Raw genomic sequence first — 46,909 nt, 5'->3', positions numbered from 1 at the left:
CGGCCCGGTCGTCGACGACAAGCAGTTGAAGCAGGACACCGACTACATCGAGATCGGCAGGCAGGAAGGCGCCCGGCTTGCCTTCGGCGGCGAACTCGTGAAGCGCGGCACCCCCGGCTTCTACCTGCAGCCGACCCTCTTCACCGAAGCGACCAACCAGATGCGCATCAGCCGCGAAGAAATCTTCGGCCCGGTCGCCTCGGTCATCCGCGTCAAGGATTACGAAGAAGCGCTCGCCACCGCCAATGACACGATCTTCGGCCTTTCCGCCGGCATCGCGACGACCAGCCTGAAATATGCGACGCACTTCAAGCGCAATTCGGAAGCTGGCATGGTGATGGTCAACCTGCCGACCGCAGGCGTCGATTTCCACGTTCCGTTCGGTGGACGTAAGGCATCGTCCTTCGGCCCGCGTGAACAGGGCAAGTATGCGGCCGAGTTCTTCACCGTGGTGAAGACGGCTTATACCCAGGCTTGAGGAGACAAAAGACATGACTCAGGTCAATATCACCGGAAAGACGCGCGTTCATTTCCTGCTCGGCTCGCCGATCGCCCAGGTTCTGGCACCGGGCTGGCTGACGGAGCGCATGCGCAACGCCAGCTATGACGGGATGCTGGTCCCCCTCCATATCGAGAGGGACAATCTGACCAGCGCTCTGCCCATGCTGAAGGCGATGCCGAATGTCGACAGCATCCTGATCACCCTGCCGCACAAGTTCGCCGCCACCGCCTTCTGCGACAGGCTTTCGGAGCGGGCGAGAGTGCTCGGTGCTATTAATGCCATGCGCCGAGAGCCCGACGGAACCTGGTTCGGCGACAATTTCGACGGTGCTGGTCTGACGGCCGGCATACTGAAAGCGGGTCGTGAAATCTCCGGTAAGAATGTCTTCATGGTCGGTGCTGGCGGCGCCGGTTCATCTATCGGCGTCTCGATGCTGGAAGAGGGTGCCCGGCATCTCACCTTCCATGACATCAACACCGAAAACCAGCAGAAGCTGTTTGCGAAACTTCAGGATGCCTATCCAGGGCGCGTGACGGCGTCGGGCACAATACCCGGCGATTGCGATATCGTCGTCAACGCCACGTCGGCGGGCATGAAGACTTCCGATCCGCTACCGGCCGATCCGCTTCAGCTCGCGCCGCATATGGTTGTCGCCGACGTCATCACCGATCCGGTACCAACGAGGATTCTCGAAGAGGCGGCCCGCATCGGCTGCTTCACGCGTGACGGGACGCATATGCTCGAGGGCCAGATCGAGCTTCTGTTCGAATTCATGCTTGCCCACGCGAGGTAAGGCTGTCGAAGAGACGCCTGGCTGGGAAATTCTGGGCATCTTCCTATTGCTTTAAAGCAGCTCAATAAATCGAATTCTCACGAAGTGAGACGGGAGATCTATTGAGCCTTATATTGCTCTTTAGGTTTCGTTGAATTCGTCATAACGTCTCAAAATATGAGAGTAAGATGCCAAGGGAGGAACCAATGCATCGCTTCAGCCGTCTTCAGAAACTCGCCTTTGTGGGCGTCGCCATGTCCGCTCTGTGCCTCACCTTTAGCATGGCGCATGCCGATGCGTTGACCGATATCACGGCCGCCGGAAAGATCCGCATTTCCATCGATCCGGCAGCCCCGCCTTATTCGTCGGTCAACGAGAGCGGCAAATATGCAGGCTCCGAAGTCGAGATCGCCAACAAGCTTGCCAAGGACTGGGTCCTTGCAGTCGAACTCGTTCCGACCTCGCCGGCAAACCGCATTCCCTACCTGCTCTCGGGTCGTTCAGATATCGTCATCTCGACCCTGTCGATCACCGATGAGCGCAAGAAGGTCATCGACTTCTCCAAGCCTTACAGCGCCATCCAGATCGTGGTGGGCGCACCGAAGACCGACAAGCTCGCCAAGCTCGACGACCTCGTCGGCAAGCGCGTTGCGGTGACCCGCGGCAGCACCAACGATACGGAAATCACCAAGGCGGCTCTGCCCGGCACCGAGATCATCCGCTTCGAAGACGATGCGACGTCGATCACCGCGCTTCTGAGCGGCCAGGCCAACTACTACGTTACGGCGCCGGCTTTGCTGACGACGTTCAATGCGAAGAACGCATCCTCCAGCCTGGAGCCGAAGATCGTCCTGAAGACCAATGTGACCGGCATTGGCGTCAAAAAGGGCGAGATGGCACTGGCCGACAAGCTCAACCAGTGGATTGCCGCCAGCCTCAAGGATGGCAGCCTCAATGGCATCTACAAGAGCAATTTCGGCATCGATCTGCCGCCGGAGGTGACTGATGCCAAGTGAGCGCAAGCACCAGCAGGCCGGCTCGAGCCGCTACGATGTCGAAGCGGTCCGGGCGCTGATTCTCAAGGTGTATCTTGCCGCGGGAATGCGGCAGGACATGGCGACCGAGGTGACGGATTGTCTGCTGACGGCGGACATGATGGGTCATTCGACCCACGGCCTGGTGATCGCGCCGTGGTATCTCGATGAAATCCGCGCCGGCGGCATGAACTTGGAAGGCGAGTTTCAGGGTGTTTCGGATCGTGGTGCCTGCGTGGCATGGAACGGCCGGCGTCTGCCGGGTGCATGGCTTGTCAACCGGGCCATCGATTGCGCGTTGGAACGTGTCGCCCAGTTCGGCGTCGTCACGGTCACGATCGCGGAAGGGCATCATACCGGGGCGCTGGCAACCTATCTGCCGCGGCTGACCGACAAGGAGCTGATGGTGATCCTTGCCTGCTCCGGGCCGGCTTCCCAGGGTGTCGCGCCCTTCGGCGGAACGGAAGGCATTTTCACCCCCAATCCGCTTTCGGCCGGCATCCCGACCCGCGAAGATCCGATCTTGCTCGATATCAGTTGCTCGATCACCACGATCAAGCGCTCGGGCCAGCTGGCCCAAGCTGGCCGTCGATATCCGGGCGAGTGGGCGCTGGATGCGCAAGGACGTCCCACGGATGATCCGCAGGTGCTTTCGGTCGGCGGCTCCCTGATGCCTGTTGGCGGCCTGGATCACGGCCACAAGGGTTATGCCATGGCGCTTCTTGTTGAAGCCATGACGCAGGGCCTGTGCGGTGTCGGTCGCAAGGACAACCTGTCCGGCATCGTGATGAATACGTTCCTGCAAGTGATTGACCCGGCTGCCTTTGGCAGTTCGGCGAATTTCCTGGACGAAATGACGTGGCTGACGAATGCCTGCCATGCCAACCCGCCAAGGCCGGGTGTCGATGCGGTTCGTGTGCCGGGAGACAGGGCGCGGCTGCGTATGCAGGAGGCGCGTGACACCGGCGTCTATCTCGATGCCGCGATCGTCGAAGGGCTCATGCCGCACGTCGCCGCGCTGGGCGAACAATTTCCACTTTCTCTTTAATTGCCAACGTCAATCGGGAGGATTGAATGCGCACCATGAAGATGCTGCTGACCGCAGCGGTAATGTTGGGTTCCATAACGGGCAGCGCGCTGGCCGCGGATACGCTTGCCAAGATCAAGTCCGCAGGAGTTATCCGCATCGCGATCGATCTCAGCGTGCCGCCGTGGTCCTTCAAGGACGACAAGCTCGAGCCAACCGGTTCGGAAGTCGGTACGGCGAAGCTTCTTGCCTCCGACCTCGGCGTCAAGATGGAAATCGTCGAGACCAATGGCGCAAACCGCATTCCCTTCCTGATGCAGGATCGGGCGGACATCATCATTTCGGCCCTCTCCATCACGGACGAGCGCAAGAAGACCATTGCTTTCTCGCTGCCCTATTCGGGTACGTCGACCTATGTCGCAGCGCCGAAGGACATGAACATCAAGTCTTTTGCCGACCTTGCGGGCAAGCGCATCGGCGTGACGCGCGGCACCACCAACGATACGGACATCACCAAGTCGGCACCTGCGGATGCGGAAGTCGTGCGCTTCGAGGACGAGGCTACGACGATGACGGCGCTGGTGTCCAACCAGCTCGACCTGGTTGCTCAATCGAGCACGCTGATCGCCATCATCAACCAGAAAAATCCCGGCAAGAACCTGGAAGCAAAGCTTCCGCTCCGGACTGCCCCGATGGGTATCGGCATGCGGAAGGAAGATGTCGAACTCAAGAAATGGGTCGACGAATGGGTGAAGAAGAACGTCGCGAACGGGAAGCTGCAGGCAATCTACAAGCAGTTCCAGGGCGCCGATCTTCCGCCGGAAATCATAGCCGAGTCCCGATAAGACCAAAATGCTGAGGCGACGAGACGCATGACCTATCAATTCGATTTTGCCGCGGTGCTGGAATACTGGCCGCTGCTGTTGCAGGGCATATGGATCACTCTGCGCCTCACTTTCTTCTGCACGGTTTTTGGCATTCTGATCGGTGCCTTCTGCGCCGTCGTGCGCACGGGCGGGCCGAAATGGGCACGCATCGTGGTCGGCTTCTATGTCGAGTTCATCCGGAATACGCCACTCTTGATCCAGGCGTATTTCCTGATCTTCGGCATTGCCAACATGGGCATCCGCCTGCCGATCCTCGTCGGCGCGACGATCGCGCTGACCGTGAACATCGGTGCCTATACGACGGAGATCGTCCGGGCCGGCATCGAATCGATCCATCGCGGCCAGCTGGAAGCGGCCGAATGCCTCGGCCTTTCCCGCATCCAGACCTATCTGCACGTCGTCATCCGTCCGGCGCTGGAGAAAGTCTATCCGGCGCTTTCAAGCCAGTACGTGTTGCTGATGCTGGCTTCCAGCATCCTGTCGTCGGTCGGGGTCGAGGAGTTGTTCGGCATGTCGAACCGCATCCAAAGCGACACTTTCCGCAATTTCGAAGTCTTCGTCGTGCTGGGCGTTCTCTATCTCGCCTTGGCGGTCGTGGTTCGGACAGGCTTCTCGCTTCTCGGGCTCGCGCTCTTCCCACGGCGCCGCAAGCTCGGAACATCGCTCTGAGACGGGAGAGACATCGATGAGCACTACCTTTATTCTCTCGCTTCTCGAGGGCCTGTGGGGCACGGTCGTGCTCAGCTTGTTGACCTTCCTGTTTGGCGGCATCCTGGGTTTCCTGATCGCAATTGCCCGCATCTCGCCTTCGAGAGCGGTATCGAAAAGCGCGGCCGTTTATATCGAGGTGATGCAAGGCTTGCCTCTGCTGGTGCTGATGGGCCTGTGCTTCTATGGTCCCGGTATATTCGGTTACAACGCCGTGACACCGCTGCAGGCCGCGACCTTCGCGCTTACCCTTTATGCCAGCGCCTATCTCGGCGAGATCTGGCGCGGCTGCCTGCAGTCGGTGGCAAAACCGCAATGGGAAGCGGCCGAGTGCCTTGGCCTCACACGCTGGCAGCGGATGCGCACCGTCATCCTCCCGCAGGCCCTGCGCATCGCCACGCCGCCAACCGTTGGCTTCATGGTTCAGATCGTCAAAAACACCTCGATCGCCTCGCTCGTCGTCGGGTACGCCGAGCTCTCCTACAATGCAAAGATCATCAACAACTCTACGTTTCAGCCGTTCCTCTACTTCGGGATCGCCGCGCTGATGTATTTCGCCGTCTGCTATCCGCTCTCGGTTCAGAGCAGGGCGCTCGAAAGGAAGCTCAATGTCGCCAATCGTTGAACTCAAGAACGTCCGTAAAAGCTTCGGCAGCCTGGAAATCCTGAAAGGTGTCACCTTCGAGGTGAACAAGGGCGAGGTCGCCGCGATCATCGGGCAGAGCGGTTCCGGCAAGAGCACGGCGCTGCGCTGCATGGACAGGCTGGAGACCATCCAGGGCGGATCGATGACGATCTGCGGCCATAAGCTCGAAGGCGCAGATATCGACCTGAAGGCGCTGCGCCGCGATGTCGGCATCGTCTTCCAGAGCTACAATCTCTTTCCGCACCTGACCGTCGCAGAGAATGTGATGCTGGCGCCGCGGCTCGTGAAGGGCATCAAGCGGGCGGAAGCGCGCCAGATCGCGGAAGCGGTGATTGCCAAGGTGGGCTTGAGGGAAAAGATGGATTCCTATCCCGAACAGCTCTCCGGCGGCCAACAGCAGCGCGTGGCGATCGCTAGAGGTCTCGCGATGGAACCGAAGCTGATGCTGTTCGACGAGGTCACCTCGGCGCTCGATCCGCAGCTGACTGGCGAAGTCCTGCGCGTCATGGAACAGCTCGCCGCTGACGGCATGACGATGATTCTCGTCACGCACGAAATGGGTTTTGCCCGCAAGGTGGCGGATCGCGTCATCTACATGCGTGACGGCAAGGTCCACGAGATGGGCTCGTCCGACATTCTCAAGACCCCTTCGACCCTTGAACTGGCGGCCTTCATCTCCGAAGGAGCCGAACACTGATCCCAGAAATCTCAATCTCATCGGGAGGGAATATCATGAAGAGAAGAACATTGCTGGGCGCCGTTCTGTCGGCCTCGGTTCTGCTGACGGCTATGCCTGCCATGGCGCAGGATTCGCTCGCCGTCATCAAGTCGGCCGGCAAGATCCGCGTCGCGCTGGAATTCGGCCGTCCGCCATGGGGTTTCAAGGACAAGGATCTGAAGCCGACAGGTTCCGACTACGAAACGGCCGTTCTATTGGCCAAGGATCTCGGCGTTTCGCTGGAAATCGTCGAGGTCACCGGCCCGAACCGTGTGCCCTTCCTGATCAGCAACAAGGCGGATGTGGTGATCTCCACCTTCTCGATCACGCCCGAGCGCCAGAAGGTTATCGATTTCTCGGTTCCCTATGCCAGCGCCGTTCAATATGTCGCAGCGCCGAAGGGTATGAACCTCAAGGAGCAGAAGGATCTTGCCAACAAACGCGTCGGAGTGACCCGCGGCACGACCGGCGACACGGTTCTGTCGAAGCTGGAAATTCCGGGCCTCGAAATCGTCCGCTTCGATGACGAATCCACCAATATGACGGCTCTGGTCAGCGGTCAGGTGGATATCGTTGTGCAGGAGCCGGCGACTATCGCCCGTGTTGCGGAACAGAACCCGGGACGGCAGATCGAGCAGAAGTTCACCATCGCCGAATTCGATGTCGGCGTGGGCTTGCGCAAGGGCGACAAGGCACTGGAAGATGCCGTCAACGGCTGGGTCAAGGCCAATCTCGCCAATGGCAAGCTGAACGAGATCTACAAGAAGTTCCAGGGCGTCGATCTTCCGGCCAAGATCACGGCTGACAAATAGCCATTCGTCAAACTTTTATAATTTGAACGCCCGTACCTTCTCAAGTCGAAGAGGCACGGGCGTGCTGCATTAAGCATCAGGACATCATGAAAACGTGCTGCCTGACAAGCTGGACAGGAGGCCGATCCGAAAGGACGAGCCTTCAGGATATTCAAGCAACCTAAAGATCAGATCTTGATAGAGCTCGCCTCGAAAATCTGGTCGACGGCCTTGCCGAGGCTGGCATCGAATTCCGCGTCGCTCATGCCGACGAGCAAATCCTGGCTCAGCGCGCGCGGACAAACAATGACTTTCAAACTGGTCGGCCTAGCTGTCATTTCCAAGAAGGTTGTTCAGTCTTTGGAAGGGTGCAAACCCTTTGAGAGCTGAGTGAGGTCTGTTGAGATTGTAGTTGTCGATGAATGCCGACATCCGGGTGGTTCGTTCTCGCGATGAACTGTAGGGAGCGGCGTAAGCCCATTCTCTGAGTGAGGTCTGGATGAAGCGTTCTGCCTTGCCGTTGGTGCGTGGCGTATAGGGTCGGGTGCGGATGTGACGAATGCCGAGCTCGGCGAGAAGATTGCGGAAGTCGTAGCTCTTGTAGGCACTGCCGTTGTCGCTCATCAGGCGCTGGATGACGATGCCGTTGCGGCCGAACCAGGCCACCGCGCGACGAGCAAAGCCACAGGTGGTCTGCTTCTTCTCATCCGGGAGAACCTCGGTGTAAGCGAGCCGGGACGCGTCGTCGATGGCAACGTGCAGGCATTCCCAGCCAGTGCCACGCCTGCTGCTCTGGCCCGTCCTGTTGCCGGTGATCCGGTGTCCGATCCCGTCGATCCTGCCGAGCTTCTTGATATCGACATGGATCAGTTCGCCGGGATGCTGGCGTTCGTAGCGCAGCACTGGCGACCGCAGATCGAGCGATGACAGTCGCCCGAGCCCGATCCGGCGCAGGATAGCACCCACCGTCGATCGGGGCAGGCTCAGACGGCGAGAGATGACCGGACCACTCAGGCGCTGGCGTCGAAGGGCCTCGATCGCGCCAATCCGATCCGGCGGCGTCGCATGCGGCCTCCGCGTCGGCGCAGAACTCCGGTCGTGAAGCGATGCCTCGCCGCCTGCGCGAAACCGCGACAACCATTTGTAGGCCGTCCGGATCGAAATCCCTGACGCAGAGGCTGCAACCTCGACCCGCCAGCCTTCGACCACGATGCGTTGAACAAGAAGGACTCGACCACGAACGGTCATGCGTGCATGCTTATGAATGTTCATCTGGCGGCTCCGATGATGATTGGTTGGTCTCGCAACCCCAATCTCTCACCGACCCGTCAGATGAACAACCTTCATAGATTCGACAGCTAGTGAGACCTGTGCGCGGAAATTTGTAGACGGCTGAATTCATTGATGATTCAATTGGTTTGTCGAATGATGGAGGTGTGTGATGAGCCGTCGCCGGATTGGGCAGGAAGCATTCGGATTTGCAGTTGGTCGGCATGGCGCGTCGTCGCTCGATGATCTTACCGGTCTGATCGATTGGGCACCGGTTGATCAAGCGCTCGTGGTGATATCGTGCGCGGCCAAGGGCGAGCCGGCCTGGCCACCCCTGGCCCTGTTCAAGGCGATGCTGCTGTCGACCTGTCGGACGTGAAGCTTGCCGAAGCTCTGGATGATCGTGCCTCGTTTCGTTGGTTTTGCGGCTTTTCCCGTTCAGAGCCGACACCAGAACGCACTGCCTTCGTTCGGTTTCGCCGGAGCTTTGTCGCTCATGGTCTGGATAAACGCCTGTTCGACGCGATCACCGGCCAGCTCAAGGCCAGGGCAATTCGGGTGAAGACCGGCACCCTTGTCGATGCGACGATTATTGCTTCGGCAGTGAAGATGATGGCGAGGGTCATTGGGTCAAGCACAAGGGTCGCCCGGCGGTCCATGGTTTCAAGGCGCATGTAGGCGCTGACGCCGATACGGCTCTTGTCGAGGAGATCGCCGTTACCCCAGCCAATATCAACGACGGAAAGGCTGGTCCTGATGCACTGCCGGACAATCCCGGCGATGTTTATGCCGATAGCGCTTATCGCGGTGACCATTTTGGCAAGGCGGTCATTGCCAGAGGCGGCAGGCCGCGTGTTATCGCCACTGGAATGTGGGGGCGCGACGAGGCCGAAATACGAGCAAGCCTTGAGGCGTGGAACCAACCGATCCACCGCATCCGCGGTCGGATGGAGAAGATCTTCGGCACATGGAAACGAAGCTATGGCCTGCGCCGGAGGCGAGGGCTAGCAAAGGCAGGTGTTCAAATTCGCCTGACTGCCATCGTCTACAATATGAAACGGAGTTTGAAGATCATTGCAGCGACCGGATAGCCCGTGGAACGACATGCAAGGCGAGCCGTCGCCTAACCAAGGAACATCAGAACGACAAAGCTTGCCGCATAGCGCACCCAGCCTGAGAAAACATAGAAAATACAATCGGAAAACCTGTCCGCGCACAGGTCTCCTAGTTCCACGTCGAGAACCAGCTTATTGACTTCAATGAAGTCTTTCCGTGATCGCAGCAAAAAAGGCTGCGTCCTCGTAGCGTCCTAGTTCGGACCTCGCCCCATTCCACACAGCCCATTTTACGATGACCAGGTTTTCGGAAGGATTGATCAGGATGGTCTGGCCGCTGCTGCCTAGGGCGTAAAAGATCTTCTCGCTCCCACGCGGACGAAATGCCGGCGCTTGCGGGTCGGACGGATTGATGGTTCCGGCCTTGGCGGACAGGACGTCGCCGAATTCATGCAGCCACCATTGGAAGCCGTAGGGCGACGAGACATCCAACGAGGCGCTCGATGGCGTCACCATGTCCCTGCGCCAGGTCTCGTTGAGGAGTCGATTGCCGTCAGGCAGACCTCCACCACCAAGGACAAACAGCCCGAAACGGCCGTAGTCGCGGAGGCAGGCGCCGACCCCGGAGCCGGCGAAGGCACTTCCATCTTCGGATTCCATGTTCCAGAAGCCGTCACGCTCCATCCCGAAACGCTGCCACACTTCCTGCTCGAGATAGGCCGGCGGTGTGAGCCCGGTCGCACGCTCAACGATGAGGCCGTTCAGGACCGAATCCGCTGTCGAATAGTTGAAAACCGAGCCCGCAGGCGACGGCCTGACGTTCTGCTTGCTGCCGAGCCAGACGAGGAAACGGACGAAATCCCCTTTGCGACCATTCAGCGTGCAGGCTTGCAGCGGAAAGATGTCGGTGGAGGGATTGAGCGTATCCTCGGTATAGGGGATGCCTGAGGTCATCTGGAGGTTCTGGCGGATCGTGACCTTTTCGTACATCGTTCCCGTAAGTTCAGGAACATAGACAGAAACAGGCTCGTCTAAGTTTTTGATCAAGCCCTTCGAGAAAGCAATCCCGAGAAGGGTCGAGGTGATCGATTTCGCCATCGATCGGGAGGCCCAGACCGTCTTTTCATTGTTTCCTCCGTCGTAACGTTCCAAGACGATTTCGCCGTTCTTGATGGCGAGCAGGCCGGTCACATTGGTCCGCTTCATATACCCGTCGATATCGAGCCTATCCCCCCGGGTGCTGTATTCGACGGATATGTCGGGGCGCTTATTCAGGGAGAACACGCTTTGAGATGCATGGATGATCTGACTCGGAAACAGCAGGTTCATGTGGCGGTGAGCGACCAGCTTCTGCTCCGGCGACCAGGAAAACTGGTCTGCGCCTTTGGGTAAAACGGCGGCATCCTTATCTCCAAGGGGAGGAATACCCGTATCGCGCAGTCCGGTTTCAGATTGTGGCATAACGGATACCCGTCTTCCTGTGGTCGTGTACAGAAGCCGTCGCCACTGGAAGTTCATCCAGGTGGCAGGCCGAAAGATGTCCGTCCGACCCGCGCGGTCGCAATATCGGCTCCTCATGCTGGCACCTTTCGAAGGCCAAGGGACACCGTGTCCTGAAGCGGCAGCCGGACGGCGGATTCATCGGGTTCGGAATGTCGCCCTTGAGCGCGATCCGCGTGGTGCGGCGCTGCGGATCCGGCACAGGCACGGCGGACAGCAGCGCTCGCGTATAGGGGTGCTGCGGCGCCCTGAAGAGGCTCCGTCGATCCGCGATCTCGACGATTTTTCCCAGATACATGACGCCGACGCGATGGGTGAGGTGCTCGACGATGGCAAGGTCGTGGCTGATGAACAGCAGCGTCAGTCCAAGATCATTCTGCAATTCCTGCAGAAGGTTGATGATCTGCGCCTTCACGGAGACGTCGAGCGCCGATACGGCCTCGTCGCAGACGATGAAGCGCGCGCCGGGCGCCAACGCTCTGGCTATGGCGATCCGCTGGCGCTGGCCGCCGGAGAATTCATGCGGATAGCGGTCCGCGGCCTCGGCGGGAAGGCGGACTTTTTCAAGTAGCTGGGCGGTCAGAGCTCTGAGTTCGCTCTTGTTCGAGGCCAGGCCGAAGTTGACAATGGGTTCGCCGATGATGTCGCGAACCTTCATGCGCGGGTTGAGGCTGCTGAACGGATCCTGAAAGATCAGCTGCATGTCCCGCCGTAAGGGCCGCAATTGCGCGGCGGAAAGATTGTCGATCCTCCTGCCGTCGAGATGAACTTGGCCGGCCGTAGCCGGGATGAGCCCCATGACCACCTTGCCGAGTGTCGTCTTGCCGCTGCCGCTTTCACCGACAATCGACAAGGTCTCGTGCGAGGCAATCGACAGCGAGACGCCGTCCAGCGCAAACACGGTCTTGGTTTCCCCGCTCAGCCAGGACGAGCCGAGAACATAGTGCTTCTTGAGATTCTCGACTGCGAGAACCGGAGGCTTCTGATCGGTCCTGTCAAGCATGGGCGCCTCCTTCCAAATGGCAAGCCACCGCGTGACCGTCGCCAAGCCGGGTCATAAGCGGGGCTTCGTGCCGACAGCGCTCGAATGCGAGATCGCAACGGGAAGCGAAGACGCAACCGACGATCGGCTTGTTCAAGGCTGGCACCTGGCCGCGGATCTCGGCCAGTGATTGCGGGGCCTCGTCGGAGAGAGAAGAGCCGAGCACCGGCATCGCCCCAAGCAGACCCTTCGTATAGGGATGGCGGGGATCCGTGAAGAGCGCGTCGACCTGCGCCTCCTCGACTTTCCGTCCCGCGTACATGACGATCACCCGATCAGCAACTTCGGCCACGACGCCGAGGTCATGGGTGATGAAGATGACGGCAGAACCCAGCCTCTTGTTAAGGTCGCGGATCAGATCGAGGATCTGCGCCTGAATGGTCACGTCGAGCGCGGTCGTCGGCTCGTCCGCGATCAAAAGCTTCGGATTGCAGGCGAGCGCGATAGCGATCATGACCCGTTGCCGCATGCCGCCCGAGAGCTGGTGAGGGTACTCGTCGATCCGCTGGTCCGGCGCCGGGATGCCGACCAGTGTCAGCATGTCGATCGCCCGCTGCCTTGCCTGCGCCCGGCTCAACTTTTCGTGTATTTTCAACGTCTCCTGGATCTGTCGGCCGACCGTCAGGACGGGATTGAGGCTCGTCATCGGCTCCTGGAAAACCATGGCGATGGCCTTGCCGCGTAGCCGGCGCATTTCCGCTTCCGATAAATCGAGAAGGTTGATGCCGTCGAAGCGGATCACTCCGTCTGTGCGTGTCGTGGCTTCGGGTAGCAGCCGTAGGACGGACATCGAGGTGACGGACTTGCCACAGCCCGACTCTCCCACCAGTGCCACGATCTCTCCGGAGTTCACCTGAAACGACAGGTCGTTTACGGCACGAACGGATCCGCCGTGGCTGACGAAGTCAGTCTGCAGGTTTTCGATTTCGAGCAATGCCATTCAGCGGCCTTTCGCAATTCTTGGGTCGAGCGCTTCCCGCATGCCGTCGCCCAGCAGGTTCACGGCAAGGACGCTGACCGAGAGGAAGAGGGCTGGAAAGAAGATCATCGCCGGCTTGAGTTGCCAGAACGTGCGCCCGTCCGCGATGATGTTGCCCCAGCTCGGAATGATGGGGGGGAGGCCGGCACCGATGAAAGACAGGATGGATTCTGAGATCATTGCTGCGGCGCAGACGTAGGTCGCCTGAACCATCATCGGCGCCACAGTGTTAGGCAGGATATGCTTGAAAATGATCCTGGGAACCGTGGAACCCGCGGTGATGGCGGCATCCACGTAAGGCTCTTCTCGAATGGACAGGACGACACTACGCACCAGCCGTGAGGTCCGGGGGATTTCGGCGATGGTAATCGCGACGATGACGTTGAGCAGCGACCCATGGGTGAGCGCGACGAGCGCGATGGCCAGCAGGATGGGCGGTATCGACATCATCCCGTCCATGATCCGCATGACGATCGGATCGAGCCACCGTATGAAGCCCGAAACCGTGCCGATCAGAATGCCCGCCAGAGAAGACAGAAAAGCCACGGAAAGTCCCACCACGAGCGAAACCCGGCTGCCATAGACGACCCGCGAATAGAGATCGCGGCCGAGCATGTCGGTGCCGAACCAGTTGGCGGAGGAAGGATTGCGCAGGCGACTGGCGGGAGACAGCGCGGCGGGGTCCACCGTGCCGAGAAAGGGGGCGAAGATGGCGACCAGACAGAGGACGAACAAGATCGTGCCGGGAACGGCGATCAGCAGATGCCTGCGGGCTAATGCCAGCCAATCGTTCAGGATGACGCTCAGGGACTGGCGCCGGACGTCAGGAATGCTGATGTCGGTCAATAGCGTATCCTCGGGTCGAACACGGTATAAAGAAGGTCGATGATCAGGTTGATGACCACGTAGCTCAGCGAGAAAATCAGAACGACCGCCTGTATGACGGGATAGTCGCGGCTCAGGATGGCATCGATCGTCAGCCGTCCCAGACCGGGAATCGCGAATACGCTTTCGGCCACCACAGATCCTCCGATCAGGAGTGCGACGCCGGTGCCGATGACCGTAATGATCGGCACGGCCGCGTTCTTCAAAGCATGGATGAACAGGATCGGCGCGACCGACATGCCTTTTGCTCTGGCCGTGCGGATGTAATCGCGGCCCATGATTTCCAGAAGCGTGGCGCGGGTAATGCGGGTGATCAGGGCGATATAGACAGAACTCAGCGCAGCGGCGGGCAGGATCAGGTTCCGGAACCAGGGCCATATGCCGTTTTCGATCCGGCTATAGCCCTGGACTGGAAGCCAGCGAAGCTGCAACCCGAAGACATAGGCCAGTAGATAGCCCGTGACGAAGACGGGTAGGGAGAAACCCGCGACGCAGAACAGCATCGTCAGCCTGTCCGTCAGGTGTCCGCGCCGCCACGTTGCCAGAACGCCAAGCGGAACGGCGATACCGACCGACATAACCAAGGTGACCAGCATCAGTGAAACCGTCGGCTGAATACGCTGTGCGATCAGTTCCGAAACCGGCTTGCCGCTGAGGACCGAGGTTCCGAGATCACCGGTCAGGATACTCCCGCACCAGGAAAAGAAGCGGATATAGGCAGGCTGATTGAGCCCGAGCTGTTCTCGGATACGCTGGACGACTTCCGGACTGGCCTGATCGCCTGCGATGATCAGCGCCGGATCGCCCGGCGCGATGTAAAGCAGGCTGAAGATGAAGACCGCGACTACCAGTATGACCGGCAGAGTAGACACGCAGCGCCTCAAGATATAACGCAACATGACCTTGAACACTCCTTGGTAACAGGCGACTACAGGCGCGGCGTGGCCGCGCCTGTAGTTCATGGCATGAAATCTGGCGTCGGCCGCCGGCCAGCTACACGCGTTTGACGCCGTAGAATTTCGGAAAGCCGGCGGCGAAGCCGCTCAGATTGCCGCGCGCCAGACCGGGCGACTGAAGTTCCCCGCAAGGAATGTAAGGCACATCCTTCCAAGCCTGCAGTTGGATATTCTCGGCGATCGCCTTCTGTGCGGAGATGTCCGGCGCATCGAACCACTCCGTGGTCAGCTGCTCCAGCTTCTCGCTCGTCGGCCAGCCAAACCAGCCGGCCTTGCCGTTGCCGCGAGCGAAGAAATTAGTCGCCTGGTCGAGGAAGTATTCAGAATCTCCGCCAACGAAGAAGCAGCTCCATCCACCCTTGTCGAGCGGTTCCATGCTGGTCCTGCGCTGGGAGGCGGTACCCCAGTCCATCGTCTGGAAATCGACGTTGAAACCCATCTTCTTGAAAATGTCGGCACCGACCTGGCTTGCCGCGAGATTCCGACCACCATCGGTGCCAACAAGCATGACCAGCCGCTCGCCCTTATAACCGGCGGCCGTCAATTCCTTGCGGACATTGTCGAAATCCTTACGTACTTTGAATGCGTCCTTGTAGCCGGCTTCGTTTTCCATCGAACCGGTATAGAGGCCCAAGTTCGCACGCCACTTGCCGGCTCCGCCCACAGCCTGCATGATCATCTCCTGGTCAATGCAGGACAGGACAAGCCTGCGGATGGCAGGATTGTTGAACGGCTCGGTGAGGTGATTGAGACGCAGGAACATGACCTGAGAACTAGACGGCACGATCTTGAAATCGGCGTTGCCCTCGAACATGGGAAGGAAGTCGGGTAGGGGCGTTTCCCACCAGTCCATTTCGCCGGACTGAATCGATGCCAGTGCCGTGGAAGGATCGGGAATGATATGCCATTCGACCCTGTCGAAATGGACGATCTTGGGTGCGGAGCCATGACCCTCGGGGCCGTTCGCACGCGGCACATATCCCGCAAATTTCTTATATGCGGCCAGGGCGCCTGGCGAATATTCCTTGTCCAGGAATTGGAAGGGACCGGAGCCGACCATTTCGCTCAGCGGCTTGCTGGGATCGGTGTTGGCCAGACGCTCCGGCATGATGACCGGCACGAGGGCGCCGACCTTGCCGAGCGCCGCCGGCAGCAGCGGGAAGCGCTTTTTGAGACGGAACGTCACGTCCTTGTCGGACGTCGCAGTCAACTCGTCGGTCGCCGCCATCAGAATCTTGCCGTAGCTGTCGCGCTTGGCCCAGCGATTGATGCTTGCCACCACGTCGCGTCCCCGAACCGGCTCGCCATCGTGAAACTTCAACCCCTCTCTGAGCGTCAGCTTCCAGTTTCTGCCATCATCGGATACCGTATGCCCTTCGACCATCTGCGGGTGGGGCTGAAACTTGGAATCGAGCCCGTAGAGGGTGTCGAACACCATGTAACCATGCATGCGGGTCGGGGCGGACGTGTTGGCGGTCGGATCCAGGATGGCCAGATTGGCGCCCGGGATAAACTTCAACAGCGATGCGCTCTGGGCGCGGGCCAATCGCGGCATGGCGAGCACGCTGGTCGCTGCAAGCCCGCTCTTCAACAATTCACGACGATTCATAGAACTCCTCCAAGTCTTGAACCCATCGCCGGGACTTGCTCCATCCGCGGCGATACGGCGGCCCTGTTCCTCCATGCCGCATTCCACCTATTATACCATCCGACAGGTATTGGCAATTACGCGTTTAAGCGTATCGCGCCTTCAGTTCTTCAAAGGACAGGATTTCCCCGGCGACAGCACTCGCCGCCACAGTGGGCGGACTTGCAAGCCAAACCGAGCCAGGCCCTCCGCGGCCGGGAAAATTGCGGTTTATGGCGCTGATCGTGACCTCGTCGGCACGCGTGGAGACCCCTGGCCCGCATTGGCCGCATGCTCCGCAGGCCGGCTGCAGCATTTCCGCACCCACCTCGCGGAACGTGTCCAGATACCCTTTGGAAACGCAGTAGTCGCGAACCTGCACCGTTCCGCATTGGAGAAAAAGGGTGACGCCATCTGCGATCTTGAGGCCGCGATCTGCCGCCCAGCGCAGCACTTCGTGGTAATGATCGAAATCCTCGCGCTTGCCGGCGGTGCACGATCCGCCATAGGCGATGTCGATCTTCACGATCTTTCCGAGCTGGGCGAGAGCAATGCCATTTCCGGGGTCTCCGGGCGAAGCAAGCATCGGCCCCAACGTCGAGCAGTCGATAACGATCTCGCCGGAGTAGATCGCGTCGGCGTCGCTGTGCATCCAGTCCTCAATGACGATGTCGACACCGCGACGCTCCCGGATGAAGCGGACGGTTTCCTCGTCCGGTGCAACGATACCGGTCAACCCGCCGAGTTCGGCAGTCATATTGGTGAGTGTCGCCCGCTCGTCCGTCGACATTGCCTCGATGGCGGGTCCGGCGAATTCGAACACCTTGCCCACGCCGCCGCCCGCCTTGATCCGGGGATCCGCGAGCAGATGCAGGACGATATCTTTCGCGGTGACGCCGGGCATGCGCTGCCCTTCGATGCGGATCAGAAGGCTTTCCGGCGCGGTCAGCCGACAGGCGCCGGTGACGAAGGCATTCGCCATGTCGGTCGTGCCTACCCCATAGGCAAAACAGCCGAGCGCCCCGGAATGCGGCGTATGCGAATCGGTGCCGACGAGAATCTGGCCCGGCAGGGCGTAGAGTTCTGCCATCATTGCGTGGGAAATGCCTTCGGAGCCTTCCTCGCCAACCAGATAGCCATGATCCTTCAGGCCGTATTTCGCCGCGAAGGCCCGATGCGCGACCGACAGGTTGCGGATTCCGCCGAGCAGATTGTTCCTGACATGCGTGGGGCTGCGATGCGAATAGGAATTGTGGTCCTCGAAAAGAATGATGCTTTCCGGATCGTGAAGCTTCAACTGTTCGCCGAACCGGGAGGCCAGCATATGAGCGGCCATGCCCGTATAATATTCATGGATGAAGCGAAAGTCGGCGCGTACGAATCCGCCCGTTCCGGGCCGCATGTCCCAGTTCCTGCCTTCGATCTTCAAAGCATGGCGCGCCATGATCTTCTCGACCAACGTGCGGGGACGGCCGTCCGAATCGCCTGTTCCGACATCGACGTCCCGCATGAAGCGCTGTCCGAAGCTCAGCAGCCCGCCAGTCTTCAGAATGGCTGCGGCCAGCGCGTCGCGGCCTTGCGTGAGGACGTCGATGTCGATTTCCTCACCGTTGCGGATCTTTTCCAGCAGCGAGAAGTCGGTGCTCGTGATCAGCCCTATATTGTCGCAATTTTGTCGATAAATCCGCTCGAAGCTCTTGGCGATGACAAGCCGCACGCCGGCGGAATATTCGGCAAGCGGGCTGTGTTCGCGCGACGACCCCTTGCCGTAACGGCTACCGCCGACGAGCACGGAGAAACCGCCGTCCAATATAGCCCGCTCGCCGATCGGCCGGGCTAGGCCCGCCTTGAAACCGGTATGCGCGTAGAGGCCCAGCGTTGCGTCGAAATTGACGAGCACGGGGAGCGGCGTGATCTCGTCGGTGGAAATATCGTCGCGAAGCCGGACGTGATCTATCGACGGGCTGTCGCCATTCAACTGCGCCTGCATGACCTGCTCGTCATCGACGAGAAACAGCATGCGTCCTTCGAACTTGATCTTTGTCATCATCGTATACCCTGAAGGCCGTTATTTCCCACGTAGCCACGTGGTGTCCGAAAAACGCTGGGCCCGCGCCCGCGCCACGCCCGCAGGGTTGGCATCCACAACGGTCTTGTTGAGAAGGCTTTCTCGGCGAGCGACTTCTTCTGCCATGTCGGCGATAGCTTCAGCATGTTCCGACGGTACGACGACGATACCGTCCGCGTCGCCGACGACGAGATCCAGCGGCGTGATGCGGACCGTCCCGCCGCCCTGGGCAGGCATGATCGCAACGCAGTTCTCCTCGATGATCGACCATCGTCGGGCACTGTTGAGCGGCGTGGCGCCGGCAGCCGCCAGCGGCAGGCCTGAACGCGGGATGTCCTCCACGTCACGCACAAGCCCATCCGTCACGATTGCGACAACCCCGCATGCGGCTATGTCGCGCAACAGCATGCTGCCGACGACGGCGCCGCCATAGAAATTCCCCGTGTCGAGCACCAGAACATGGCCGTGTTTTACGAAAGACGGCAACTGATATGTCGGCAGCATGGCCGCCGGGGCGGGGGAGGTGGAGGTGACGACTTTCGCTATGCCGCGGACGCAGGTCGCCGGGCCGCAGAAAGGCTTCCGGGAGCCATAAGGGCCGATGGCGTTGGAGATGACATTGGCGTGAAAACCGGCCTCGTCCAGAATGTCGCTGATCAGGGCGGTGCCTAATCGCACCAAGCGGCTTGCTGCGGAATCCGCTACAGGACTGTTCATCGGGCGGATACCTCCGCCTCTGCCTCAATGACACGCCAATAGGCATCCTGGGCCTGGGAAATGTGTTGCATCATCGCCTGTTCGGCCCTGTCGGGATCGTGGTCACGGATCGCTTCGAAAATCTTCTCGTGCCAGCCATATGCCGATTCGCAGGCCCCCGGGGCTCGCGCAGAGACGGTGCGCTGATCCTTCAGCCAGACGTAGATCGCCCGATGAAGTCCCTCTATGAAAATGTTCTCGGTTATCGATGTGATACCGTAGTGAAAGGCGATGTTCGTCTCGACGAACTTTTCATAATCGTCGATGGCCTCCCTGTTGGCAACGAGCGCTTTTTCGAGTTCCGCGATCTGCTGCGGCGTTGCTCGCTGGGCGGCGATCCGGGCAAGAAACCCTTCCAGGAGGCCGCGAGCCTGCTGAAGTTGGCGCAACCGCTCCGGCTCTGCAATCACATGGCGAGCAGGGCCTGACAGTTCGTTGATCAGGCTGTCGGCGGTAGGCTTGGCGACAACAGCCTTCTGGCCGTTCGTCAGCTTCACCAGACCACTCTTCTGAAGAGCGAACAGTGCCTCCCTGACCGCCGTCCTGCCCACGCCGAACGTCTCCATCAGTTCGCGCTCGGATGGCAGAATATCGCCAGGTTGCAGGTCCTGAGAAATAATCGCAGCTTCGATGCGGCTCGAGATCTCCTCGTAAAGCCGCCGCCGCCGAATTGGCTCGCTTCGCAACACGAACTGTCATCCTTCCTGTCCGATGTATCATGCTTCTAACACGCCGAGCGTTACTCCGCCAAGACCTGTTCGTTGGTATAATAGGTTCGTAACCCGGATACTATTTCAACGATTCGATAAAAACCCGGGCGGCGGCGCTGGTGCCGCCGTCGCGATGGCAAAGCAATATCTGGCGACTGGCCCAACCATCTTTCAGCGGCAAGACGGCCAGCTGCCTTTTGTCCGCGAAAGGAGTGATGACGCTTCCGGGAAGAACCGCAATACCCATGCCGCAGGAAACGAGATATCGCGCTGTGTCATAGGTTGTGACGCGCAGCCTGCAATCGACCGCCCGGCCGCTCTGCGTCGCCATCTGGTCGAGTTGCAGCGACAGGGCGCTGGTGGCGCCTATGCCAATATGGGGAAAATCAAGGGTTTCGCGGAATTCGAGGCTAGCCTTTTTTGCAAGCGGGTGGCTCGGCTCCATGATGGCGACGAGGTGGTCGTTCAAAACAGGGATCGTGACGACGTCGGGCGGCACCGCTGCCGAAGAGGCGATGAAGCACAGGTCCGCCGAGCCGTCGAGAAGCGAAGACAGGTTCGCCAGGCTCGTCTGCTCCATCAGGATGCAATGGATATGCGGATGATTACGGGAGAAGGAACTGATCTTTTCACCGATCCCTCCCAGCAGCGCCGTGGCTGTCGAGGCGATGCGGATATGACCGCGTACGCCTTTTGCGTAGGCGCCCATCTGCTCGGCAGTTTCGTCGAATGTCCTAAAAATCGCCTTCGCCTTTACCGACAGATCGTCTGCGGCGAGCGTCGGCACGACGCCACGTGCCTTTCTGACAAAAAGATCGACGCCATAGATGATTTCAAGCTCGCGAATGCGCTTCGTCACCGCCGACGGCGCGATGTTATGGCGGCGGGCGGCATGGGTGAGATTGCGCAACTCATATACGGACAGAAAAAGACGCAGGGAGTGAAGATCTGGGGTTCTCATAATGGGCACATCCGGGTAGCAGGCTCACCATTCTCCTACAGAGAACGCTTGGTTGTCGAGATTGAAATTGTTTTTGCCGGCGGAAAGGCTTCCTCTGGGCACAAACCAATAAAGGGGATCCCGTGATGCTGACTAACCGCCGTGACCTTCTCAAGCTTTCCTCGGCACTTGCCCTCGTCGCAGGCGCCGGCCTGAATGCGCCAATGCTTGCACAAAGCTCTGCGACGCTGGTCTACGCAACCGGAACCGACGCTTCGAGCCTCGACCCGCAGTTCTCCTCGGACCTTCCCACCATCCGCATGGTCCGCGCAATCCATGAGACGCTTGTGTCCGCCGACAAGGGCGAGATCGAGGGAGTGTTGGCCACCGAGTGGTCTGTCGGCGAAGACAAGACGACCTGGACTTTCAAGCTGCGTCCGAACGTAAAGTTTCACGATGGCACGCCATTCACGTCCAAGGCGGTGAAATACTCCTTCGAGCGTCTCGTCGATCCGGCGACCGGCTCGCCGCACAAGAGCAGCGGCAACATCATTGCCTCCATCGACACACCCGACGACCTGACGGTGGTAATCAGGACATCGAGTCCGTTCGCGCCCTTCCTGGCGCAACTCACCGCCTATTCCATGTCCATCCTTTCCCCGTCGGCCGCATCGGTACCGGTCAAGGAATACGGCCAGAAGCCGATTGGAACGGGTGCTTTCAAGCTCGGCTCCTGGACGCCCGGCGAAAAACTCACTCTGGTCGCGAACGACGCCTATTGGGGCACCAAGCCCAAGCTGGGCACCGTCGAGGTCCGTGTCGTGCCGGAAGACAGCGCCCGCGTGCTGATGCTGCTCTCAGGGCAGGCGCATGTCGTCTCCAACATCCCGCCGGCGCTTGCGCCACGTGTCGAATCCACAGCCAATGCCGGCCTTCTGCGCGAACAAAGCTTCCGCTCGATCTACGTCGCCATGAACGTCAAGATGGAACCTTTCGACGACATCAAGGTGCGGCAGGCGATTTCGCTCGCCATCGACAAGGACGCGCTGATCAAGGGCGTCATGCGAGGAATGGCAACGGCGTCGGGAAGCTTCGATTCTCCCACGATCGCAGGGTCGGTCAATTATCCGCTCGATCCGTTCGATCTCGCCAAGGCCAAGCAGCTGCTTGCCGAAGCCGGGTATCCGGACGGCTTTTCCACCGACTTCTATATCCCGACCGGCCGATATACCAACGACAGGCAACTGGGCGAGGCCATTCAGGCGCAACTCGCGCGCGTCGGCATCAAGGTCAATCTCGTCAGCCCCGAGTTTGCGACCTATCAGGCAATGTTGCGCGGCAAGGACAAAATTGCCTTCTACATGCTCGGCAAGGGCAACTCGACGGGTGATCTGGACTTCACGCTCAATCTGGTGCGCCGTACCGGCGGCTCGATCAATTACAACAACTACAGCAACCCGAAGGTGGACGAGCTGATCGCGCAGCAGCGCATCGAAGTGAACGCTGAAAAGCGTAATGCCATGCTGAAGGATATCCAGGAACTCATGCAGAAGGACTTCGGCAGCTTCGTCCTTTTCTACGACAATCAGATTTACGGCGTTGCGAAGTCGGTCGGCGGACTTGAGGTCTACCCGAACGAATTCATCAACTTCGCCAACGCCTCCCTGAAGGCCTGACGTCGAGACCCAATCATGGTTCGGATGCTTTTTTCCCGACTAGCGGCCCTGGTGCCCGTCGTCTTCGGCGTATCGGTCGTGGTTTTCCTCATGCTTCACCTGTCGCCGGGCGACCCTGCCGTTCTTGCGGCGGGGATGGAAGCATCGGAAGCCGACATCCAGAATGTCCGGCAGTCGCTGGGATTGGACCGGTCGCTGCCCGTGCAATATGTCGAGTTCGTCCAGCGGGCGGTGACGGGAGACTTCGGTTCGAGTTTCCGGACACATCGCCCCGTCATGCAGGAAATCGCCCCCCGGTACGTCGCGACGTTGCAACTCACCCTGGCGGCCATGGCCTTCGCGGTGGTGATCGGTATCGGACTGGGCATCGTGACCGCGACATTCGAAATGAAGTGGCTGGATTCCCTCAGCGAGTTCCTGGCCATCCTCGGCCTGTCGGTTCCGGGATTCTTCCTTGGCCTGATCATGATGTTGCTGTTTTCGGTGTATCTCGGATGGCTGCCGCTTTCGGGTAACGATAGCTGGTCCAGCGTCATCCTGCCCGCGATCACGCTTGGCGTTTCCAACGCTGCGATCGTCAGCCGCGTCACGCAGGCCAGTCTTACCGAAGTGTTGCGGATGGACTACGTGCGCACGGCTAAAGCCAAGGGCGTTCGCCGTAGCGTCATCGTCTGGCGTCACGCCTTGCGCAACGCGCTGATGCCCGTCGTGACGGTCGTCGGCCTGCAATCGGGCTATCTTCTGGGCGGCGCGGTGGTTGTCGAAACCGTGTTCGCCTGGCCGGGCATCGGCCGTCTGATCGTACAGTCGATTGCCGGGCGAGACTTTCCCGTCATCCAGGCTTCCGTCCTTCTCGTCTCGCTCACCTTCGTCGCAATCAACCTTCTGACAGACCTGCTGTACGGGGTCATCGATCCACGCGTGGTGCAAAAATGAGCGTCGTCCAGACAGAAAGCGAAACCGCCATTCGACCCGCGGTCACGACTGCCCGCCGAAGCGCCGCGACGAAACTGATCAGCCGGATACTGTCGACATGGATGGCCCGTATCGGCGCAGTGCTTCTGCTTGCTATCATTCTGGCCGCGATTTTCGCACCGGTGCTGACGCCATATGATCCGCTTGTCGGAGATATGGGCGATATGATCATGCCGCCGACACTGCAACATCCGTTCGGAACCGACGAACTCGGCCGGGACATCCTGGCGCGCATCCTCTACGGCGCGCGTATTTCGCTGATCGAAGGCTTCTTCCCGGTCATCGTCGCCATCGTCATCGGCGCACCGATCGGCATGCTGGCCGGTTATGTCGGCGGCATGACGGACAGGGTGATCATGCGCTTCATCGACGTCCTGCTGGCATTCCCGGGCGTATTGCTGGCAATCGTGATTGTCAGCATTCTGGGGCCGGGGCTCTTCAACGCGCTGATCGCGGTGGCGATCTATACGATCCCGATATTCGCGCGGCTGGCGCGGGGTGCCACGCTGTCTGTGGTCAATGAGCCCTATATCGAGGCGGCAAAGCTGATCGGCATGAGCCACGCCCGCATCCTGCGGCTGCATGTCTTCCCGAATATCAGCTCGACGCTGTTCGTCATGGCGACATTGCGCGTCGGGTTGGCAATCCTCACTGCGTCGAGCCTGAGCTTTTTGGGGCTCGGCGCCCAGGCGCCGTCGCCGGAATGGGGCGCCATGCTGGCCAACGGGCGATCATACATCTTGATTGCCCCGCACATGGTCATCTTCCCGGGGCTTGCCATCGTGATTTTGGTCCTGGCCCTAAACTTCTTCCAGAACGGCGTGCGGCTGGCTCTGGACCCCAAGGCCGCAATCTGAAGCAAATGTGCACAAGCAGGAAAATCGCATGACAGACATTATCCAATGGGTCGAGCGGGAAGCGGTACGTTTTGGCGCGCTCGCCGATGAGATCTGGTCGCTTGCAGAAACACGCTTCGAGGAGTTCCGCTCCGCCGCGATACTTGTGGAAGCTTTGCGCGCGGAAGGCTTTACCGTCACCACCGGTTTGTCCGGCATGCCGACGGCATTTCTGGCCGAATATGGGACGGATGGTCCCATCGCCGGTTTTCTGGGCGAGTATGACGCGCTCGCCATGCTCAGTCAGCAGGATGGCGCGGCCGTTCATATGCCAATTGTCGAGGGTGGCAACGGACATGGCTGCGGTCACAACCTGCTCGGCGTCGGTGCCTTGATGGCGGCTGTCGCACTGAAGAACCACCTTCAATCCAACGAGTTGCCAGGTCGCGTTCGCTACTATGGCTGCCCTGCGGAAGAGGGAGGCAGCGGCAAGGTTTTCATGGCGCGGGACGGTCTCTTCAACGATCTCGATTTCGCACTGACCTGGCATCCGGGTCCGGCCGCCGGGCTCAAATCCTATCCAGGCCTTGCGATTACACAGTCCAGCTTCCGGTTCCTGGGACGGGCCGCGCATGCATCCTGGGCGCCGCATCTCGGCCGCTCTGCTTTGGACGCCGTAGAGCTCATGAATGTCGGCGTCAACTTCCTGCGCGAGCACATGCCGCCGGATTCGCGTGTCCATTATGCGATCACCAATGCCGGGGGCGCTGCGGCGAATGTCGTCCAGGCTGAGGCCGAGGTTCTCTATGTCGTCCGTTCGCCGAACTCCAATGACGCCAATGCGCTTTTCGACCGCGTGATCGACGTCGCAAAGGGTGCGGCGCGCATGACCGGTACCGAGCTCGAAATCAAGTTCGGGCGTGCCACGTCGAATATCCTGCTGAACGACGAACTCGAAAACATGATGTATCGCTCGTTGGAGGAGATCGGACCGGTTCCCTTTGACGACGACGATCGCGCCTTCGCCACGAAGATCAGGACGAGCCTGACGGAAGAGGATGTTTCCTTCTACGAAAAGCATTTCGGAGCCGCCGGCAATTCCCCGCTGTTCGAGGGGCTTCTACCCCATAAACGGCAGAACCTGGCCGGGACTACGGATGTCGGCGATGTCAGCTGGATCGTTCCGACCGGCCAGTTCTGGGGCGCCTGCTTTGCGATCGGCACGCCGTTCCATACATGGCAACTCGTGGCGCAGGGAAAATCGTCAGCGGCCCACAAGGGCATGGTGCATGCCGCCAAGGCCATGGCGCTGACGGCGGCGAAAATGCTGCAGGCGCCGGAAACGATCCTGGCGGCCAAGCAGGAACACGAGCGCCGGCGCGGTGGAAAGGCCTATGACTGCCCGATCCCCGCCAACGTGGCCCCACCGGCCAAAGCCGGCCCGGAGCTTATGCATGGCGCGGGACCGCAGGCAGCGCCCGCTATTTGACAGGTGAGAACATCATGACGACAGCCTCCGTTATTTCGGATTTGATCGATAAACGCAGCGCCGGTTTCATCTCCATGAGCGACAGCATCTGGGATATGCCGGAACTGAGCTTCGGTGAGCATCACGCCGCAGGCCTTTTGATCGATGCCCTGGAAAAAGAGGGATTCCGTATCGAACGCGGCGTTGCGGGCATGCCCACAGCGTTTGTCGCCGAGTTCGGCGAAGACGGTCCGGTGATCGGACTGCTCGGCGAGTACGACGCTCTGGCCGCCTTGAGTCAGGAGGCCGGCGTGGCATCGCGAAGCCCGGTCGAGCAGGGGGGGAGCGGACATGGCTGCGGCCACAACCTGCTCGGCGTCGGCGCCTTGATGGCGGCGGTCGCGGTCAAGGACTACCTACATGCCAATGGCCTGCGAGGACGTGTCCGCTATTACGGATGCCCGGCAGAAGAAGGCGGCGGCGGCAAGGTTTTCATGGCACGCGCCGGCCTCTTCGACGATCTGGCCTTCGCGCTGACCTGGCATCCCGGACCGGCCTTCGGGCTGAAGTCCTATCCGGCCCTGTCGCTTCTGCAGGCAAGGTTCACGTTCGAGGGACGTGCCGCGCATGCCTCCTGGGCACCGCATCTCGGCCGTTCGGCGCTCGATGCGCTCGAACTGATGAATGTCGGCGTCAACTTCCTGCGCGAACACATGCCGCCAGATGCTCGCATCCATTATGCGATCACCAATGCCGGCGGCCTGGCAGCCAACGTCGTTCAGGCGGATGCAGAGTCGCTCTACATCGTTCGTTCCCCGGTCATCACCGATGCCAAGGCCCTTTTCGAACGGGTGCAGGCCGTTGCCGAAGGGGCGGCCCTGATGACCGGCACACGAATGACGGTCCGTGTAACCCAGGGATATTCCAATGTGCTGCTGAACGATGAGCTCGAAAGGGCCATGTATCAGTCGCTCGAACAGCTGGGTCCCGTTCCCTTCGACGATATCGATCGGCAGCTCGCGGGAGAAATCCGCGAGACGTTGACCGATGAGGATGTTGCCTTCTACGAACGAAACTTCGGGCCGATGGGAAATTCGCCGCTTTACGACAGGATCATGCCCAACGAGCGTCAGAACCTGTCCGGCACGACGGATGTCGGCGATGTCAGCTGGATCGTTCCGACGGGCCAGTTCTGGGGCGCCTGCTTTGCGATCGGAACGCCGTTCCACACCTGGCAGCTGGTGGCCCAGGGCAAGTCCTCGGCCGCACATAAGGGCATGGTCCACACCGCCAAGGCGATGGCGCTGACGGCGGTTACCATGCTGGAGCCGGAGAGGATCGACAAGGCCAGAAGCGAATATCTCGGCCGAACCGGCGGCAAGCCCTATCAGTGCCCGATTTCCGATGACCTCATGCCGGAGATCCCCGACCATGGATGATCTTCATTTTACATCCGGCCCGATTCTGTCCGTAAGGGACCTGACCGTCAGCTTCATGTCTGGGGGAAGCGAAAGCAGGCCTGTCGTCGACGGCATATCCTTCGATGTCCATGCCGGCGAAACCGTTGCGATCGTCGGCGAGTCGGGATCTGGCAAAAGCGTCACGTCACTGTCGATCATGCGGCTGCTTTCGTCAGGTTCGAGCAGGATCAAGGGGCAGGTCCTGCTCAATGGCCGCAGCCTGCTTGAACTCCCGGAAAGCGAGATGCGTCGCGTTCGCGGCAATGAAATCGGCATGATTTTCCAGGAGCCGATGACCTCTCTCAATCCCGTGATAAAAGTGGGCCAGCAGATTTCGGAATCGCTCATCCTTCACCGGGGCATGTCGCAGAAGGACGCGCTTGCCGAAGCGGCCCGACTTCTGGACAAGGTGAGAATCCCGGCGGCCATGGACCGGCTGAACGATTTCCCCCACCAGTTTTCGGGCGGCATGCGCCAGCGGGTGATGATCGCGATGGCGCTCGCGTGTCGTCCGAAGCTGCTGATCGCAGACGAACCGACCACCGCCCTCGACGTCACGATCCAGGGCCAGATCATCGATCTGATCCGCGAGCTGCAAAAGGAAGAGCGCACATCCGTGCTGTTCATCACCCATGACATGGGCGTGGTGGCCGAGATCGCCGACCGGACGATGGTCATGTACAAGGGCCAGATCGTCGAGGAAGGGACGACGCTTGACATATTCCAGCGACCGCAGCGGCCTTATACCCGTTCGCTGCTGGCGTCGGTTCCGATCCTCGGTTCAATGGGCGGCCGTGCGTTCACCGCCAAGTTCCCTGTCGTCGATCGCGAAAGCGGCGAGGCCCAGCCGCCGCAGGATTGCCCCGATACGGTAGAGACATCAGGCCCGCCCGTCCTGGAGGTCGATAATCTTTCAACCTATTTTGCCATCAAAAGGAACCTGTTCGGCCGTTCTTCCGGCAGTGTGCACGCGGTGGAAGGTGTCTCGTTCGCTTTGCGCCCCGGCGAGACGCTGTCTCTGGTCGGAGAATCGGGCTGCGGCAAATCGACGACCGGGCGCACCATTCTCGGGCTGACCAAACGGGCGGCCGGCACCATCCGCATCGAAGGGCAGGACGTCACCCGTTTCGGCAAGGCCGAGCAGGCGCGCGTCAGGTCGGCGGCGCAGATGATTTTTCAGGATCCCTTCGCAAGCCTCAATCCGCGCATGCAGATCGGCAAGGCGATCGCCGAACCAATGGTGGTGCATCGTGTCTGCGATGCAGCCGAGGCCCGCGAGCGGGTGCTGAAGCTTCTGGATGTCGTGGGATTGGATCGGTCGATGATCGATCGATACCCTCACGAATTTTCAGGCGGTCAGCGGCAGCGCATCTGCATTGCCCGTGCACTCGCGCTGACACCGAAGGTCATCATCGCCGACGAGGCCGTCTCTGCGCTCGATGTGACAGTGAAGGCTCAGGTCCTGAACCTGATGCTCGACCTGCAGCAGCGGCTGAAGCTTTCCTATCTGTTCATTTCGCACGACATCGCGGCCGTCGAGCGGATCAGCCATCGTATTGCGGTGATGTATCTTGGCGAAATCGTCGAGATCGGGCCGAGGGCGGCGATTTTCGAGAGTCCTCAGCATGCCTATACGCGGAAGCTGCTGTCCGCGGTGTCGATCCCGGATCCCACGAAGCGGCGCGAACGCGCAGTCGGCATCGCCGACGAACTCAAAAGCCCCATTCGGCCCAGGGATTACAAGCCTGCGGCCAGGCAGATCAGGCAGGTCGGAGTCGACCATTTCGTGCAGGCCTGACAAGATAGGCGGAGATGTAACCGGTCTGTCGCCACCGACTTGGCACTTGGAACCGATGCCGTGGAGTGTCCGCGGTTCCCCGGGGGAAGGTCGGCTATCGGGATACTGCTTCGACGAATTCCCCTGATGATTTTCCAGGGCGAAGCCATGTTCAGCGCGGAATGGACGGGAATCCCGTGACCGTAGTCACCGTTATCACGTTCGCGACGAATTCAATATCGTGATGGCCTCCGCAAGAGCTGCATTGATGCGATTACGCGATCGATATGCGGATTGGAGTATAAAGTACCAATCTTTTTCTTCGCTTGGCGTCATGTTCGCCAAATGAAAAGGACCCAATACCGGCCAAGTGGAGGCTTCGTCCTGGACAACGGGCGCTGCCTGAACCAATCCATGACTAAATCTATCGCCGCCAACCTTTTCCAGATTGGTGAACACACGTGACAGTTTGATAGCGGTGTCGTCGTGGGCGGAACCAGTTTCCGTCGATGACTCGAATTCGAGCAGCAGGGATTCAAGCGCGGATAGCTTAAGAAGCACCGGCTCCAAATCAAGATCCTGGCGATGCGCTGGCGTCAGAGCTGTCAGCGTCCTGCCTATGATGTCCAGGTATCCTTTGAATCTTAATGGCAGCCGTTCTTCAGCAAGGAGCCGCCAAAGCACCCTGGCCACGATCTTTGTGTCCCTGGCCATGAAATCTGGCGAGATCTTATCGATCAGATCATCGGGCGTGTGCCACCACCAGCCGCAGGGAATGTCGAAATCGATGTTCTCCGGGGCCTGCTCGCTCAGCAGCCCGAACATGGCTGGAATCCCGACACCCCAGAACGACATGTCGCAATTGCGCTGGATAGGCAGTCCGCGCCGCCGTTGCCCCGTGATTTCCAGGATTGCGTCGTCGGCGAGCGATCCGGTGGAGAGATCCGAGCGGGTGTTCTCCAGCATCGTCGCGCCGACGCCTCCGACAGAATCCAGATTGACGTTGGCAATGCAGCGGCGTTCCATCTCTTCGAAGCGATTATCGGCATACCATGTGGAGCCGGCATATCTCCCGTGCGAATGACCCGACCAGAAACATAGCCTCAGCGCACGTTTCCATTGCCCGCGTACCTGCGCGAGGATCCGAGCCGCCTCCAGCATGAGCGCATTGGCCGAGCCGTTGTCCATGACGCCGCGGTGCCAGGTGTCGTGATGTCCGGACAGGAGGACGAACGGTTCTTCGCAGATATCCTTCACCGTCGGCATATGCGCTTCGAGCAGAGGAATGAGCCTCCATCCGGTATCGACCGTCGCATGAACGGTGACATCGATCGAGCCTGCAAGCGCTGCGTCCACGAGAGATCGCCCGGCCGTCCGCCCGATGCTAAGCACGGCGGTGCTGGGCATGAGTTGAAGGTCGTCGATCGAAGGACTTCCCCAAACCGGGGATACGCCGCCTTCGTGGGGCTGCTCGTGCGGACTGAGGTGAATCTGGGCAATCGCGCCGGCCGCAGAGGCTCGGGATGTCACTCCGGACGAAACAAGTCCTTCAACGAGAACAATCGCACCGCTTATGTCGTCGCGCGCGAAGTCGGACGCAGAACCGCGTCCGACGTGAACCAACCTGCCCGTCAGCCCGCCTTCCGGCGTCGATCTGGCGTGCGAGTGCGTTATGCAAGCAATCGTCATGCCGTCGATGACAATACGCGCATCGACGGGCAGGCTGATGAACGCCGGATGCCTGATGAGGGACGTCCGATAGCCGTAACTTTCCAGCGTCGCCTTGATATAGTCGAGGCTGTTCTTCTCTTCGTCGCTGCCCGCATGTTTGGTCCAGCGGGCGAGCTCTTCCAGATGGCCCATCATTGCGGACGCATCTATGCCGGCCAACAGGCCGTCGTCATCTTCTCTCGACATCAGGGCGATCTCTTGAAATCTCACTGGAAACGGTACGACTTCGCCTTGGCGATATCCGCTTCGAAGTTGATGTCGTTCATCGCCGCGATGAAATCACGGGTGAAATAGCGGGCGGGCTCCGGCGCCTGCGTAATGGTGCCGCTCTGAAGCAGCAGATCGCGAAGCAGCTCGATCTGTGCGTCCTTTACGTCTCCAATCTTTTCGCTCCTGTCAAAGACACGTTCCTTGAAATGCATGAACTTGATGCGAGCGTTGAATTTCAGCCTGTCGACCTGCGCCAGCTGATCCCGCGACAAGCCGACGGATGCGGCCTCCGGATAAACTTTGAAATGCAGCTTGGTCAGTTCCGACGGGTCGGCCGCCGCCATGTAGACAAGCGATCGCGCCAGTGCCTTCGACATCGCACGGACCAATTCCGGCTGCTTCTCCAACGTATCGATGGTTGCACACGTGACGTGCGATATTCCGGTCCGTGGAAGGGGATCCGGGCGGAAGTAGTGAAGTTTTGCGCCGTTGAACTCGAAAGTCGCAAAGGCTGTATCGTAAGAGAAGATTGCGTCGATGCGATTGCGATTGAGGGCGTCCAAGGCAGGTACATCCGTGCCCACGGCGATGTAGGTCATATCCGTGTCGGGGTTCCAGCCCTGCTGACGTACGATCGCCTTCATCAGGACATGTGGTGTGCCGCCAAAGCTGGCAATACCGATCCGCTTGCCTTTCAGGTCCGCAATCGTGTTGATCGGACCGTTTTCGAGCACGGCGATGCTGTAGATGTCGTCCGGAACCTGGCACATGAAAGCCTTGATCGGCGCCTTCTGGCCCACCGCCGCGAACAGTCCCGCGCCACCGTGGGTCGTGAAGGCAGCCTGCCCGCCAAAAAGCATGTTCGTGGCGGCACCCGATCCGTTCACGGTCACCAACTCCACATCCAGTCCTTCCTCCGCGAAGAGGCCCAGACCGAGCGGGATGGAGGAGAAGAAGCCCAGATCAGAACCGCTGATTGACGGCGTCGCGGCGACCATGGTGACCTTGCGCCTCGATTGGGCGAGGGCAGGGGCTGAAATTGCGGTTACAAGACCGATTGCGCCTGCAGCCTTGATGAAATTGCGGCGCGTTGCAGAATACAGGCCATCCGGCCCCGTGACATTAGACATGAGGAAGCTCCGATTGATGATGTATCGCAGGTAAAGGGTCGGGCGAAGGCCTGTCAGGCCCCCGCAATCTCGCTTCCGGCGGACCAGAACAGAAGGCGGTTGCGCAGGAACTGCAGCCCGTAATGGAACATAAGTCCGACGACCGACAGGATGAAGACACTCGCAAACACGCCGGTCGTATCCATCTGGTTCGACTGGTTGAGAATAAGATAGCCCATGCCGCTGCTGGAGCCGACGAACTCGGCCACGATCACCGACAGCATTGCGAATATCAGGGCGATATTTGTGCCGGCAAGAATGAAGGGAAGGGCGGTGGGGATCTTGATCCTGACGAAGGTCTGTAGTCTCGATGCCTTCAGGGTCCGCATCAAGGCCAGCTGATCGTTGTCGATGGTGGACATTCCGTGCATTACGTTGAGAAACACGGGAAAGAATGCCGTGAAAGCGCCTAGGACGATCTTGGAGGATATTCCAAAGCCGAACCATACGATAATGATCGGCGCCAGGGCGATGCGCGGCATCGACTGCAATGCGATCAGAAGCGGAAGAAGGAGCCTCCTGAAAGTCGGCATCTCGGCCACCAGAGTTCCGAGCACGATGCCGAGAGCCGTTGCGATCAGGAAGGATATGACGGTCGACAGCAGGGTGACCCAGAGGTGCGGCACGAAGAGCGGGGCTCCGCGAACCAGCGCCGCGGCAACCTCGGTCGGGCGCGGCAGGAAAAAAGCGGGTATATCGAGAAGTCTGACCGCCGCTTCCCAGGCAAACAGCACGAACATGACGGATGCCAGACCATACACGAAATCCGCACCGGGATAGAATCGCTGGCGCCACTCGCCATTGGACGACTCAGGATGGACCGCCTCAATTGTCATGACGTGTCTCCACCTTCTGCAGAAGGCCGCGGATATGCCCTACGATGTGGCCGAACTGCGGGTTGCCGATCAGGTCCTGATTGCGTTCACCGGGAATATCGACGTCGATGACCTCGCGCACCTTCCCAGGTCGGGCCGACATGACCACGACGCGATTGCTGAGAAGAACCGCTTCGGGAATATTATGCGTTACGAAGACGATCGTCTTGCCGGTCATCTTCCAGATGCGCAGCAGTTCAAGATTGAGTTCGTCACGTGTCATCGCATCCAGCGCAGCAAACGGCTCGTCCATCAGGAGGACACGTGTGTCGTAGATCAGGGCGCGGGCGATGGATGCCCTCTGCTGCATCCCGCCGGAGAGCTCACGCGGATAGGCGTTTTCGAAACCGCTCAGCCCGACCATGTCGAGAAGGCTTTTGGCAGCGGCCAGATACTTGCCTCTGGGCGTCAGCCCCAGAATTTCGATCGGCAGCATCACGTTCTCAAGGATGGTGCGCCACGGCAGCAGGACCGGCTTCTGAAATACCAGGCTGATCTCGCTGGACGGTTCGGTCAGCGGCTGCCCGTCGAAAGCGATCGTTCCGGCCGTCGGGCGGATAAGTCCGGAGATGATGTTGAGCAAGGTTGTCTTGCCACATCCGCTCGGCCCTACGAAGCTGATGAACTCGCCGCTTTTGATCTGAAGATCCGCACTGCTGAGCGCGACGGTCGAGGTGTTTCGATTTGTCCTGTATGTCTTGCTGACGCCGTTTATGCTGATCAGCGGGTTTGCTGAAGAAATTGAAGCCATTGGCATTTTGCGACCTTCTTTTTGGTCAACCGTTCCCTTATTGAGACGAATAGGAACACAGGTTCTTCAAATTGAAAAACAAACTCTTTTCATTTGGCGTTAACCGATAGGTTAATGAAGGGGCTCATCGGTATCGCTGCGGACGTGTTGCGATATCAGGAAATCCCTGAAACGGCGGGCGGCCGACGACAGCCCAACCTCCTTGTTCCAGAGCATGCCGACTTCGGGGAACGTTCCGGGCATCTCGAAATCCACCAATCGAACCGTCCCCGCAGCGGAAAGCTCGCGTGCCAGTCCGAGCGGAATGATCGCCAGCCTGTTGCTCCGGTTGATGATCTCCAGCGTCATGTTCAAGTCACTTGTATCTATGCTGTCGATAGGCGCATCGTGACCCAGCGTGGCCACTATGCGACTGAAATATTCTCGCGTCGCCGTGCCGACGAGCGGCAGGCACCAGCGCATTGCCAGAAGGCTTCTCAGGGAGACCGGAGGGCTGATCGCCGTGCTTTGGCTGCCGGCCACGATCGCCGCACGATTGCGCATCAAAGGGACACTTGCGAGATCGCTTGTGTCGGCGCCGTAACTGATGAAACCGAAACCCAGCTGGATGCTTCCGGCACGAAGCTGGCTGGCAATCACGGCGCTCGTCGAATGAATGATCTCGAACTGGACATCGGGATTGTCCTCGCAGAACTGCAATATGCGGGACGCCACCAAAGGCTGGAGCGAATTGGCCTGAATGCCTACCTGCACCTTACCCTTGGTTCCCGCGTTGAGAAGCAAGAAAAGGTCGCCGAGGGCGCCCAGCTCCCCCAAAATACGCTTGGCGGTGACGACTATATGCTGACCGGCGATCGTTGCGGTCACCGAATTCTTGTGACGTTCGAAAAGCTCCATGCCGATCGCATCCTCGACCTCCTTCAAGGTTTTCGAAACGGCGGCGGCGGAAATGTTCAGAAGCCGTCCCGCAGCGCCGATGCTGCCGATTTCGTCTATCGCGACGATCGTGCGGAGGTGGCGCAAGGTAATCCGGCTTCGAAGAAAAAAACTAGCCTTATCCACAGCGAAGGACCTTGAAGCGTTGGAAACGACTGCCGGTTCGGCGACAGATCGCCCGGCAGGAAAGAGCATCACGGCGGGTAAGCTGCGCTGCGGAGATCAATACTGGCTGATGAGCTTGTCCACGAAAAGGGGCAATTTCGTCGTCAGCTTGATCGTCTTGAGCGCGAAGCTGGAGTTGACCGACTTGACGCCGGGAAGATGCAGAAGAACCTTCTTGAGGAAAAGTTCGTAGTGCTGGACGTCCTTGACGACGATGCGCAGCAAGTAGTCACGCTGGCCTGACATCGAGAAGCACTCGACGATCTCGGGACGATCCTTGACGCTCTGCTCGAATGCCTCGAGTGCATTTTCATCGTGCTGCACTATGTTGATTTCGGCGTAGACGCTGATGCTGAGACCGACGGCCGCAGGGTCCAGAACCACGGTTCGTTCCTTGATCACACCGGATTCCTCGATCTTCTTGAGGCGCCTCCAGCATGGCGTATGGGAGAGCCCGACCTTCGTCGAAAGTTCGGCTGCAGAAAGGTCGGCATTTTCCTGAAGCTCAGAGAGAATTTTCCGATCAATCAGATCCATGAAACACGCATCCTAATTTGTTGCAGGTATAGAAATACATATTTCGCAGTCAATGGCCAACCGGGAAAAAACGCGATGCATGTCCTCTCGGCAATAAGCCATACTGGATACGACGGGAACTGGAGGAACTATGTCGAACCGACCGCCATTGGAGCTTTACATTCCTGAGCCCGCAGCACGGCCGGGCGACATCGCGCAGGTGCCGAATGCCATCCTGCCTGGACCCGGGGAAACACGCAGGCCTGATCCGCTGGTCGCAGAAGCCGAGATGCGCGACATTCCGTTCGAATTGATCCGCGTGCTCGATAGTGAGGGCCGCGCGGTCGGGCCATGGGCGCCGAGCATTTCCGCCGACCGGAAGCGAGCCGGACTGCGCGCCATGATGTTGACGCGCGCATTCGACGAGCGCCTGTTTCGTGCGCACCGGCAAGGCAAGACCAGTTTCTACATGAAGTCCACCGGCGAGGAAGCGATCGGCGCAGCGCAGTCGCTGGTGCTGGGCCGCGGCGACATGTGTTTTCCCACCTATCGGGTCCTCAGTTGGCTGATGGCGCGGGGCTACCCGCTCGTCGAGCTGGTCAACCAGATATTTTCCAACGAACGCGACCCGCTTAAAGGTCGCCAGTTGCCGATCCTTTATTCCGCCCGCGACTATGGTTTCTATTCGCTGTCGGGCAATGTCGGCAGCCGGTTCGGGCATGCAGTGGGCTGGGCCATGGCCTCGGCCTACAAGAACGACGACAAGATCGCGCTCGCCTATATCGGCGATGGCACGACGGCGGAAGGCGACTTTCACGAGGCGCTGACCTTCGCCTCCGTTTACCACGCGCCTTGCATTTTGTGCGTGACCAACAACCAGTGGGCGATCTCGAGCTTTTCCGGCATCGCTGGGGCAAACGAGACGACTTTTGCGGCCAAGGCCATTGCTTACGGCCTGCCCGGCCTTCGGGTCGACGGCAACGATTTCCTCGCCGTATGGGCGGCGACCGAATGGGCGGTCGACCGCGCCCGCGCCAACAAGGGCGCGACGCTGATCGAATTTTACACCTATCGCGTCGAGGGGCATTCGACCTCCGACGATCCTACCAAATACCGGCCGGCCGACGAGGCGAAACACTGGCCGCTCGGCGACCCCGTCGAGCGGCTGAAAGAGCATCTGGTTGCCATCGGCGAGTGGGACGACGCGCGGCATGCAGCCCTGGCCGAGGAACTCGACGAAGCGGTTCGCGCGGCCGTCAAGGAAGCGGAAGCCGTCGGCACGCTCGGCAAGTCGAAGCCATCAGTCAAGGAGATGTTCGAAGGCGTCTTCAAGGAGCCGGACTGGCGGGTGATCGAGCAGCGCCGCGAGCTGGGGATCTGATCATGCCGACGATGAACATGATACAGGCGCTGAATTCCGCGCTCGACGTGAAACTCAGCCAGGATCCGGACACCCTCATCTTCGGCGAGGATGTGGGATATTTCGGTGGCGTTTTCCGCGTGACCGATGGCTTGCAGAAAAAACACGGTCTGAAACGCTGCTTCGATGCGCCGATCTCGGAAGGCGGCATTATCGCAACAGCCATTGGAATGGGCGCCTATGGCTTGCGGCCGATCCCGGAAATCCAGTTCGCCGATTACATTCTGCCGGCCTTCGACCAGCTTGTTTCGGAAGCGGCGCGACTGCGCTACCGATCGAATGGCGAATTCTGGGCGCCGATTACCGTCCGTTCGCCCTATGGCGGCGGCATTTTCGGCGGACAGACGCATTCCCAGTCTCCGGAGGCGATCTTCGCCCATATCACCGGCCTCAAGACAGTCATTCCATCCAACCCCTACGATGCCAAGGGCTTGCTGATTGCCTCGATCGAAGAAGACGATCCGGTCATTTTCCTCGAGCCCAAACGACTTTATAATGGCCCCTTCGACGGCAGGCATGACCAGGAGTTGAAAACCTGGGCCGGCGATCCGGCGGCGGAAGTCCCGGAAGGTCATTACACCGTGCCGCTCGGCAAGGCGGCAGTGGTGCGAGAGGGCGGGCAAGCGACCGTGCTCGCTTACGGCACCATGGTGCATGTCGCAAAGGCCGGCATAGCGGACAGCGGAGTCGATGCGGAACTGATCGACCTGCGTTCCATCGTGCCGCTCGACATCGACACGATCGTCGCGTCGGTCGCGAAGACCGGCCGTTGCATCATTCTGCACGAGGCATCCCGGTTCGGCGGCTTCGGCGGCGAGTTGTCGGCGCTTGTCCAGGAACGCTGTTTCTGGTCCCTGAAGAGCCCGATCGAGCGCGTGGCGGGGTGGGACACGCCTTATCCGCATGCGTTCGAGTGGGACTATTTCCCCGGTCCGACCCGGCTAGCGGCAGCGCTCAAGCGCGTGATGGAGAATTGACGATGGGTCAGTATCATTTCCGCCTGCCGGATATCGGCGAAGGCGTCGCGGAAGCCGAAGTCGTCGTCTGGCACGTCAAGGTCGGCGATCACGTGAAGGAAGACCAGAGCCTTGTCGACGTCATGACCGACAAGACGACGGTCGATATGACGTCACCGGTGGAGGGCGTGATCACCGCGCTCCACGGCGAGGTGGGCGGCATGCTCAAGGTCGGTTCGGTGATGATCGAGCTGGAGGTCGAAGGTGAAGGCAATGTCCGGCCGGGCGCCGTGGCAACGCCTCTAGTACAGGCGGCCGACACGCCAGCGCCCGCGCTGCCGGAGATAAAGATTGCCGCACCGTCGGCACCGCCGACGGAAGCGAAAAAGCCCGTGACGCACGTCCAACGGCCGAACGCGGATCCGTTTGCCGCGCCTGCGACGCGCCGGCGCGCCCACGAACTCGGAATTCCGCTGCAATTCGTGAAAGGGACTGGGCACGGCGGGCGCATCCTGCCGGACGATCTCGACGCCTATCTGGCGGCCGACCATTCTGTCGCACAAACAGGCGCCATCATGGTTCGACGCGAAGGCGTCAGCGATACGAAGATCATCGGCCTGCGCCGCAAGATCGCGGAAAAGATGCAGGATGCCAAGCGTCGCATCCCTCACATCACCTATGTCGAGGAAGTCGATGTCACCGAACTCGAAGCGCTGCGCCAGAACCTGAACGCCAATCGCGTCGAGGGTCAGCCGAAACTCACCCTGCTGCCGTTCTTCATCCGCGCGCTGGTGCGCACGCTACCCGATTTTCCGCAGATCAATGCGCGTTACGACGACGATGCAGGCGTGCTGCATTCCCACGAAGGCGTGCATGTGGGGATCGCGACCCAGACGCCCGGCGGGCTGATGGTGCCGGTCGTCCGGCATGCCGAGGCCATGAACATCTGGGAATGCGCCAGCGAGTTGGGCCGCGTCTCTTCGGCCGCCAAGGCCGGAACGGCGTCGCGCGACGAGCTTTCCGGCTCGACGATCACCATTACCTCGCTGGGCACGCTGGGCGGCATCGTCTCGACGCCGGTGATCAATCATCCCGAGGTCGCCATCCTCGGCCCCAACAAGATTGCCGAAAGGCCGATCCTGCAGGGCAATTTCGTCAGCATCCGCAAGGTGATGAACTTGTCCTCGGCCTTCGACCACCGTATCGTCGACGGGTATGATGCCGCGCTCTTCATCAACGCCATCAAACGCCTTCTCGAACATCCCGCGCTCATCTTCATGGATCCCGTGGCATGACCGACAGTCTTTCTCCCAAGGTTCTCGTGATCGGCGGTGGGCCGGGTGGCTATGTCGCGGCCATCCGCGCAGGTCAGCTCGGTCTCGATACGGTTCTTGTCGATGGTTCGCGCCTCGGCGGTACGTGCCTCGTGCGCGGTTGCATCCCCTCGAAAGCGCTGATCCATACCGCCGGCTTGTTCGAGGAGATGTCGCAGGCGGCGTCCGACAAAGGCCGCTTCGGCATAAGGCTGGCGCAGAAGCCGTCGGTGGATTTCGGCGAGACGATCGCTTGGAAGGCAAGCATTGTCGACCGGCTGAGCGGCGGCGTCGCCGGCCTGCTGCGCAAGGCCAAGGTGCGCGTTATCAATGGCTGGGCCACCTTTTCGGACGCCAAGACCTGCACTGTCGAGACAGACGGGGGAAAGGTCGCCATCAGGGCCGAGAACGTCATACTGGCGACCGGCTCGGTGCCGGTCGAGCTGCCGTTCCTGCCGTTCGGCGGCCGGGTCATATCTTCGACCGAAGCGCTGTCGCTGCCTGAAGTCCCGCGGCAACTGGTGGTGATCGGGGCCGGCTATATCGGGCTGGAACTCGGCATCGCCTATGCGAAGCTCGGCGCCGAGGTGACCATTGTCGAGGCGCAGGACAGGATACTGCCGCTCTACGATGCAAAGCTGACCGCGCCGGTCGCCCGCTGGCTCGATCTGCACGGCGTGACGGTGCATCTCGGGGCCAAGGCGCTCGGCCTCGACGGCGACATGCTGATGATCGAGACCGGCCGCGGCGAAAAGCAGGCTCTTTCCAACGACCGTATTTTGGTGACGGTCGGTCGCGCGCCGCTGACGGACGGCTGGGGGCTGGAGGCAATGAACCTTCCGCGCCGGGGCCGCTTCGTGCAGGTCGATGAGACATGCGCGACCGGGACCGCGGGCGTATGGGCAATCGGCGATCTCGTCGGCGAGCCGATGCTCGCCCACAAAGCTTCCGCGCAAGGGGAAATGGTCGCCGAGATCATTGCCGGCAAGCGCCGCCGCTTCGCGCCTGCCGGCATTCCCGCCGTCTGCTTCACCGAGCCCGAGATCGTCACGATCGGTGTCGATGCGCCGACCGAAGCCCATGTCGTCGGCCAGTTTCCCTTCCAGGCCAACGGCCGGGCGCTCTCCATGGATGCCGGGGACGACGGCGGCTTCGTCCGCACCGTCGCGGAAAAGGCAAGTGGGCGGATCGTCGGCATACAGGCCGCCGGCCGCCATATTTCCGAGCTGGCCGGCGAGTTTGCCACACTGGTCGAAATGGGGGCGACGCTGGAGGATGTCGCCGGCATCATCCACGCGCATCCGACCCTGGGCGAGGCCACGCATGAAAGCGCCCTGAAGGCGCTGGGCCACGCCCTGCATATCTGAATGAAAACCGGCAGCGGAGGATCGGCCGGTTTTGTACCATGCCTTTCATCGAAAGGCTTATCAGGAGGTTCACCTGCATGACGGACTTGAATTTTGCATTGACCGAGATGGCGGACCAGATACGCGAGACGACGTTCAGGTTCGCCGGTGACCGCATCGCCCCGATCGCATCCGAAATCGACCGCAACGACCGGTTTCCGATCGAGCTATGGCCGGAACTGGGCGCACTCGGTCTTCACGGGATCACGGCGGAGGAGAGATACGGCGGTCTGGCGCTCGGCTATCTGGAGCATGTGATCGCATGCGAGGAAGTGAGCCGCGCCTCCGCCTCCGTGGGCCTATCCTATGGGGCGCATTCCAATCTGTGCATCAACCAGATCTCCCGATGGGGATCGGATGCCCAGAAGGAGAAGTATCTGCCGAAACTGATCTCCGGCGAGCATGTCGGAAGCTTGGCCATGTCGGAGGCCGGTGCCGGCTCGGATGTGGTTTCCATGCGGCTGCGGGCCGACAAGGTGGACGGTGGCTACCGCCTCAACGGGACCAAATTCTGGATCACCAATGCTGCTTATGCCGAAACGCTGGTGGTCTATGCCAAGACCGCTCCCGACGCCGGAACGAAAGGCATTACTGCTTTCCTCGTGGAGAAAGGCTTCGCAGGCTTCTCGATCGGCCAGAAGATCGACAAGGTCGGCATGCGCGGGTCTCCCACGGCGGAACTCGTGTTCGATGATTGCTTCGTTCCGGACGAGAATATCATGGGACCGGTAAACGACGGCGTGAAAGTGCTGATGTCCGGTCTCGATTACGAGAGGGTCGTGCTGTCGGGTATCCAGCTCGGCATCATGCAGGCCTGCCTCGATGTCGTTCTGCCCTATGTGCGGGAGCGAAAGCAGTTCGGCACGTCGATCGGCAGTTTTCAACTGATCCAGGCGAAAGTCGCCGACATGGTCGTGGCACTGAACTCGGCCCGTTCCTACGTCTATACGGTCGCCAAAGCCTGCGATGCCGGCAAGACCACCCGACACGACGCGGCCGGCGCCATCCTCTACGCATCAGAATGTGCGGTGAAGGTTGCAGAACAGTCGGTCCAGGCGCTCGGCGGTGCGGGCTATACCAAGGACTGGCCGGTCGAACGGTTCTGGCGCGACGCGAAGCTGCTCGACATCGGTGCCGGCACCAACGAGGTTCGTCGCATGCTGATCGGTCGGGAAGTCATCGGAAGCGAGGCGCGGAGCTGATGACGCAGCTACAAACCATGCTGGACCGCCAATCGGATGCGTTTCTGACGAACGCATCGCATCACCGTGCGCTCGCGGCGGAGCTGCGGGAAAAAGTTGCCGCGGCATCGCTTGGAGGGCCGGAAAAGCACCGAGAACGCCATGTTTCGCGCGGAAAGCTCTTGCCGCAGGATCGTGTCCAGCGTCTTCTCGATCCCGGTTCGCCGTTTCTTGAAATCGGCCAGCTCGCGGCCGGCGGCATGTATGGCGACGAGGCGCCGGGCGCCAGCATGATCGCCGGTATCGGACGCATTTCGGGTCGCGAATGCATGATCATCGCGCACGACCCGACCGTCAAAGGCGGCGCGTATTTCCCGATGACGGTGAAGAAGCATCTGCGCGCGCAGGAGATCGCCTCCGAAAACCGGCTGCCATGCATTTATCTCGTGGATTCGGGCGGAGCGAACCTGCCGCATCAGGCGGAGGTTTTTCCCGACCGGGATCATTTCGGTCGTATCTTCTTTAACCAGGCACAGATGTCGGCAGCGGGAATTCCGCAGATCGCCTGCGTCATGGGAAGCTGTACGGCTGGCGGGGCCTATGTTCCCGCCATGTCCGACGAGACCGTCATCGTTCGCAATCAGGGCACGATCTTTCTGGCCGGCCCGCCGCTGGTCAAGGCCGCGACCGGTGAGGTGATTTCAGCGGAAGAGCTGGGCGGCGCGGAAACGCATGGCCGCAAATCCGGCGTGGTCGATCACGTCGCCGAAAACGACGAGCATGCTCTTCTCATCGTGCGGGACATCGTCGCGACCCTCAACCGGCCGAAACACATCGATATCGAGATTGCCGAGCCGAAACCGCCGAAATTCGATCCGACGGACCTTTATGGCATCGTTCCGAAGGACATTCGCACGCCTTACGATGTCCGCGAAGTCATCGCCCGCATCGTGGACGGATCCGAATTGCAGGAGTTCAAGCCGCTTTACGGGACGACGCTGGTCTGCGGCTTTGCGCGGATCTGGGGAATGCCCGTCGCGATCCTCGCCAATAACGGCGTGCTGTTTTCCGAAAGCGCACTGAAGGGCACGCATTTTATCGAGCTGGCGTGTCAGCGGCGCATCCCACTGCTTTTCCTGCAAAACATTTCCGGCTTCATGGTCGGCGGAAAGTATGAAGCGGAAGGCATCGCCAAGCACGGCGCCAAGCTGGTGACGGCTGTGTCGACCGCTTCGGTCCCCAAGATCACCGTGTTGATCGGCGGCAGTTACGGCGCAGGCAATTACGGCATGTGCGGACGAGCCTTTCAGCCGCGCTTCCTGTTCAGCTGGCCCAACGCCCGCATTTCGGTGATGGGTGGCGAGCAGGCTGCTTCGGTTCTCGCTTCCGTTCACCGCGACGCCGAACGATGGAGCCCGGAAGAAGCGGAAGCCTTCAAGGTGCCTATACGGCAGAAATACGAGGACGAGGGTAACCCCTACTATGCCACGGCGCGAATGTGGGACGATGGTATCATCGATCCCGTCCAGACCAGGGATGTGCTGGGCCTGGCGTTTTCCGCGACGCTGAATGCGCCGATCCCGGAACGGGCGCAGTTCGGCATTTTCCGGATGTGACGGCTTTGAGAGGATGAGACGGTGATTGAGAGCCTTCTGATTGCCAATCGCGGCGAGATCGCCCGGCGGATCATACGGACTGCCCGAAAACTCGGTATCCGCACGGTGGCCGTCTATTCCGAGGCCGATCGTGAGATGCCCTTCGTGCGCGAGGCCGACGATGCCGTAGCCATTGGACCGGCGGCGGCGCGCGAGAGCTACCTGCGACATGACCGTATTCTTGAAGCGGCGCGGCAGACCGGCGCGCTGGCCATCCATCCCGGTTATGGCTTCCTGTCGGAGAATGCCGAATTTGCCGAGGCTGTGATCGCTGCCGGTCTCATCTGGATCGGCGCTCCGCCGGCTTCCATCCGCGCCATGGGGCTGAAGGATGCGGCCAAGCAGCGTATGATCGCCGCCAAGGTGCCCGTGACGCCCGGATATCTTGGCAAGGATCAGGCTCCGGCGCGGCTTCAGCGTGAAGCGGAATCCATCGGTTACCCGGTGCTGATCAAGGCGGTGGCCGGCGGGGGAGGCAAGGGCATGCGCCGTGTCGACCAGGCGGACGACTTCCAGGCGGCGCTTGCCAGTTGCCAGCGCGAGGCGGCCTCCTCCTTCGGCGACCAGCGGGTCCTGATCGAGAAATATATACTCTCGCCGCGGCATATCGAGGTCCAAGTCTTCGGCGATACGCTCGGCAATGTCGTCCACCTGTTCGAACGAGATTGTTCGCTGCAGAGGCGTCATCAGAAAGTCATCGAGGAGGCTCCGGCGCCCGGCATGGATGCGGCAACGCGTCAGGCAGTCTGCGAAGCTGCCGTCAAGGCGGCGCGTGCAGTCGATTATGTCGGGGCGGGAACGATTGAATTCATCGCCGATGCGTCGGAAGGTCTTCGCGCGGACCGCATCTGGTTCATGGAAATGAATACCCGGCTTCAGGTGGAGCATCCGGTGACGGAGGCGATCACCGGGCAGGATCTCGTCGAATGGCAATTGAGGGTCGCGTCTGGCGAACCTCTGCCGCTGCGGCAGGTGGAGATTTCCATCAACGGTTGGGCCATGGAGGCCCGGCTTTATGCGGAAAATCCGTCGACCGGCTTCTTGCCCTCCATTGGCCGGCTCGATCATTTGCGCCTGCCGCGCGATCTTCGCGTCGATAGCGGAGTGGAGGAGGGCGGCGAGGTCACCTCCCATTACGATCCGATGATCGCAAAGCTGATCGCTCACGGCCCAACACGCAGCCAGGCGGCGCAGAAACTGGCCGCCGGCGCGTGCGATGTGGAAATATGGCCTGTGCGAACGAATGCGGCATTCTTGGCACGCACGTTGAAGCATCCGGATTTCGTCCGCGGCGCTGTCAATACCGGCTTTATCGAGCACCATTCCGCTGATCTCATTCCGCCCACCGAACCCGGAACGCCGGTCTTGCAGGCCGCTGCCGCTGCGCTCCATCCGAGCAACGGGAACGAAGCCTGGACTGGGCTCAAGGGTTTTCGGCTGAATGCCGCAAATTATCGCTACACGGCGGTCGAGGTTGCAGACAAGCCGTATTTTCTGGAGATATCCGGAGATACCCCATACGGCCGTATCGAAAACAACGTGTTGTTCATCGATGGCGAGGCTTGGCCTTTCAGTCCCCGTAGGACTGGCCACGCGGCTGGCGGCGGTGGTGCGGCCGATGGTACGATCATGGCGCCGATGCCGGGCAGCATCATCGCGGTTTCGGTTGCCAAAGGAGACAAGGTGAAGCGTGGCCAGTCCCTCGTCGTCATCGAGGCCATGAAAATGGAGCAGACGCTGAATGCGCCGTTTGATGGCGTGGTCGCCGAGCTCAAGGCGGTCAAGGGCGGACAGGTTGCCGAAGGCGGCCTGCTCGTCAGGATCGAAGGAGAATAACAATGGCGGGCCGTTTTTTCGAAGATTGGACCATCGGTGACAGGATCAGCCACGAAATCCGCCGTACCGTGACGGAGACCGACAACCTCCTGTTCTCAACCATGACCCATAATCCCCAACCGCTACATCTGGATATCGAGGCGGCGAAAGCCAGTGAATTCGGCCAGATCCTAGTCAACGGTACATTCACCTTTTCTCTGATGGTGGGCCTTTCCGTTGGCGGCACGACGCTCGGGACGCTTGTGGCAAATCTGGGCTACGACAAGCTCGTCATGCCGAAACCGGTTTTTATCGGCGATACGATGCGTGCGGAAACAGAGATCGTCGAGTTGAAGGAAAGCCGTTCCCGGCCGACGGCGGGCATCGTGGTTTTCCGCCACGAACTGATCAACCAGCGCAGCGAGATGGTATGCCAATGCCTCCGATCTGCCCTGGTGCACCGGAGGCACCAATGAGGCTGCGCTCGCTGCTGTTCGTTCCCGGAGACAGGCCCGAACGTATGGAAAAGGCATTGGGGTTCGGCGCCGATGCCCTGATCCTCGATCTGGAAGATGCCGTCGCGCTGGAGGCCAAGCCGGCGGCCCGGCAGGCGACGGCCACCTTCTTGCGTTCGGCCGAACGGCGGGTAAAGCTTTTCGTGCGTGTCAATCCGCTTGGTAGCGGAATGCTGGACGAGGATCTCGCCGCTGTGCTCAATGCGGGTCCAGACGGGCTTTTGCTGCCGAAGGCGGAGGGGGCGAAAAGCGTCGAGGCATTGCACACGAAAATCGGAGCGCTGCCGATCCTGCCGATCGCCACCGAAACGCCGGCCGCAATATTCGAGATCGGCAGTTATACCGCAGTTCGCTCGATGTTGCTCGGATTGACCTGGGGCGCAGAAGACCTGCCGGCGGCAATCGGCGCCTCGAGCTCACGTGAAGAGGATGGGCGCTATAGGCCGCCTTACGAACTTGCGCGCTCGCTGACCCTGTTCGGAGCCCACGCGGCCGGCGTCGCGGCGATCGAGACGATCTATCCCGCTTTTCGCGACCTTGAGGGCCTGGAGCGCTACGCCAGACGCGCACGCTGTGACGGGTTTACCGGAATGATGGCGATTCATCCGGCTCAGGTGTCCGTCATCAACCAGGCTTTCACTCCGAGTGACGAAGAGGTAGCGCAGGCCCGCACGATCATTGCTGCATTCGCAGCAAACCCAGGAAATGGCGCTCTGCAGTTCGACGGCCGAATGATTGACGCACCACATCTTAAGCTGGCAGAACGGCTTATCAGCTTAGCAGATGGTCTCGAGCGAAAGTAGCAAAATGGGCAGGAGTCGCGTCTCATTTCAAAAACTGCCCTATACTGAAAGGCCTTAGGTTCAGAAGCTTACATTATTATTCACATGTCGTTGATCCGTATCCCGTCAAGCGCACCAATATTCCGAGCGAAACTGAGTCCTGAATTTCCTATAATTCAGGGATGATAGAGCCATCCATCGTCATAGCCGGATTGAAACGGAAGCAACGGGAAATCCTCGGTGCCATCCGTTCCTATGAATCACAGATTGCCAAAGCAAAGCATGATCTCGCCCATATCAATGCCTCGATGAAAATCCTTGAATGTGTTTCGGCGTGGAATATTGACCCCTCTGGCGGGGTGACCGGCGTCCAATTTTGACCCCCCACCTGTTTCGTCTGACCATCCGTCTTTTGCTGGCGGATGGAGGGGGAGTTGAAGCGAGTGGAT

The 46,909-nt window shown here is 60.2% G+C and carries 42 protein-coding genes and 3 pseudogenes; 26 read left to right on the top strand and 19 right to left on the bottom strand.

Going from position 1 to position 46,909, the window contains the following annotated elements:
- From ACFFP0_RS24220 to ACFFP0_RS24180, 9 genes are all read left to right on the top strand, one after another.
- A partial coding sequence (locus ACFFP0_RS24220; protein WP_377264783.1) for an aldehyde dehydrogenase family protein occupies positions 1-478 on the top strand: 478 nt, incomplete at its 5' end.
- 13 nt (positions 479-491) lie between these two features.
- Positions 492-1,295, top strand: coding sequence for a shikimate dehydrogenase family protein (locus tag ACFFP0_RS24215; RefSeq protein WP_377264782.1), 804 nt, complete (start codon positions 492-494; stop codon positions 1,293-1,295).
- Between the two features lie 185 nt (positions 1,296-1,480).
- Positions 1,481-2,290 (top strand): transporter substrate-binding domain-containing protein, encoded by an 810-nt coding sequence (locus ACFFP0_RS24210; RefSeq protein ID WP_377264781.1) that lies wholly within the window; start codon positions 1,481-1,483, stop codon positions 2,288-2,290.
- Positions 2,280-3,356, top strand: coding sequence for an Ldh family oxidoreductase (locus tag ACFFP0_RS24205; RefSeq protein WP_377264780.1), 1,077 nt, complete (start codon positions 2,280-2,282; stop codon positions 3,354-3,356). The genes ACFFP0_RS24210 and ACFFP0_RS24205 overlap by 11 nt, the downstream gene beginning before the upstream one ends.
- Positions 3,357-3,382: 26 nt before the next feature.
- Positions 3,383-4,180 carry a transporter substrate-binding domain-containing protein gene (locus ACFFP0_RS24200; protein WP_377264779.1) on the top strand — a complete coding sequence of 266 codons (798 nt, stop codon included), beginning with the start codon at positions 3,383-3,385 and terminating at the stop codon, positions 4,178-4,180.
- Positions 4,181-4,207: 27 nt separating this feature from the next.
- A complete protein-coding gene (locus ACFFP0_RS24195; protein WP_377264778.1) occupies positions 4,208-4,891 on the top strand; it encodes an amino acid ABC transporter permease in 684 nt (227 codons plus the stop codon).
- Between the two features lie 16 nt (positions 4,892-4,907).
- On the top strand, positions 4,908-5,555 hold the full coding sequence (locus ACFFP0_RS24190) for an amino acid ABC transporter permease (protein WP_377264777.1): 648 nt from the start codon (positions 4,908-4,910) through the stop codon (positions 5,553-5,555).
- A complete protein-coding gene (locus ACFFP0_RS24185) occupies positions 5,539-6,273 on the top strand; it encodes an amino acid ABC transporter ATP-binding protein (RefSeq protein WP_377264776.1) in 735 nt (244 codons plus the stop codon). Before ACFFP0_RS24190 ends, ACFFP0_RS24185 begins: the two co-directional genes overlap by 17 nt.
- A gap of 35 nt (positions 6,274-6,308) precedes the next feature.
- Complete coding sequence (locus ACFFP0_RS24180) at positions 6,309-7,106, top strand: transporter substrate-binding domain-containing protein (RefSeq protein ID WP_377264775.1); 798 nt, start codon at positions 6,309-6,311, stop codon at positions 7,104-7,106.
- Positions 7,107-7,273: 167 nt separating this feature from the next.
- Here the strand turns inward: ACFFP0_RS24180 and ACFFP0_RS24175 are convergent, their stop codons facing one another.
- Positions 7,274-7,402 carry a hypothetical protein gene (locus tag ACFFP0_RS24175; protein WP_377264774.1) on the bottom strand — a complete coding sequence of 43 codons (129 nt, stop codon included), beginning with the start codon at positions 7,400-7,402 and terminating at the stop codon, positions 7,274-7,276.
- Positions 7,403-7,412: 10 nt separating this feature from the next.
- Entirely contained in the window at positions 7,413-8,357 is a 945-nt protein-coding gene (locus ACFFP0_RS24170; RefSeq protein WP_377264773.1) for an IS481 family transposase, read from the bottom strand.
- Positions 8,358-8,526: 169 nt separating this feature from the next.
- Between ACFFP0_RS24170 and ACFFP0_RS24160 the strand changes: the two are divergent.
- Together ACFFP0_RS24160 and ACFFP0_RS24155 are read left to right on the top strand one after the other, a co-directional pair.
- A pseudogene (locus tag ACFFP0_RS24160) lies at positions 8,527-9,032 on the top strand (transposase).
- A pseudogene (locus tag ACFFP0_RS24155) lies at positions 9,029-9,445 on the top strand (transposase); the annotation flags it as partial. The pseudogenes ACFFP0_RS24160 and ACFFP0_RS24155, both read left to right, overlap by 4 nt.
- Positions 9,446-9,610: 165 nt before the next feature.
- Here ACFFP0_RS24155 and ACFFP0_RS24150 read toward each other — a convergent pair.
- The 10 genes from ACFFP0_RS24150 to ACFFP0_RS24105 all read right to left on the bottom strand — a co-directional run bounded on the left by ACFFP0_RS24150 (position 9,611) and on the right by ACFFP0_RS24105 (position 20,893).
- Entirely contained in the window at positions 9,611-10,870 is a 1,260-nt protein-coding gene (locus ACFFP0_RS24150; protein WP_377264771.1) for a serine hydrolase domain-containing protein, read from the bottom strand.
- On the bottom strand, positions 10,857-11,912 hold the full coding sequence (locus ACFFP0_RS24145; protein WP_377264770.1) for an ABC transporter ATP-binding protein: 1,056 nt from the start codon (positions 11,910-11,912) through the stop codon (positions 10,857-10,859). Before ACFFP0_RS24145 ends, ACFFP0_RS24150 begins: the two co-directional genes overlap by 14 nt.
- Complete coding sequence (locus ACFFP0_RS24140; RefSeq protein ID WP_377264769.1) at positions 11,905-12,891, bottom strand: ABC transporter ATP-binding protein; 987 nt, start codon at positions 12,889-12,891, stop codon at positions 11,905-11,907. The genes ACFFP0_RS24145 and ACFFP0_RS24140 overlap by 8 nt, the downstream gene beginning before the upstream one ends.
- Complete coding sequence (locus ACFFP0_RS24135; protein WP_377264784.1) at positions 12,892-13,767, bottom strand: ABC transporter permease; 876 nt, start codon at positions 13,765-13,767, stop codon at positions 12,892-12,894.
- Between the two features lie 5 nt (positions 13,768-13,772).
- Positions 13,773-14,714, bottom strand: a complete 942-nt coding sequence (locus ACFFP0_RS24130; RefSeq protein WP_377264768.1) for an ABC transporter permease — start codon at positions 14,712-14,714, stop codon at positions 13,773-13,775.
- A gap of 94 nt (positions 14,715-14,808) precedes the next feature.
- Positions 14,809-16,380, bottom strand: a complete 1,572-nt coding sequence (locus tag ACFFP0_RS24125) for an ABC transporter substrate-binding protein (protein WP_377264767.1) — start codon at positions 16,378-16,380, stop codon at positions 14,809-14,811.
- A gap of 124 nt (positions 16,381-16,504) precedes the next feature.
- Entirely contained in the window at positions 16,505-18,445 is a 1,941-nt protein-coding gene (locus tag ACFFP0_RS24120) for an aconitase family protein (protein ID WP_377264766.1), read from the bottom strand.
- A gap of 21 nt (positions 18,446-18,466) precedes the next feature.
- A complete protein-coding gene (locus ACFFP0_RS24115) occupies positions 18,467-19,183 on the bottom strand; it encodes an RraA family protein (protein ID WP_377264765.1) in 717 nt (238 codons plus the stop codon).
- A complete protein-coding gene (locus ACFFP0_RS24110; RefSeq protein WP_377264764.1) occupies positions 19,180-19,911 on the bottom strand; it encodes an FCD domain-containing protein in 732 nt (243 codons plus the stop codon). The genes ACFFP0_RS24115 and ACFFP0_RS24110 overlap by 4 nt, the downstream gene beginning before the upstream one ends.
- A gap of 100 nt (positions 19,912-20,011) precedes the next feature.
- Positions 20,012-20,893: a LysR family transcriptional regulator gene (locus ACFFP0_RS24105; RefSeq protein WP_377264763.1), complete on the bottom strand. Its 882-nt coding sequence runs from the start codon at positions 20,891-20,893 to the stop codon at positions 20,012-20,014.
- 125 nt (positions 20,894-21,018) lie between these two features.
- Between ACFFP0_RS24105 and ACFFP0_RS24100 the strand changes: the two genes are divergently transcribed.
- Genes ACFFP0_RS24100 through ACFFP0_RS24075 form a run of 6 tightly spaced genes read left to right on the top strand, consistent with a single transcriptional unit; the run spans position 21,019 to position 29,085 of the window.
- The gene (locus tag ACFFP0_RS24100) at positions 21,019-22,548 is read left to right on the top strand and encodes an ABC transporter substrate-binding protein (RefSeq protein WP_377264762.1); all 1,530 of its coding nucleotides are present in this window, start codon (positions 21,019-21,021) and stop codon (positions 22,546-22,548) included.
- Between the two features lie 15 nt (positions 22,549-22,563).
- Entirely contained in the window at positions 22,564-23,484 is a 921-nt protein-coding gene (locus ACFFP0_RS24095; RefSeq protein ID WP_377264761.1) for an ABC transporter permease, read from the top strand.
- Positions 23,481-24,380, top strand: a complete 900-nt coding sequence (locus ACFFP0_RS24090) for an ABC transporter permease (protein WP_377264760.1) — start codon at positions 23,481-23,483, stop codon at positions 24,378-24,380. The genes ACFFP0_RS24095 and ACFFP0_RS24090 overlap by 4 nt, the downstream gene beginning before the upstream one ends.
- Before the next feature lie 28 nt (positions 24,381-24,408).
- Positions 24,409-25,848, top strand: coding sequence for an amidohydrolase (locus ACFFP0_RS24085; RefSeq protein ID WP_377264759.1), 1,440 nt, complete (start codon positions 24,409-24,411; stop codon positions 25,846-25,848).
- A 14-nt stretch (positions 25,849-25,862) separates the two neighbouring features.
- Entirely contained in the window at positions 25,863-27,266 is a 1,404-nt protein-coding gene (locus ACFFP0_RS24080) for a M20 family metallopeptidase (RefSeq protein WP_377264758.1), read from the top strand.
- Complete coding sequence (locus ACFFP0_RS24075) at positions 27,259-29,085, top strand: ABC transporter ATP-binding protein (protein ID WP_377264757.1); 1,827 nt, start codon at positions 27,259-27,261, stop codon at positions 29,083-29,085. The genes ACFFP0_RS24080 and ACFFP0_RS24075 overlap by 8 nt, the downstream gene beginning before the upstream one ends.
- 195 nt (positions 29,086-29,280) lie before the next feature.
- Here the strand turns inward: ACFFP0_RS24075 and ACFFP0_RS24070 are convergent, their stop codons facing one another.
- From ACFFP0_RS24070 to ACFFP0_RS24045, 6 genes are all read right to left on the bottom strand, one after another.
- Complete coding sequence (locus ACFFP0_RS24070; RefSeq protein ID WP_377264756.1) at positions 29,281-30,981, bottom strand: M28 family peptidase; 1,701 nt, start codon at positions 30,979-30,981, stop codon at positions 29,281-29,283.
- Between the two features lie 20 nt (positions 30,982-31,001).
- Entirely contained in the window at positions 31,002-32,135 is a 1,134-nt protein-coding gene (locus ACFFP0_RS24065; RefSeq protein ID WP_377264755.1) for an ABC transporter substrate-binding protein, read from the bottom strand.
- A gap of 53 nt (positions 32,136-32,188) precedes the next feature.
- On the bottom strand, positions 32,189-33,010 hold the full coding sequence (locus tag ACFFP0_RS24060; RefSeq protein WP_377264754.1) for an ABC transporter permease: 822 nt from the start codon (positions 33,008-33,010) through the stop codon (positions 32,189-32,191).
- Positions 33,000-33,806, bottom strand: a complete 807-nt coding sequence (locus tag ACFFP0_RS24055) for an ABC transporter ATP-binding protein (protein ID WP_377264753.1) — start codon at positions 33,804-33,806, stop codon at positions 33,000-33,002. Before ACFFP0_RS24055 ends, ACFFP0_RS24060 begins: the two co-directional genes overlap by 11 nt.
- A gap of 105 nt (positions 33,807-33,911) precedes the next feature.
- On the bottom strand, positions 33,912-34,823 hold the full coding sequence (locus tag ACFFP0_RS24050; protein WP_377264752.1) for a LysR family transcriptional regulator: 912 nt from the start codon (positions 34,821-34,823) through the stop codon (positions 33,912-33,914).
- Positions 34,824-34,958: 135 nt separating this feature from the next.
- Positions 34,959-35,438, bottom strand: a complete 480-nt coding sequence (locus ACFFP0_RS24045) for an Lrp/AsnC family transcriptional regulator (RefSeq protein ID WP_377264751.1) — start codon at positions 35,436-35,438, stop codon at positions 34,959-34,961.
- Between the two features lie 130 nt (positions 35,439-35,568).
- Between ACFFP0_RS24045 and ACFFP0_RS24040 the strand changes: the two genes are divergently transcribed.
- From ACFFP0_RS24040 to ACFFP0_RS24000, 9 genes are all read left to right on the top strand, one after another.
- The gene (locus ACFFP0_RS24040) at positions 35,569-36,798 is read left to right on the top strand and encodes a thiamine pyrophosphate-dependent enzyme (protein ID WP_377264750.1); all 1,230 of its coding nucleotides are present in this window, start codon (positions 35,569-35,571) and stop codon (positions 36,796-36,798) included.
- A 2-nt stretch (positions 36,799-36,800) separates the two neighbouring features.
- Positions 36,801-37,814: an alpha-ketoacid dehydrogenase subunit beta gene (locus ACFFP0_RS24035; protein ID WP_377264749.1), complete on the top strand. Its 1,014-nt coding sequence runs from the start codon at positions 36,801-36,803 to the stop codon at positions 37,812-37,814.
- A 2-nt stretch (positions 37,815-37,816) separates the two neighbouring features.
- Complete coding sequence (locus tag ACFFP0_RS24030; RefSeq protein WP_377264748.1) at positions 37,817-39,088, top strand: dihydrolipoamide acetyltransferase family protein; 1,272 nt, start codon at positions 37,817-37,819, stop codon at positions 39,086-39,088.
- Complete coding sequence (gene lpdA / locus ACFFP0_RS24025) at positions 39,085-40,473, top strand: dihydrolipoyl dehydrogenase (RefSeq protein WP_377264747.1); 1,389 nt, start codon at positions 39,085-39,087, stop codon at positions 40,471-40,473. The genes ACFFP0_RS24030 and lpdA overlap by 4 nt, the downstream gene beginning before the upstream one ends.
- A 77-nt stretch (positions 40,474-40,550) precedes the next feature.
- A complete protein-coding gene (locus tag ACFFP0_RS24020) occupies positions 40,551-41,714 on the top strand; it encodes an isovaleryl-CoA dehydrogenase (RefSeq protein WP_377264746.1) in 1,164 nt (387 codons plus the stop codon).
- Complete coding sequence (locus tag ACFFP0_RS24015) at positions 41,714-43,309, top strand: carboxyl transferase domain-containing protein (protein WP_377264745.1); 1,596 nt, start codon at positions 41,714-41,716, stop codon at positions 43,307-43,309. The genes ACFFP0_RS24020 and ACFFP0_RS24015 overlap by 1 nt, the downstream gene beginning before the upstream one ends.
- Before the next feature lie 21 nt (positions 43,310-43,330).
- Positions 43,331-45,184: an acetyl/propionyl/methylcrotonyl-CoA carboxylase subunit alpha gene (locus ACFFP0_RS24010; RefSeq protein ID WP_377264744.1), complete on the top strand. Its 1,854-nt coding sequence runs from the start codon at positions 43,331-43,333 to the stop codon at positions 45,182-45,184.
- A 2-nt stretch (positions 45,185-45,186) separates the two neighbouring features.
- Entirely contained in the window at positions 45,187-45,639 is a 453-nt protein-coding gene (locus tag ACFFP0_RS24005) for a MaoC family dehydratase (RefSeq protein ID WP_377264743.1), read from the top strand.
- Positions 45,636-46,481 (top strand): HpcH/HpaI aldolase/citrate lyase family protein, encoded by an 846-nt coding sequence (locus ACFFP0_RS24000; RefSeq protein WP_377264742.1) that lies wholly within the window; start codon positions 45,636-45,638, stop codon positions 46,479-46,481. The genes ACFFP0_RS24005 and ACFFP0_RS24000 overlap by 4 nt, the downstream gene beginning before the upstream one ends.
- Before the next feature lie 239 nt (positions 46,482-46,720).
- Here ACFFP0_RS24000 and ACFFP0_RS23995 read toward each other — a convergent pair.
- Positions 46,721-46,909: pseudogene (locus ACFFP0_RS23995) on the bottom strand (hypothetical protein); the annotation flags it as partial.

Source organism: Neorhizobium puerariae, from assembly GCF_042429745.1.
In the GTDB taxonomy this organism is placed as follows: Bacteria; Pseudomonadota; Alphaproteobacteria; order Rhizobiales; family Rhizobiaceae; genus Neorhizobium; species Neorhizobium puerariae.
Note: the sequence above shows the minus strand (reverse complement) of the source record. Positions and strands in the feature narration are given on the sequence as shown.

Coding starts and splice junctions, on each gene's coding strand:
- ACFFP0_RS24125 (WP_377264767.1), bottom strand. CDS start 16,380: ATGAATCGTCGTGAATTGTTGAAGAGCGGGCTTGCAGCGACCAGCGTG.
- ACFFP0_RS24040 (WP_377264750.1), top strand. CDS start 35,569: ATGTCGAACCGACCGCCATTGGAGCTTTACATTCCTGAGCCCGCAGCA.
- ACFFP0_RS24085 (WP_377264759.1), top strand. CDS start 24,409: ATGACAGACATTATCCAATGGGTCGAGCGGGAAGCGGTACGTTTTGGC.
- ACFFP0_RS24035 (WP_377264749.1), top strand. CDS start 36,801: ATGCCGACGATGAACATGATACAGGCGCTGAATTCCGCGCTCGACGTG.
- ACFFP0_RS24120 (WP_377264766.1), bottom strand. CDS start 18,445: ATGACAAAGATCAAGTTCGAAGGACGCATGCTGTTTCTCGTCGATGAC.
- ACFFP0_RS24055 (WP_377264753.1), bottom strand. CDS start 33,806: ATGCCAATGGCTTCAATTTCTTCAGCAAACCCGCTGATCAGCATAAAC.
- ACFFP0_RS24150 (WP_377264771.1), bottom strand. CDS start 10,870: ATGCCACAATCTGAAACCGGACTGCGCGATACGGGTATTCCTCCCCTT.
- ACFFP0_RS24200 (WP_377264779.1), top strand. CDS start 3,383: ATGCGCACCATGAAGATGCTGCTGACCGCAGCGGTAATGTTGGGTTCC.
- ACFFP0_RS24030 (WP_377264748.1), top strand. CDS start 37,817: ATGGGTCAGTATCATTTCCGCCTGCCGGATATCGGCGAAGGCGTCGCG.
- ACFFP0_RS24020 (WP_377264746.1), top strand. CDS start 40,551: ATGACGGACTTGAATTTTGCATTGACCGAGATGGCGGACCAGATACGC.
- ACFFP0_RS24090 (WP_377264760.1), top strand. CDS start 23,481: ATGAGCGTCGTCCAGACAGAAAGCGAAACCGCCATTCGACCCGCGGTC.
- ACFFP0_RS24080 (WP_377264758.1), top strand. CDS start 25,863: ATGACGACAGCCTCCGTTATTTCGGATTTGATCGATAAACGCAGCGCC.
- ACFFP0_RS24130 (WP_377264768.1), bottom strand. CDS start 14,714: ATGTTGCGTTATATCTTGAGGCGCTGCGTGTCTACTCTGCCGGTCATA.
- ACFFP0_RS24140 (WP_377264769.1), bottom strand. CDS start 12,891: ATGGCATTGCTCGAAATCGAAAACCTGCAGACTGACTTCGTCAGCCAC.
- ACFFP0_RS24215 (WP_377264782.1), top strand. CDS start 492: ATGACTCAGGTCAATATCACCGGAAAGACGCGCGTTCATTTCCTGCTC.
- ACFFP0_RS24070 (WP_377264756.1), bottom strand. CDS start 30,981: ATGTCGAGAGAAGATGACGACGGCCTGTTGGCCGGCATAGATGCGTCC.
- ACFFP0_RS24145 (WP_377264770.1), bottom strand. CDS start 11,912: ATGCTTGACAGGACCGATCAGAAGCCTCCGGTTCTCGCAGTCGAGAAT.
- ACFFP0_RS24075 (WP_377264757.1), top strand. CDS start 27,259: ATGGATGATCTTCATTTTACATCCGGCCCGATTCTGTCCGTAAGGGAC.
- lpdA (WP_377264747.1), top strand. CDS start 39,085: ATGACCGACAGTCTTTCTCCCAAGGTTCTCGTGATCGGCGGTGGGCCG.
- ACFFP0_RS24115 (WP_377264765.1), bottom strand. CDS start 19,183: ATGAACAGTCCTGTAGCGGATTCCGCAGCAAGCCGCTTGGTGCGATTA.
- ACFFP0_RS24195 (WP_377264778.1), top strand. CDS start 4,208: ATGACCTATCAATTCGATTTTGCCGCGGTGCTGGAATACTGGCCGCTG.
- ACFFP0_RS24170 (WP_377264773.1), bottom strand. CDS start 8,357: ATGAACATTCATAAGCATGCACGCATGACCGTTCGTGGTCGAGTCCTT.
- ACFFP0_RS24100 (WP_377264762.1), top strand. CDS start 21,019: ATGCTGACTAACCGCCGTGACCTTCTCAAGCTTTCCTCGGCACTTGCC.
- ACFFP0_RS24180 (WP_377264775.1), top strand. CDS start 6,309: ATGAAGAGAAGAACATTGCTGGGCGCCGTTCTGTCGGCCTCGGTTCTG.
- ACFFP0_RS24105 (WP_377264763.1), bottom strand. CDS start 20,893: ATGAGAACCCCAGATCTTCACTCCCTGCGTCTTTTTCTGTCCGTATAT.
- ACFFP0_RS24015 (WP_377264745.1), top strand. CDS start 41,714: ATGACGCAGCTACAAACCATGCTGGACCGCCAATCGGATGCGTTTCTG.
- ACFFP0_RS24095 (WP_377264761.1), top strand. CDS start 22,564: ATGGTTCGGATGCTTTTTTCCCGACTAGCGGCCCTGGTGCCCGTCGTC.
- ACFFP0_RS24190 (WP_377264777.1), top strand. CDS start 4,908: ATGAGCACTACCTTTATTCTCTCGCTTCTCGAGGGCCTGTGGGGCACG.
- ACFFP0_RS24210 (WP_377264781.1), top strand. CDS start 1,481: ATGCATCGCTTCAGCCGTCTTCAGAAACTCGCCTTTGTGGGCGTCGCC.
- ACFFP0_RS24065 (WP_377264755.1), bottom strand. CDS start 32,135: ATGTCTAATGTCACGGGGCCGGATGGCCTGTATTCTGCAACGCGCCGC.
- ACFFP0_RS24000 (WP_377264742.1), top strand. CDS start 45,636: ATGAGGCTGCGCTCGCTGCTGTTCGTTCCCGGAGACAGGCCCGAACGT.
- ACFFP0_RS24045 (WP_377264751.1), bottom strand. CDS start 35,438: ATGGATCTGATTGATCGGAAAATTCTCTCTGAGCTTCAGGAAAATGCC.
- ACFFP0_RS24185 (WP_377264776.1), top strand. CDS start 5,539: ATGTCGCCAATCGTTGAACTCAAGAACGTCCGTAAAAGCTTCGGCAGC.
- ACFFP0_RS24005 (WP_377264743.1), top strand. CDS start 45,187: ATGGCGGGCCGTTTTTTCGAAGATTGGACCATCGGTGACAGGATCAGC.
- ACFFP0_RS24205 (WP_377264780.1), top strand. CDS start 2,280: ATGCCAAGTGAGCGCAAGCACCAGCAGGCCGGCTCGAGCCGCTACGAT.
- ACFFP0_RS24060 (WP_377264754.1), bottom strand. CDS start 33,010: ATGACAATTGAGGCGGTCCATCCTGAGTCGTCCAATGGCGAGTGGCGC.